This window comes from Gordonia alkanivorans NBRC 16433, from assembly GCF_000225505.1.
GTDB lineage: Bacteria > Actinomycetota > Actinomycetes > Mycobacteriales > Mycobacteriaceae > Gordonia > Gordonia alkanivorans.
Map to the genome: position 1 here is coordinate 1 of NZ_BACI01000047.1, position 57226 is coordinate 57226.

Consider the following 57226-nt stretch of genomic DNA (forward strand, 5'->3'; position numbering starts at 1 on the left):
GTCGACGGTCACGTAATTCCTCAGGGGTCTCCGTCAGGTAATTCCCCATGCTCGAGCGTGCTTGGGGCCAGCGTAGCTGAGCAGGTCGGTCGGGGTCAGGTGGTCTTCTTGGCGGGCGGTCCGGGTCGTTTACGGGGGCGGTAGGACGGGCCGTCCATAAGGATCTGGTGGCTGGTGTTGATGAGCCGGTCGAGCAGTGATTCGGCGACGACCGGATTGGGAAACAGGGGGTACCAGTCTTTGGGCGCTCTGTTGCTGGTCAGGATCAGCGGTTTGCCGGCGATTGCCCGGTCGGAGACCAGGTCGTAGAGATTATCGGATCCGCGTGTGCGCAATGTGCTCGGGCAGAATAGTCCAGGGCCATACGCACCGGGGTGTGTGCGGAATAGTACTGAGGTCAGCGTGCTATTGCACTCAGCGAGCTCGAAGCGGACTCAAGGGACTCGACTAGGTTCAGTTCGAGCTCTGGCATACGGCCGGCCGACATGGCCACTGTTTCCGCGCGAGCGTGCGCGTCGATGTCGCGTTGGACCCCCGCACGAGCGGTGTCGGTCCATGCCTGTGCACAACGGTCGGCGGCCACGGCGAGATCTGCTGTGGCGGGATCTCCTGTTAATCGTGCGATGTCGGCGCATCCGTCGGCGAGCAACCGGCGGAACAGTCCTCCGCCGGTTCCTGCTTTTTCGATGAAGGCGCTCAGGCTGAACAGGAATATCTCGAGCTGGTCTACGGGGAGGTCGGTCCAGGTCGGAATGTCGGCTGCAAGTTGAGCGGCCGCCGCGAGGCCTTCGTCCCCTGCGGCCTGTGCCGTCAGGTCGACGATTCCTGGCTGTGACGGGTGTCGCATACTGGCGGCGGACTGGCGAAACGCTTCCGCGGCCACTTGCGCTAGGTCTGGCAGTTCTTTTGACCACGCGATGCGGTACGTGCAGTGTCGTGTCGGTTGTGGAAATGATGTCGAGGATCGCGCGCGGGCCAGCGCCTCGAGTGAGACCTGTTGCACCTCGGCGCGGTCATTGTCTACGACGTAGGCGATCTCTTTGGCCTCGTCGTAGCCGATAATCACGATGTCGTGTCGACTCATCTGTAATTGGACCCGCAGGTATGGCAGCTCAGCGATGTCGCCCCAAACGAGGCTAGGCCTGCCTGCGTCGATCTCGTCGCGGATCCACGACCATCCTTCCTCGGGATCGTCGGTGGTAAGGATTTGGACCTGTGCACCGAGGCGGCGGGGTAGATCGATCTCGAAGTCGGCGCCTCGTCCTACCAGGTAGAGCGGTGGGACGAGGTCGTTCGATCGGAGGTAGGACAGTCCCAGAGCGCCACCGAGGGCAAACACCAGGCCTTCATCGGGTGGGCCATCCCATCCCAAACCGTGCCAGTGCAGAAGATCGCGCATTGCGCCCGAACCACAGTGTCCCCCCATCCGGTGTGGGTAGTCCTCGATCACGGTTGGGCGTCGCATCCGTACTCCTCACGGCTCAGTCGATCAGGGTTTGGTTGGGCTGGCAGGTATTTGACGGCGTACGACGCTGAAGGTTTCGTTGATGCTCGCCGTTATTACCTTCTCATCGTGCTCGCGAATCAGCGAGTACAGGGTCATACCGCTATTGGTGAGCTCAGTTTGGTTCGGTCGGTGGGGAGTTTCTGGGCGATGGCCCGTTTGCTGAACATGAAGTCCCGCGGGCGGTTGATGCAGTCGGCGGCGAGGAGTTCGCCGGCGCGCAGGTAGAAGCAGGTGAAGTCGCCGTCACGGGTCGGATCGCCGCGCAGGACGGTTTCGTCATACCCCGAATTAAGACCGGCAATCTGGAGTTTGTGGTGGTATTGATCCGACCAGAACCATGGAAGCGCGGCAATTTTCCTCTGTTTGCCGCAAATTGTCGCAGCGGCTACCTTGGCCTGTTCGCCCGCGCTCGGCACGGACTCTAGGCGTATGCGGCGGCCGTATCGGGCCATGTTGTGAATGGCGCAGTCACCGGCGGCCACGATATCGGGGGCGCTAGTGCGTGCTTGGTCATCGATAACGATGCCGTTGTCCACGGCCAGACCTGCGGCGGCGGCCAAATCGGTGTTCGGCTCAATACCGATGCCGACGATGACAAGGTCGGCAGGAATTGATTCACCATCGGCCAGGGCCACCTCCCGGACCCTGCCGACGCCGGACAGGGCCTCCACCAGCGCGTCCGTTCTGATGTTGACGCCTTTTCCCGATGGATCCGGTCGAAGAACGCCGACACCTCGGGCGCGGTGACACGCTCGAGGACGCGGCCGGTCGCTTCGAGCACGGTGACCTCCAGACCCAGCGCTCGCAACGAGGCCGCCGTCTCGAGACCGATGTAGCCACCCCCGACGATCACGGCGTGACAACCGGGGCTGGCGGCCACCCGGATCCTGGCGACAGTCGGCCGCAGTGCGTAGGTAATAGACCCCGGCCAGGTCGGCTCCCGGGGTGAGAAGTCGTCGAGGGCGGGCACCGGTGCACAGCGCGAGCTTGTCGTAGGGTAGGGCGTCGCCGTTATGTAGGATCACATGACCAGCCGCGCGGTCAACCTTCTCTACTGTTGCATTGAGGAGATGGATGCGCTGCTTGGCGTAGAAGTCGGGGCTGCGGATCGCGAGGTCGGCGAGGGTGCTGCGGTCCGCGAGGTAGGCCTTCGACAGCGGAAGGCGATGGTAGGGCAGGGCCGACTCGTCTCCAATTAGGACGATCTCGTCGCTCCACTTTTCCTGGCGCAGGCTGGCCGCGAGCTGGGCGCCGGCGTGGCTAGCCCCGACGATAATGGTTCGCTGCATTGTCATGTTCTCGATTTCGGGGTGAGGCGGACGGGACTGCTGCACGGATAGGTGACTGTTGGGGTGTCATGCCGCGGTAGCGGCGGTGTTGATCATTGCTTCGAACTCGACTGGCGTCAACCGGCCCAGGCGGGATTGGCGGCGCCGGCGGTGGTAGGTCCGTTCGATCCAGGTTACGATCGCGATCCTCAGCTGTTCACGGGTGTCCCAGCGCTGGCGGTCGAGGACGTTGCGTTGCAGAAGCGCGAAGAAACTCTCCATCGCCGCGTTGTCGCCGCAGGCTCCCCCTCGCGGTACCGGATGCGACGTCGTCGATCGTGGCGAGCGGGAGGTTCCCGCCGGTCAGCGTGACCTTTCCGGCGCGGGGCCGTCCGCCGTCGCCGGTCGTCGTGCGCAGGCCCTCGGCGGTCCAGGCGGCGAGACCACCGTCGAGCAGTCGCACGTCGGCGAGCCCGGCCCAGCGCAGCAACCACCATGCACGGGCCGCGGCCAGGTTGCCCGAGTCGTCGTAGACCACGACCGGGACGCCGTCGGTGATCCCCCAGCTCCGCGCGGCGGCCTGGAGGTCCTCGATCGCGGGGATGGGGTGTCGGCCCCCGACGGCTCCGGACGGTGGTGCGGCGAGTTCGGTGTCGAGGTCGGCGTACACCGCGCCGGGGATGTGGCCGTCCCGGTAGGCCTCGCGACCGTCGAAGTCGCCGAGTTGCCACCGTACGTCGAGGACCACCGGCGGCGTCCCGAGCAGCATCTCGGCCAGGTCGAGCGGGGTGACGAGTACATCGCTCATGTCGGTCAGCCTATCGACGCTCGCTCCACACCCCGGCGAAGGCCTGTCGGCCGCGATGCGAGAATGAGGCGGTCCGCACCTGCGGACGACTCTCCGCGATTCACAGGGGGCCTTTGGTGGCGCTGTTCCTGGCCGTGCTGGTTCCGGCGGTCTTCTTCGGTCTGATCACCTTCTGGCTGCACCGCCGGATCGTCCGCGCCACCGCACTCCCCCGACCGTGGTCGGGCGTCGCCGACGTCGCGCTCACCGTGATGTGGGCACTGGCGGTCATCGGGTTCGCCAGTGGCCGATCGCTGGACCCGTCGTGGGCGCGGCCGATCGGCTCGGTGGGCCTCATCTGGATCGGCATGGTCTTCTACCTGTTCCTCGGCCTGGCGATCATCGGACTGATCTCGTTCGGGGCGAACATCATTCGCCGGATTCGACGACGCCGGACCGGGACAGACGAGACGACCGACGCGGCCGCGCGCAGACTGCACCGCATGCGGATCGCGACAGCGGCCGTGGTAGTCGTGGCGCTCGGGGTCACCGGGTATGGCGTCTTCGAGGCGTCCCGGCCACAGGTGACCGAGGTCAGCGCGACATTCGACGGCCTGCCACCGCAGTTCGACGGACTCCGCATCGCCGTGGTCTCCGACCTCCACGTCGGGCCCGCGCGCGATGCCTCGTTCACCCGGCGCGTCGTCGACGAGATCAACGCGCAGAACCCCGATCTGGTGTTGCTGGTCGGAGACCTCACCGACGGCACGATCCCCTACGTCCGCGACACCCTGGAACCGCTCGCCGATCTCCGCGCACCGCTCGGGGTGTTCGGCGTCAGCGGAAACCACGAGTACTACTCCGACGACGGCGGCAGATGGCTCGACGTGTGGGAGGAATACGGCATACGGACGCTGCGGAACTCGCGGGTCCCGCTGACCGTCGACGGCGCGACCATCCAGCTCGCCGGCGTGCACGATGCCACCGCACCGGACCCGTACGAGCCGGATCTCACTGCAGCGCTAGAGGGTTCGTCGCCCGACGACTTCGTCCTGCTCCTCGCCCATCAGCCCAAGCAGGCCGTCGAGGCCTCCGACCTCGGCGTCGAGCTCCAGTTCTCCGGCCACACCCACGGTGGGCAGATGTGGCCGATCCGCTATCTCGTTCCGTTGCAACAGCCTTCGGTCCTCGGCCTGGATCGGATCGGGAACACCGTGCTGTACACGACCCGCGGTGCCGGCGCGTGGGATCCGCCGGTGCGAGTTCTCGCGCCGCCGGAGATCACCATGTTCACGCTACGGGCGACACCGTGACGTTGCGCGTACGCTCGCACGATGACCGAGTTCACGGTGGATGTCGGCGGGCGAGGCGTACGTGCACGGACAGTGGGTGAGGCGAGCGCACCGACGATCGTCCACTTCCACGGAACGCCGGGTTCCCGCCTCGAACTCACATTCGGCGACGAGATGTCCCGGCAGCGGGGCGTCCGGGTCGTCAGTTTCGATCGTCCCGGATACGGGTTGTCCGATCCGGCACCCATCGGCCTCTCGGCCGTCGCCCGAGATGCCGAGGCGCTGGCGGATCATCTTGACCTGGACCGGTTCGCGGTATTCGGCTGGTCGGGCGGCGGTCCGTTCGCGCTGGCCACAGCGGCAGCGCTACCCGCTCGGGTACGACGTGTCGGTTTGTCCGGCTGCCCCGGGCCCGCCCTCGAAATACCAAGCGTACGTGAGCAACTCAACGACAACGACATCCAGGCACTTTCCCATCTCCCGGGAGACCCCGGACGTGCCGCCCAGATCTTCCTGGACGGAAACCGGGAACTACTCGACGCAATGGTGTCCGTGCGAACCGATCCCGATGCGCCCTGGGTCGAATGGATGTGGGGCGCCAGCGATCCGGCGGTCATCACCGAGGCCCCGGTCCGTCGGGCGCTCTTCGAATCCTTCGCCGAGGCGATGAAGCAGGGTCCCGATTCGATCGCGTGGGACAACGTCGCGTTCGTCGGCCCCTGGGACTTTCGTCTCTCCGAGGTTTCCGCACCAGTTCACCTCTGGTACGGCGCTGACGATACGACGGCAATCCCCGCCGTCGGAGAGTGGCTCGCAGGTCGACTCCCGGATGCCGAGCTTTCCGTGTACCCCGGTGAAGGACATCTTGTCCCGTTTCGGCACTGGGCTGCGATGCTGTCCACGCTGACCGGCAGGTGAGTCGCAAACCCGTGAACGAGGCGCGACACCGCCCGCGACGACCGTCGCGGGCGGTTTGCGTCTGCGTCAGGCGTTGACGTCCGACGGGTGCGTCGCGAGCGGTGTCACCTTGATGTCCATGTACGGGAACAACGGGAGACCCGACAGGAGCATGTGCAGCTCGTCGTTGGACTCGACGTCGAAGATCGAGTAGTTCGAGTACTCACCGACGATGCGCCAGATGTGCGGCCACTTGCCGGAACGCTGCAGATCCTGGGAGTACGCCTTCTCCCGGACGACGGTGTCTGCCCGTACGTCCGGGTCGAGATCGTCGGGGATGTTGACGTCCATCCGAACGTGGAACAGCATCACTTCTCCGGATCGAGGACGAAGTCGTAAGCGACCGTGTAGCCGCCCTTGCCGTCGTCCTGGGGATCGAGGATCAGCTCGGGCTTCACCGCGCTGGCGACGTCGTCGTCGTTGTGGGCATCGCCGGGGAAGTACAGCTGCGCGGTGAGCTGCTCGTGGCCGGGCGCCGACACCTTGAGGTGCAGGTGGGCGGGACGCCACGGGTGCCAACCGGCCGCCGAGATCATCTTTCCGCACGAGCCGTCCGTCGGGATCATGTACGGCGCCGGGCGAATCGTGGTGATCTCGAAGTTGCCCTGGTCGTCGGTGGTGAAGGTGGCGCGCAGGTTCCACTCCGGGATGCCGGGAGCGAACTGCGAGTAGAAACCGTCGTCGTCGGCGTGCCACAGCTCGACCTTGGCGCCGGCGAGCGGGGTGCCGTCGCACGAGCGGACCTGGCCGTTCCACAACAGCGGATCGCCCTTCTCGTCCTCACGCATCGGCACTGCTCCCTTGGAGCCCTGCTCGGGGGCGTTCGGGACGTAGTAGGGACCCTCGATGCTGCCCTTGTTGCCCTCCCGGTGCTCGGTGGCGACGTCCTCGACGACGTGCTCGACCCAGACGTCGAGGAACAGCGGCCATTCGCCGTCCTCGCCGACGTTGATGAGCCACGCCTTGAGGGCGTTGTACTCGTCGTAGGTGACCTTGTGCTTGCGGATGGTCTCGTGAACCCCCGCGAGGACCTCGTTGATCAGCGTGGCCACGCGCTCCGGCGGGGTGTCCTTGACTGCCTCGAAGGGCGACTTGTCGGCGTGGAAACGCTCGGTGGCGGATGCGCCGGAGGCAGCAGCGGTCGCGACCTCGTTCGGGTGCTCGGTGGTGGTCATGTCGGTTCTCCTTGTACTCTTGCTCGTGGGGCTGCCACGAAACGATCTGTGGTGACGGGGTTTTCAGTTGTCGGTTCGGTAGCGTTCGAGTTTGTCCGGGTCGATCTCGAAGCCGATACCCGGAGCCGTGGACCGACACAGGTGGCCGTCTCGGATCTGCAGGGGCTCGGTCAGCAGGTCGTCGCTCATGTCGAGGAAGTTCGACAGCTCGCCCGCGTAGCGCGAGGTCAGTTCGAAGGCACTGCCGAAGGCGAGCGCGCACGCTGTGCCGACCTGACCGTCGACCTGGTTGCCCATGACCACCGGGATGCCGAGCCCCTCGGCGAGGTGGTGGGTCCGGCGCGAGGTGGTGAAGCCGGTCCGCGCGGTCTTGATGCTGATCGCGGTGGCGGAGCGTCCGAGGATCTCCCGGGTGACGTCGGCCGACGTGGGCACCGACTCGTCGGCGATGAACGGGACGTCGAGTTGCTCCACGAGCCAGCGTCGGCCCATCACATCGGCTGCGTCGCAGAGTTCTTCGGCGAACAGCAGGTCGAGGTCGGACATCTCCTTCATGGCTCGGGCCGACTCCGCGGCGGTCCAGCCGCGGTTGCCGTCGACGTAGAGCTCGATCTCGGCGCCGAACCGTTCGCGCAATGCCCGGACCACGGCGGTGTCGAGGCCCACCGGGTGCCTGCCGACCTTCACCTTGAAGGTTCGGATGCCGTAGGTCTCGACCATCTTCTCGGCCTCGGCGACCATCTTCGCGGGCTCGGCGAAACCGAGCATGTGGCTGACGCGCAACCGGTCGGTGAACCCGCCGAGCATGTCGCCCACGGGAAGCCCCAGGGTCTTGCCCAACGCATCCCAGATCGCCATGTCGACAGCTGATTTGGCAGCCGGGTTGCCGATCGTCCGCGCCAGCCGGGCGGCGACCACCTCACGTTCGAGCAGCGTGAGTCCGACGATCGCCGGGGCGAAGATCGTGTTGACGACGGTGATGATGCCGTCCTGGGTCTCTCCGTAGGTGAACGGCCGAGGCGGCGCTTCCGCGACGCCGACCACGCCGGTGTCGGTGTGTACACGGACCAGCACGTGATTGGCCACGTGCACCTCGCCCGAGGCGAACCTCAGCGGTTTCACGTACGGGATCGCGAATGGAATCGCGTCCACTCGGGTGATCTTCATCTTTCATCTCCAAACTGGGCACTGAGCTGAGCGTCGAGGTCGCGCGGGTCGGCGTCGGCCGAACCGGTTGCGAAAGCGGATGCGATGACATCGGCGACCGCGCCGACCACCGGGTTCTCGACACCGGTTTTCCAGGCCAGTGCGACCTCCACGGTGTCGGCGTCGGCGAGGTCGCGGACGACGAGCCCGTCCAGCGGGAGGGCTCGTACGGAGGCCGGCAGGACGGCAACCCCGAGTCCGGCGGCCACCAGCGCGAGCAACACCGGGGTACCGGATGCCTGATACGCCCGCCGGGGAACGAATCCGGCTGCGCGACAAGCCTTCACCACCGCGTCATTGACCGCCGAGTCCCGGCTGTCGTACATCACGAACGACTCACTTCGAAGGTCCGCCACCGACACCACGGGCTCGATGGCGAGCCGGTGATCGATCGAGGCGGCGAGCACCAGCTGTTCGACGTCGATCACCCGGGACTCGATGTCTTCCCCGGTCGCCGGCGGACGGAGGATGCCGAGATCGATCGCACCGGCGCGCAGAGCGTTGCACTGCCCCGGTGTCAGCATGTCGGCTCGGATGTCGAGGTCGACGTCCGGTAGTTCACGCTTGACGATGCGAGCGATACGGGGCAGATGAGAGAACGCGGCGATTCCGGTGAGACCGAGACGCACCAGGCCGCTCCGCCCCGCCGCTATCCGCCGAACCCCGTCGACGGCATCGTCGACGCCGGCCAGGACGCGCTCGGCCTGCTCCTTGAGATATGCGCCCGCAGGGGTCAGAGACACCTGGCGCGTGGTGCGCACGAACAGCGTGACGTCGAGTTCCGCCTCGAGCTGACGGATGGCGTAGGACAGAGCCGGCTGGGCCACGTGCAGAGTCGCCGCGGCCTGCCCGAAGTGGCAGGTCTCGGCGACGGCTGCGAAGTAGCGCAGGTGCCTCAGCTCCATGACTCGTCTTTTCTCGTAGAACCCCGTCGCCGGTCATCAAGTGTGACCGCGACCACGCATTACACGGTAAAGGTCGAATACATACAAGACAAAGACATTTGCAGACCGCATTGATCGCAGCTGTTTATCAATCGGATGCTTGGTCAGGACTGGCCATTGCCCTAGTGTGATCGGCACCACGTGGGTGCGACAGTGCAACGAGCAGCCAAAATCTGGAGGTACAGCACATGACCGCGTCCGTAACGGAACATCTTCACCACGTGAACTCTGTCCTCGGCGACGCGGTCGTCGACGACCGCGAGGCCGGCGTCTATCGCGCCAACCGTCGGATCTTCACCGACGAGGACATCTTCGAGCTGGAGATGAAGCACATCTTCGAGGGCAACTGGATCTACCTGGCCCACGAGAGTCAGGTGCCCAACCCCGGCGACTACTTCACCACCTACATCGGCCGGCAACCCGTGGTCATCACCCGGGACAAGAGCGGCGAGCTGCACTGCCTCATCAACGCCTGCGCCCACCGCGGGGCGATGATCTGCCGCCGCAAGACCGACAACCGGATGACCCTCACCTGCCCGTTCCACGGATGGACCTTCCGCAACGACGGCACCCTGCTGAAGGTCAAGGACCCCGAGGGCGCGGGCTACCCCGACACCTTCGACGTCAACGGCTCACACAACCTCACCAAGGTCGCACGCTTCGACAGCTACCGCGGCTTCCTGTTCGGGAGCCTGAACGACGACGTGCAATCGCTCGACGATCATCTCGGCGACACCCGCCTGGTCATCGACATGCTGGTGGACCAGTCGCCGGACGGCCTCGAGGTGCTGCGCGGTTCGTCCACCTACACCTACGACGGGAACTGGAAGGTCCAGGCGGAGAACGGCGCCGACGGCTACCACGTCACCGCGACCCACTGGAACTACGCCGCCACCACCTCGCGGCGCGGCACCGGCGAGTCCAAGAACGACACCAGGGCACTCGATGCCGGCGGATGGGGCAAGTCCGGTGGCGGTTACTGGTCGTACCCCAATGGCCATCTCTGCCTGTGGACCTGGGCGGCCAATCCGCAGGATCGGCCGCTCTGGGACAAGATGGACGACCTCAAGAAGACCCACGGCGATGCCAAGGGCGAGTTCATGGTGAAGGGTTCGCGCAACCTGTGCCTGTACCCGAACGTCTATCTGATGGACCAGTTCTCGACCCAGATCCGTCACTTCCGGCCGATCGCGCCGGACAAGACCGAGGTCACCATCTACTGCATCGCCCCCAAGGGTGAGAGCGGCGACTCCGCACGCGCGCACCGTATCCGCCAGTACGAGGACTTCTTCAACGCGTCGGGCATGGCCACCCCCGACGATCTCGAGGAGTTCCGCTCCTGCCAACTCACCTTCCGCGCGCAGGCTGCTCCGTGGAACGACATGAGCCGAGGAGCGCAGCACTGGCTGACCGGACCGGACGAGGTCGCCGAGTCGCTGGGCATGACCGGCGTCATCTCCGCCGGAGTCAAGAACGAGGACGAGGGCCTCTACCCCGTCCAGCACGGTTACTGGCTCGAGACGATGCGCGCTGCGGTGGCCGCCGAAGAGGAATCCGCGACCACAGCAGCCGAGAAGCACTGAAGGGGAACGGGATGACGACCACCGAGAACACCGCCGCAACAGGGACGGACGCCGGCGGGAAACTGATCACGCAGAACATGATCGAGCAGTTCCTCTATCGCGAGGCGCGCTATCTCGACGACCGCGAGTTCGAGAAGTGGCTCGACTGTTATGCCGACGACGTCGTGTACTGGATGCCCGCCTGGGACGACAACGATCGCCTGACCGAGGACCCGCAGCGCGAGATCTCGCTCATCTACTACGGCAACAAGGGCGGCCTCGAGGACCGGGTGTTCCGGATTCGTACCGAGAGGTCCTCGGCGACCTCACTTCCCGAACCGCGCACCAGCCACAACATCAGCAACGTCGAGGTGATCGAACGGCGCGGCGACCTCGTCGACGTCCGATTCAATTGGCACACGATGTATTTCCGGTACAACACGGTCGACCCGTACTACGGGACCTCGTTCTACACCATCGACTTCTCCGGTGAACGCCCGATGATCCGGCGCAAGACGATCGTGCTGAAGAACGACTACATCCACCACGTGGTGGACGTGTACCACTTCTGACCTTCACCTCACCAGCCCCGACCACCCCAAACGCCGATCAAGAGGATCCCGTCCATGACTGTCACCACCGATGCAGAGGCCGGCGCCGCCGCCGGCACCGCGAACACCCATCAGGTGGCGCTGTCCTTCGAGGACGGGGTCACCCGATTCGTCACCTGCCGCGAGGATCAGACCGTCGCCGACGCCTCCTACCGGCAGCGCATCAACATCCCGCTCGACTGTCGCGACGGCGCCTGCGGAACATGTAAGGCGTTCTGCGAGTCCGGCGACTACGACGGCGGCACTTACATCGAGGATGCGCTCTCCGACGACGAATCGGCACAGGGTTTTGCGCTGCCGTGCTGCATGAAGCCGAAATCCGATCTGGTGCTGCAGATCGCGGCCACCTCGGACGTCGCGAAGACACAGGCCTCGAGGTTCACCGGCACCGTCGTCGGGCTCGATCGTCTCTCGGAGTCGACGATGCGCCTGGAGATCCGGATCGAGAACCGCGGACAGTTGGCGTTCCTTCCCGGCCAGTACGTGAACATCGAGGTTCCGGGTAGCGATGACGGCGATGGGAATCCCATCCGGCGGTCGTACTCCTTCGCCAACGGGCCACACGAGGACCAACTGGTCTTCCTGATCAAGCTCACCCCGGGCGGGGCGATGTCGACGTATCTGACCGACCGCGCCAACCGGGGCGAGGAGATCAGCTTCACCGGGCCGCACGGTTCGTTCTTCCTTCGCGAGGCCACCCGCCCGGTGCTGTTGCTGGCCGGCGGCACCGGCCTGGCCCCGATCCTGTCGATGCTGCGAAAGCTGCACGCCGACAACAGCCGTCGGAAGGTACACCTGATCTACGGTGTCTCCACCGACACCGACCTGGTCGCGACCGACGAGATCGAGTACTTCGCCGACAAGATGCCGGGCTTCACCTGGGACCACTGTGTCTCGGACCCGGCCAGCTCGGCGACCAACAAGGGTTATGTGATGAGCCTGATCGAACCGGCTCATCTCTACGACGGCGACGTCGCGATCTACCTCTGCGGTCCGCCGCCCATGGTCGAGGCCGTGCGCAAGCACGTCGCGCAGGCCGGGATCGAACCGACCGGCTTCTACTACGAGAAGTTCGCGCTGGCCGCCAAGCCTACGGCCGCCGCGGAGGACGAGGTCGTCGGGGCCGAGACCGACGAGTCCGCTCCGGTCGTCGTGGCGGCGGCGACTGGTCGTGCGGCGGTGGAAGAGCTCCTATTCGCATCCGACGCCCGCGCGGTCGCGGGACAGCTGACGCTGCCGGCTGCCGAACTCGACAGCCGGCCGGGACCCCAATCCGGCACCCCCGACGACGACTCGCTCGTACGCGTTGCCGGACAACAGATGTGGCGCGGCGGGATCGGCGGCCCGGACCTCGATCCCGATGACGGCGCGATCCGGCCGACGGTGTCGGACGCGACCGGGACCGTGCGCACGATCGCCGGGCAGGAGATGTTCGCGGCGTCGGACCTCACCCAGCTACACGCTTCCGATCCCACTCCCGCGCCGGTCACCGGAACCCCGCACGACGACACCGATTCCGCCGAACCCGTCACCGCTCCGACCGTGGTCGGTTCGCAGGGTTATCAGATCGGCGAGGAACACCCGGCCATCCACGAGTCGGACGCCCTGTTCGAGGCGCGTGCCGCGCTCGAACTGGGCGCGCTGGAACTGACCTTCGGCCGCCTGAACACCAAGCAGCTGACCGGCTACCGGTTGCTCGCCGATGCCACCGTGCCCTACGTCGACGGGGACCGGTTCGTCGATGCCGCCCAGTACACCGAGACCAACGCCGCCTTCCACGACTACCTGTTCACGCTCACGGGCAACGACCACCTGCTCGAGGCCTACAAGGCCCTCGGGGTGAAGGGCCGGATGACCGAGGTGCTGCGCAACGCGACGTGGTGCCACCCGCTGTGCGCACAGGACCATCTCGACATCGTGTCGGCCTTCGAATCCGGCGACCACGACGCCGCCCGGGAGCTGATCGCCGCTCATGCCGAACGGTCCAAGCAGACGATGCGTCGTGCGATGGCCGACGAGATGGCCTCGCGCCGCCCGCGTTTCGTCACCCCCGGCCGCTTCGCCGGCAAGGTCGTGGTGATCACCGGCGCCGCACAGGGAATCGGTGAACAGGCCGCGCGCCGGATCAGCGCCGAAGACGGAACGGTCGTCCTGGCCGACCGGTCGGACCTCGTCGAGGAGGTCGCGCGTGACCTCGAGTCGACCGGTCCCGGGGCGGTGTCGGCGATCGCGGACCTGGAGTCCTACGACGGCGCCGAGTCGGTGGTCCGCCGGGCCATCGCCTCCTACGGCCGGGTCGACGTGCTGATCAACAACGTCGGCGGGGCGATCAACTTCAAACCGTTCACCGAGTTCACCGACGCACAGATCCGGGCGGAGATCGACCGGTCCCTGATGACCACGCTGTACTCGTGCCGAGCTGTTCTGCCGTCGATGATCGACAACGGCGGCGGGGTGATCGTCAACGTCTCCTCCGCCGCGACCCGCGGAATCCATCGCATCCCCTACTCGGCCGCCAAGGGCGCCGTCAACGCGATGACCGCGTCGCTGGCGATGGAATACGCTGACGCCGGTGTCCGCGTGGTGGCCGCTGCGCCCGGTGGCACCGAGGCCCCGCCCCGCCGGATCTCCCGCGGCACCCCCGAGCCGCGGAACGAGACCGAGGCGCGGTGGTATCAGGCCCACATCGATCAGACCAAGGCGTCGTCCCTGATGAACCGATACGGGACGCTCGACGAGCAGGCCGCGGCGATCTGCTTCCTGGCGTCGGACGAGGCGTCGTACATCACCGGCACGGTCCTGCCGGTCGCGGGCGGCGACCAGGGATAGGAACCCGAGGCCACCGGCGTCCACGGTTACCTACCATGGAGCGATGATGGTCACTGCCGCATGTGTCGGGCGGGACCGCGAGATCGACGTGTTGTCGACGCGGCTCCGCACCGTATCCGGGGCGGAACTGATCGCCATCTCCGGGAATCCGGGTTGCGGCAAGTCGACCCTCCTCACCCACCTCGTCCAGTACCACCTGGCGTCCCCGGACGCCGGCACCACGTTGTGGGCACGGGTCTCGCCCTGGCAGGCCGCCACTCCGGGTTCGCTGATCCGTCAACTTCTCCAGGACCAGCAGGTCGAGCCGGATCGCGCCGGCGATCTCGTGGACGCCCTACTCGAGGCGACGGCGTCGGATGTCCCGGTGCTCGTGGCCGTCGACGACGCCGACCTCGCCGACGAAGAGTCGCTCCAAGCGTTGGTGACGCTGATCCGGGAGCACCGGACACGTCGCATCCTCGTCGTCGTGACGACAGCTCGGCCCGGTACCCGCCTCGCCGGACAGGCCTTCGACGAGCTGCGACTCGAGGGGGTCGATGCACAGGGCACCGCGGATCTCGCCGGACAGCGCGGCATCGTGCTCCATCCCGCGATGCGGGCGGAACTGACCCGGCACACGTCGGGCAATCCACGAGACATCGTGGCCCTGCTCGACGAGGTACCGGCCGGGACCTGGGCACGCAGTGACGCCCAACTCCCGGCCCCCGCACACGTCGTCCGTGCGGTGCGCGAGCGACTCCCGGAGTCTGGCACGCCCGCCGGCGCGCTCATCGAGGCGCTCGCGATACTCGATGTCGCCGAACCACTCTCGACCGCCCTGGCCCTCGCCGGCGTCGAGGACCCGCTGGCGGCGATCGACGACGCGCGACGCACCGGACTGGTCACCTCCGACGGAGCGCTGACGCCCGCCGAGGTGCAGCCCCGGATCGTCACCCCCCTGGTGCGCGCCGCGATCCTCGAGGTCCTGGGGATGAAGGCCGTGGGCGCTGCGCACCGACGGGCGGCCGACGTGGTCGTCGATCCGGCGCGCCGGCTCCATCACCGGGTGGCCGCCACCCCGACCGCCGATGCCGGTCTCGCCGACGACCTGGCCGATCTCGCCCGCATGCGCGGTGCCGACGGCGCATGGGCGGAGGCCGCCGGTCTCTACCGCCAGTCGGGCCGGCTCACGCCCGATCCGCTCGAGCGCGACACCCGAGTGACCCTCGCGGTCGATTCGCTTCTCGCCGCGGGCGATTGCACCGGTGCCGGCGCCTTGGTCCCGACGGTGGAGAGCTTGCGCGAGACACCGCTGCGCAATGCGACGCTGGCGTACCTGGCCATCCTGCGGGGACGCTCGGCGGAAGCGCAGCTGCGCCTCGACCGCGCCTGGGACATCGTCAACGTCGATCGTGAACCCGACGTGGCCGCCCTGATCGCCCAGCGCCACGTGCTGCACAACCTCGTACGGTGCCAGGGCGCCGAGTTGGTGACCTGGGCCGATCGGGCGATCACGATGGCCGGGAGCGGGTCGGCGGCCCGCGTGGAGGCCGCGGTCATCCGTGGGCTCGGATTGGCGTGGTCGGGGCATCCCGACGCCGCCCGCGCCGAGTACGATTCGGTCTCCGAACAGATCCGGTACGGCGCGCAGGCGCAGCGCGCGATCATGGGTCGCGGGTGGTTGCAGCTGGGACTCGACGAGATCGACGCCGCCCGAACCAATCTCGAGACCGCCGTGTCGATGGCACAGTTGGGCGGTTCCACGCGGATCTCGATGTGGGCGGTGGCCTGGCTGGCACGGGTGCAGTTCCTCACCGGCGACTGGGACGAGGCCATGCGCAACGTGGAAGCCGGCCATGGGCTGGCACGTTCCAGTGGCATCGCGCTGACGACGCCGCTGCTGAACTGGACGGCGAGCCAGATCCATTCGCTGCGGGGCAACTGGGAGGCAGCTCACCGCAGTGTCGCCGAGAACACCACCTCTGCGGGCGATTACGAGATCATGCGCATCCCGGACATGCTGGCACGTGCTCAGCTCGCCGAGGCCGCGGCGGATTACGGAAAGGTCCGGCGCATCCTCGCACCGCTGAGAACAATGTCCGAGAGCGTCCCCGCGCTGTCCGAACCCGGCCTGTGGCCCTGGGTGGACGTACTGGGGAATGCCCTTGTCCTGGAGGGTCAATACGACGCGGCCGACGACCTGCTCCGGGACTACGAGAAACGGTCGGAGGAACGCGGGCACCGCTCGTCGGCCGCCCGGATGAAGTACGCGCGCGGACGGTTCCTCGGTGCCACCGGCGACATACACGGTGCGCGTCGAACTTTCGAGGATGGCATCCAACTCCTCGACGGCCTCGGGCTCCGCTACGACCAGGCGCGGGTCAATTTCGCGTACGGCCAGACGTTGCGACGGGCAGGCAAACGACGCGCCGCCGACGCCGTCATCGGGACCGCCCGCGATCTGTACGTCTCGCTGGGCGCGACGACCTACGTGGAGCGCTGCGACCGCGAGTTGAAGGCCGGCGGCCTGGCGGTCTCACGCGTCGAGAATGCCCACGCCGCGAAAGACGTCGCCGAGCTCACCCCGCAGGAGGAGGCGGTGACCACGCTCGTGGCGCGTGGGCTCTCCAACCGTGAGGTGGCTGCCGAACTGTTCATCTCGCCCAAGACCGTGCAGTACCACCTGACCCGGATCTACGCGAAGCTCGGACTGCGGTCACGGTCGGAGCTGGCGGCCTCGCGCCGTTGAGAGACCGCCATCTCCGACCTCGATCGCAGGTTCGGTCGACCGCTGCGTACCTGCCTCAGACCGCGGCGTGCACCGCGGTGCGATCGGTGACCGGGGCACCGGTCTTCTCGACGACCGTGGCGAAGTCGACACCGGGAGCCAGTTCCACGACCTCGAAACCCGTTCCGGCGACGTCGAACACGCCCAGGTCGGTGATGACGCGGCTCACCACGCTCCGGCCGGTCAGCGGCAGGGCGCAGTGCTCGAGCAGCTTCGGCTCCCCCTTCTTGGTGACGTGCTCCATCAGCACGATCACCTTGCCGGCCCCGTTGACGAGGTCCATGGCGCCGCCGATCCCCTTCACGAGCGCGCCGGGCACCATCCAGTTGGCGAGGTCACCGTTCATCGCCACCTGCATCCCACCGAGGACGGCCACGTCGACGTGCCCGCCTCGGATCATCGCGAAACTGGTGGCGGAGTCGAAATACGATGCGCCGGGCAGCACCGACACGGTCTGCTTGCCCGCGTTGATCAGGTCGGGATCGACCTCGTCGTCGTACGGGAAGGGGCCGACCCCGAGGATTCCGTTCTCCGCGTGCAGGAAGATACCCGAGTCGTCGGGCATGTGGTCGGGGATCAGCGTCGGCAGCCCGATTCCCAGGTTGACGTAGTCACCGCGGGTGAGCTCTTTCGCCGCGCGGGCAGCCATCTCGTTCCGTGTCCAGGTCATGGTGGTCTCCTATACGGTCGCAGCGGTCGGGCGCTCGCGGATGGTGCGCTTCTCGATTCCCTTGCGCGAGGCCTCTTCCGGTGTCAGTTCGACGATGCGCTTGACGAAGATGCCGGGCAGGTGGATCTCGTCGGGCCCGAGTTCGCCCACTTCGACGACCTTCTCCGCCTCGACGATCGTCGTGCGACCCGACATGGCCGCGGGAGGGTTGAAATTACGTGCGGCAGCGTGGAATCGGCAGTTCCCGGCCGTGTCGACGACGGCGGCGCGCACCAGGGCGTAGTCGGTGACGATGGCTTCCTCGAGGACCATCGGCTTGCCGTTGAAGGTCCGGACCTCCTTGGGCGGGGAGGCCTCGGCGATGGTGCCGTCGGCGTTGTACCGCCAGGGCAGACCGCCTTCTTCGACGAGTGTTCCCACCCCGGTCGGGGTGAAGAACGCACCGATCCCGCTGCCGCCTGCGCGCATACGTTCGGCCAGGGTGCCCTGCGGGGTGAGTTCGACGGTGACCTCGCCGGCGAGGAACTGCCTGCCGAACTCCTTGTTCTCGCCGATGTAGGAGGCGATCACCTTGTCGATGCGACGCGCTTCCAGCAACAGACCGAGACCCGCACCGTCGACGCCACAGTTGTTGGACACGATGGTCAGGTTCTTCGCGCCCTGCTCGAGGAGGGCGTCGATGAGGAAGCCGGGGATACCGGCGAGACCGAAACCGCCGACGGCGAGGCTGGCGCCGTCGGGGATGTCGGCGACGGCCTCCGCGGCCGACGCGGCGCGCTTGTCGTAACTCATTGCTGCTCCAGATGTTCGGTGAGTGCGGGATTGATGATGTCGGGCTGCTGGGCGTTGGCCAGGTGCGCCGAGTCGGGCACGACGAGCAGTCGCCCCTGCTGGACGTTGTCGGCGATCTCCTGCAGCTTCGACGGCGGAGTGGCCGGGTCGTCGACGCCGGCGACGGCCAGCGTCGGTGCGGCGATGGACGGCAGGTCGTCCCGCAGATCCATTGCGGCGATCACCTCACAGCATGCCGCGTAACCCTCGGCCGGGGTCGCGGCCACCATGTCCTCGTGGAACTTCCGTGAACTGCCGTAGGTACTCAGGTACTCCGGGGTGAACCAGCGCTGGACGACGGATTCGGCAACGGCCTTGGTACCGTTCGCCCGCACCGCGGCGGCCCGGTCGAGCCACGCATCTCGCGGCGGGAGCTGTGCGCCCGTGCAGAGTACGGCCAGCCGGTCGACCCGCTCGGGATTCCGGGCGGCGACGCGCATCATGGTCATGCCGCCGAGCGAGAGGCCGACGAGATGCGCACGGTCGATGTCGAGGCGGTCGAGTAGTGCGATGACGTCGTCGGCGAGATCGTCGATCGTGTACGGCCCCTGCGGGACCGGGGACTGCCCGTGGCCGCGGGTGTCGTAGCGGACGACCCGGAACCGCTCCTCGAGTGCGGACAGCTGTGCGTCCCACATGCGATGTGTCGATCCGAGCGAGTTCGACAGCACGACCGCGGGACCGTCGGCGCGTCCGGAGACGACGGCGTGTACCTGCACCGGGGCGGAGGCGCGGGCGCTCATCGGGTGGCCTCGAAGATCGCGGCGAGACCCTGACCGCCGCCGATGCACATGGTCTCCAGGACGTATCGCGCCTCACGACGGCGCGCCTCGTGGGCTGCGGTCGCGAGGATGCGGGCGCCGGTCGCGCCGATCGGATGACCCAGGGAGATACCGGAACCGTTGGGGTTCAGTCGTTCGTCACCGGGGTCGATCTTCCATTCGTCGAGGCAGGCCAGTACCTGTGCGGCGAACGCCTCGTTGAGTTCGATCAGGTCGATCTCGTCGAGGGTGAGGCCGGCACGGTCGAGGGCGGCTGCCGTCGCGCTCACCGGACCGACGCCCATCGTCTCGGGTTGGCAGCCGGTCCCGGCCCAGGAACGCAGGGCGAGAAGGGGTTCCAGTCCACGACGGGCCGCTTCCGCACGGGTGGTCACCACGCACATGGCGGCGCCGTCGTTCTGTCCGGACGCGTTGCCCGCGGTGACCGTGGCGTCCGCGTCGACCTTGAGACGGATGGGACGCAGCTTGCCGAGCGAGTCCGCGGTGGCATCGGCACGCGGATGCTCATCCCGATCGACGACGGTGTCGGGTTTCCCCCGGCGGCCGGGGATGGTGACCGGGACGAGTTCGTCGTCGAACCGGCCCGCCTCGTGAGCCGCGACGGCACGGTGATGCGACCGGGCGGCGTACTCGTCCTGATCGGCGCGGGAGATCCCGTACTCCGAGCGGAGATTCTCGGCGGTCTCGATCATCCCGCCGGGTACCGGATGGGATTCACCGCCGGCGGTGAGTCGACCTCGGTCGAGGCGATCCATCAGCTCGACGCCGCCCTGCTTGATCCCGGAACGGAGCCCGAGCGCGTAGTGCTCGACGTTCGACATCGACTCGGCTCCACCGGCGACCACGAGTCGCGCACCGCCGGTCGCCACCGACGACGCCGCCGTGAGCACTGCCTGCAGGCCCGATCCGCATCGGCGGTCGATCTGCATACCCGGGACACCGACACCCAGCCCCGCGTCGAGTGCGGCGATCCGGCCGAGCGCAGGGGATTCCCCGCTCGCGTACCCCTGGCCCAGGATGACGTCGTCGATGTCGCCCTCGCCGAGCCCGGTCCGCGCGGTCAGCTCCTTGAGCAGATCGGTGGCGAGGCGCGTGACCGGCACGGACGACAGTGCGCCACCCATACGACCCACCGGGGTGCGCAGGGGTGAACAGATGACGATGTCGGTGTCCGGGGTACTCGAAGTTGCCATGCGTCCAGCGTAGAGACCTGCGGCTATATGGAGAAGTATCCATTTGCCGGTTTTTGATATCTCAGGAATATCAATCGGTACGATGAGCACATGGAGCTACGCCACCTGCGCTACTTCCGCGCGGTCGCCGAGGAGTTGCACTTCGGTCGGGCGGCACAGCGGCTGCACATCGCCCAGCCGCCGCTCTCCCAGCAGATCAAACAGCTCGAGGACGAACTCGGCGTGGCCCTGCTCGTCCGTTCCACACGGCGCGTCGAGCTGACCGCCGCAGGCCAGGACTATCTGCGTCAGGTCGAGGCGATCCTCGACTCGGTCGACGCCGCCGCCCGTCGCGCGCAGCGCATCGCCGACGGCCGGCAGGGCAATCTCGCGATCGGCTGCGTAGGTTCGGCGACCTACTCCCTGCTCCCCCAGTTCGTGCGCGCGCTGCGTGAGGTGTTGCCCGACGTGGACGTGAGCGTCCGGGGCGAGATGCTGGCATCGGAACAGCTGGCGGCTCTGGCGTCGGGCGACATCGACCTCGCCCTGTTGCGCATGCCGGTGGAGACCCCGGGCCTCCACGTCGAATCGATCCGACGGGACCGGCTGATCGTCGCTCTGCCCGCCGATCATCCGCTCGCCGACACCCCCGAGGACGAGGCGGTGGAGATCGGCCGGCTCCGCGGCGAGGACTTCATCTCACACGTCGGCGGGGGGCGGTCGGTGCTCGCCGGGGTGCTGGCGGCCGCGTCCGAGCGCGCGGGTTTCGTGCCGCGCATCCGACACGAGGTCGAGGAGACGTCGACGCTCGTGACTCTGGTCGCGGCCGGACTCGGAGTGGCGATCGTGCCCGAACCGACCTCGGCGCTCGGCGTGGCCGGCGTCGTCTACCGGCCCCTGTCCGCACCGATCGACCAGGTGGCTCTGGCGGCCGCCTACGCGGCGGCTCGTCGAACCCCGCTCATCGAACGGGCGGTGGCGGTGTTGCGCACGCTCTCCTGAACGCCGCAATCCCACCCTTTTTCCGTATTCCCGCCGTGCGCGACGGGGGTGGGAATACCGAAAAAGGGTGGGATTGCTGGTGTTTCAGGGATCAGCGGTGCGTGAAGTTCGGGTCCCGCTTCTCGACGAAGGCGGCCATGCCCTCGGTCTGGTCGTCGGTGGCGAAGGTCGAGTAGAAGAGGCCCCGCTCGGCGCGGACGCCCTCGGTCAGGCCCGACTCGAAGGCGCGGTTGACGGCTTCCTTGGCGAGGGCCGACGCGATGAGCGACTTGGAGGCGATGACCTCGGCGATCTCGATGGCCTTGGCGAGGGCTTCTTCCTTGGGGAAGACGCGCGACACGAGGCCCGCACGCTCGGCCTCGTCGACCTTCATGTTGCGGCCGGTGAGGATCATGTCCATCGCCTTGGCCTTGCCGACGGCGCGGGTGAGGCGCTGCGAGCCACCGATGCCCGGGATGACGCCGAGGTTGATCTCCGGCTGACCGAAGACGGCGTTGTCGCCGGCGATGATGAAGTCACAGAGCATGGCGAGTTCGCAGCCGCCGCCGAGGGCGTAGCCGGTGACCGCGGCGACGATCGGGGTGCGGGTGCGTGCCAGCTCGTCCCAGGCGCCGAAGAACTGCTGGTTCGCGACCTCGGCGTAGGTCTTGGTGGACATCTCCTTGATGTCCGCGCCGGCGGCGAACGCCTTCTCGGAACCGGTGATGACGATGGCACCGATGGCCTCGTCGACGTCGAATTCCTTGACGACGCCGACCACTTCGTTCATGAGCTCGGAGTTGAGGGCGTTGAGCGCCTTCGGGCGGTTGAGGGTGATGATGCCGACCCGGCCGCGGCGTTCGACGAGGATGGTCTGGTATTCGGTCACGTGCTTCCTTCTTCCGGTTGAGGTGGTCGGTCAGGCAGAGAACGTCAGGTCGTGCGGCAGCGGCGCGAAGAACGCGTCGACGTCCGCCTCCGAGAATTCTGCCCAACTCGGGTTGCGGTCCTTGTCGATGACCTGTGCGCGGATGCCCTCGGCCATGTCGGGATGCAGGAGGCACCGGAGGGAGACGCGGTATTCGCGGACCAGGGTGTCCTCGAGGGTCGCGTCGTTCGCGGCCTCGCGCAGCGACCGCAGCGTGACCGCGAGCGCAGTGGGGCTCTTGGCCGCGATGGTGTCGGCAGTCTTGGTCGCCGCCTCCGTACCGACCACGTGGCAACGCTCGATGATCCCCGAGATGGTCTCGGCGGCAAAGGCTTCGGAGATCCACCCACGCTGGGCGGCGAGCTCGGACTCGGGAGCCTCGGTGGCGTACTCAGCGATCGCGGCGTCGACGCCGGAGGCCCCGATGGCCTCGATGAACGCGGGCAGCGACTCGGAGGGGACGAAGTGGTCGGCGAGCCCCATCGCGATCGCGTCGGCACCACGGAGGTGGGCCGCGGTGAGGCCGGCATACAGGCCGAGTCCGTCCGGAACACGCGAGAGCAGGTGCGTACCACCGACATCGGGGACGAAGCCGATGCCGACCTCGGGCATGGCCAGACGGGTCCGGTCGGTCACAATGCGCACGTTGCCGTGTGCGGAGACGCCGACACCGCCGCCCATCACGATGCCGTCCATGATCGCGACGTAACTCTTGGGGTAGCTCGAGATCGCCGCGTTCAAGCGGTACTCGTCGAACCAGAACCTCGCCGACGGCGAGTTCTCGGCGTCGATGTCGGTTGAGTCGGGATTGCCGCTGAGCGCCGAGGCGTCGCGGTGGATCGCGACGATGTCGCCGCCCGCGCACAGTCCACGCTCGCCGGCGCCGTAGAGAACGACGGCCGCGACCGAGTCGTCACCGGCCCATTCGTCGAGTCGCTCCGCGATCTCGGTGGCCATCTCGTGATCGATCGCATTGATCGACTTCGGACGGTTGAGGATCAGCGACCGCGCCGACCCGTTCTCCTCCGTCAGGACAGACGGGACCAGCACTGATTGTTCCGACACGATCGAAACTCCTCTCCACACCGACAGGCCTCCACAGATGGTTGCATATCCTAGTAACAGAGGCCAGACCCCGGGTGTTCGGCGGTAGTGAGGTTAGGGTGGCCTCATGGGCTACTCGAGAGCACGCGTCCGCGGGGTCGACGACCTGACGCCCAACCTGCGACGTCTGACGTTCGACGTCGATGACCTGGCCGGCCTGGGACTGCCCGGCGTCGCCGACGAGGCGGTGGGTATCTACTTCCCTTTCGAGTCGCAGCGCTCGACGCCGGACATGGAATGCCGGGACGGAGTCTGGGCCTACTACGAGACCGTTCCCGCGCCGGATGGGCGCAACTACTCGATCCGCGCCGCTGACCCGGTGGCGGGAACCGTCGTCGTCGATTTCGTCATCCACGCCGCAGGGCCGGCGACCACCTGGGCCCAGCGCACCGAACCCGGCCACGACGTCGTCATGACGCACGCCCGCAGCTGGTTCACTCCGCCGGTCCAGACCAGCCGACTCGTGCTGGCCGCCGACCTCGCCGGACTCCCCGCGCTCGCGCGGATCGTCGAAGAACTCCCGTCGACCGACGGCCTGACCGTGGTGGCCGAGGTGCCGTCGCCGACCGACCTCGCCTACCTACCCGACCGCGAGGTCGAGATGGTCACGCTGATCGGCGGCAACGGACGGACGCCGAGCCGGTTGGCCGAGACAGTCGCAACCCTGGACCTCCCGGACACCGCCGGATACTGCTGGTTCGCCGGGGAGGCCTCGGAGTCACGAGCGGTCCGCAAGCACCTGCGCAGCGAGCTGCGGTGGGGTCGGGAGTCCTACGACGTGATCGGCTACTGGCGACAGGACAGCGAACGCTGGACCCGACGCTATTCCGAACGCAGCACCGAACTGTTCGCGGTGTACCGGCAGGCACTCGCCGACGGCAAGACCGAGAAAGAAGCATCCGAGGAGTTCGACGAGGCGCTCGAGCGCGTCGGACTCTAGCGCGGAACCGCCACGCTCGGCGTGGTCGTCGTAGGAGTTGTGCTGGCGGCGTTCACCATTCGCTTCGACGACCGACACCACCTGGCGATGTCCGACCGCGCGAACGAGGCAGCCGTCTAACGCTGTTCGGACGGGCCCTCGTCCTGGTCCTGGTCCTGGTCCTGGGCGATCGCCACACCGACCGGATCGACGACTGCGTTGACGAATCGGGCCAGTCGCGCGGTGGGCGGCTTGGCGATGAGCTCCGGGCCGCCCTGGGCGACGATCTGCCCCTGTTCCATGAAGACGACCCGATCGGAGACCTGCTCGGCGAATCCCATTTCGTGCGTCACGCTGATCATCGTGAGCCCCTTCGTGGCAAGCCTTTTCATGACCAGCAGAATCTCGGCCTTCATCTCCGGATCGACCGCTGAGGTGACCTCGTCGAAAAGGACCACGCGCGGTTGCATGGCGAGCGTCCGCGCCATGGCCACACGTTGCTTCTGCCCACCGGAGAGCTGGCCGGGGTAGGCGTCGATTCGGTCCCCGAGGCCGACCTCCTCCAGCAGTTCGATCGCTCGGGCACGTACCTCCGCCCGCGGCTGTCCCAGCGACTTCACCGGCGAGTCCATGACGTTCTCGATCACACTCATGTGCGGAAAGAGGTTGAAGGACTGGAATACCATGCCCACATCGCGACGCAACTCGCGGAGCTCGCGTCCGCGGAGGTGCTTCTGCCGTCCCTTCGCATCCGGTCCGGAGACACGTTTGCCCAGGATGTCGATGGCCCCCGCACTCGGCGTCTCGAGCAGGTTCAGGCAACGGAGCAGAGTTGTCTTCGCCGCGCCCGACGGCCCGATCAGGGCGACCACCTCGCCCTGGTTCACGGTGAGATCGACGCCGTGGAGGATCTCGCGGTCTCCGTAACTCTTACGGAGACCGGAGATCTCGATGATGGGTGTAGTCATGCCAGGACTCCTTCGGCTCGCATGATTCCGGTGCTCGTGACCACCGTGCTCATGACTTCAGTGCGAACGCACGCTCGAACAGGAACTGCAACAACACCAGCACCGTGTTCAGCAGCAGGTAGATGATCGCGACGATCGTCAGGATCTCCAGCGGCTGAAAGGTGGTGCTGATCAACCTGTTCGCGGTTCCGGTGATCTCGGCGACCGTGATGGTGCTCGCGAGTGACGTCGCCTTGAGCGCGGTGATGGCGTTGCTGAAATAGGGCGGGATGCTGACCCGGAAGGCCTGGGGTGCGATGACCCGCCACATGTAGTGCGTCGGAGTCATCGCCAGGGCCTGCGCGGCCTCCCATTGTCCGCGGTCGACCGCGGACAACCCACTGCGGAAGATCTCCGCGGTGTAGGCCGCGGCGGTCAGGCCGAGGCCCAGGATTCCCGCGGCCATCGGCGTCAGCGCCACACCGAGTGCCGGCAGTCCGAAGTACGTGAAGAACAGGATCACCAGCGGCGGAAGGCCACGGAAGACCCAGGTGAAGGCGATGGATACGGCGCGCACCGGCCATACCGGGGTGGTGCGCATCAAGGCGAGCAGTGCGCCGCCGACCGTACCGATCGCCATGCTCCCGAGGAACAGCCAGATGGTCGCCCACAGGCTGTCCAGGAGCGCACCGAGGTACTCACCCCATACCTGTGCGTCGAATGTCATGTCGTCACCAACCCGGTCCGCGGACTACCGGTCCGACTTGGTGGGCGCGAGCGGGAACGGATCGGCCGCATCCAGTGACGTCGGGGTCGGGAGTGCCTGACCGAACCACTCCTCCTGCAGCGATCCGATGGTCCCGTCGGAGTACATCTCGGTCAGGGCCTTGTTGACGCGGTCGAGCAGATCGGTGTTGCCCTTCTTGGTGGTCGCGGCCACGATCGAGGGGTTGACCGAATCGCCGACCGGGGCGACGCCGTCGGCCGGGTTCTTCTGGGCGTAGTACAGCGCGTTGATGGTGTCGTAGACGATCGCGTCGATGCGACCGTTCTTCAGGTCCAGGATCGCCTGCGACGGTCCCGCGTACGCGACGAGATCGGAGTAGCCGAGGTCGGCCTTGTTCGCCAGCGCCCATTGCTGCTGGACACTGCCGTCGACGGCGCCGATCCGCACGCCGGCCAGCGAGGAGTCGAGACCGGTGATCTTCGCCTTGTCGGCGGACCGGATCATCGCCACCGATCCGCTGGACGCGACCGGGTGGGTGTAGTCGAGTTGCTTCGCCCGCTCCTCGGTGAACACCACCGAACCGTCGGACATGTCGTAGCGACCGGTGGTGACACCCTGCAGCAGGGACTTGTAGTCGACCTTCTCGAACTTGACCGTGGCGCCCATGCGCTCACCCATCTCCTCCGCGATGTCGATCGCGTAGCCGGTCAGGTCCCCGGAGGTCTCGACCATGGTGAACGGCGCGTAGTTGGCCGACGTCGCCACGGTCACCACGTCATCGTTGCCCTCGTCGGTCGCCGCGCAGGCACTGAGCGCCAGAACGCCTCCGAAGACGGTCACCAGGGCACGGAAAGGCAGCTTTCTCATCGCGTTGTCCTTCTGTCGAAAGGGATCGCCCCGGGGTCACCGGGACGAGAGAGGGAACAGCCGAAGAAGACCACCTCAGGTTCGGTTCACTGAGCGTGATCTCGGTTCGGTGAATGAGTCAACGTTCCGGTCGTTTAGCGGAGGTTGCCCGAATGTGAACACTGGGTTTCGAGCCAGTCGCAGCAGGTCAGAGCATCCGCAGAAGTAATTGCGCGGCAGTGATGTTCACTCCGAACGGAATGGAAACGGCTGTGTAACAAGGCCGAAACCGAGCCAGGCGAAGCTGCTCACATCCCACTGAGACACCGGTTCACTGGATGAACCAAATCCCACTTTGGAGGAACCCATGACGAGCAACGGCACGCTCACGCCCTCGACGGAGAAAGGAACGGACTGGATCGCCCGCGCCCACCGCGACCACGTGCTCACCTCGTGGTCGAAGCAGTCGGGCCCGGACCCGATCACCGTCGTCGACGCCGCCGGCTGTTGGTTCGTCGACAGCAACGGCAACAGGTACCTCGACTTCCTGTCACAGCTCGTGAATCTCAATCTCGGGCACCAACATCCGCGGCTGGTCGAGGCGATCACCGAGCAGGCCCGCAAGTCCTGCTTCATCGGACCCACATTCGCCAACGAGGCGCGCAGCCGGCTGGCTCTCGAACTCGACGCACTCACCCCCGGGAACCTCACCTCAAGCTTCTTCACCACGGGCGGCGCCGCGGCCAACGAAGCCGCCATCGCCATCGCCCGTGCGGTGACCGGCCGGCACAAGGTCGTGGCCCGATACCGCTCGTACCACGGTGCCAGTGCCGGAGCGATGACACTGACCGGCGATTCGCGACGCTGGGGGTTGGAACCCCTGACCACGCCGGGTGTCGTGCGCATGCTCGATCCTTATGTACCGGGTGGGGGAAACGTGGACGACCCCCGCTACTCCGCTGCTCATCTCGAAGAGGTCCTCCAGTACGAGAACCCCGGCAGCGTCGCTGCGGTGATCATGGAGACCGTCACCGGCACAAACGGGCCCATCGTTCCCCCGCCCGGTTACCTCAAATCCATTCGCGAGGTGTGCGATCGGCACGGGATCCTCTTGATCTGCGACGAGGTGATGGTCGGGTTCGGCCGACTCGGTACCTGGTTCGGCATCGAGCAGTTCGACGTCGTGCCCGACATCCTCACCACCGCCAAGGGCATCAACTCCGGCTACGTTCCGCTCGGTGCCACGATCGTGGGCGCACACATCCGTGACGTCCTCCGCGACATCGCCCTGCCGGCAGGACTCACCTACGCCGGTCATCCGCTCGCCTGCGGCAGCGCCGTCGCGTCCATCGAGATCATGAAATCCGAAGGCGTGGTGGAGAACGCGGCTACCCAGGGCGCGCGCCTGCAGCGTGGGCTGGAGGAGCTGACGCAACGCCATCCCAGCGTCGGCGGCATTCGGGGCCTCGGCCTGATGTGGGGTATCGATCTCGTCGGGGCCGACGGATCGCCGCTGATCCCGTTCAAGGGAACCCCCGAGCAGTCCGCCCCCGGCCTCGCCGTCGTGAAGGCTGCCAAGGAACGCGGTCTGTGGATCGGCCGCCAGGACAGCGTCATCCGACTCGCCCCGCCACTGATCATCACCGCGGACGAGATCGACCTCGCGCTGTCGATCCTCGACGAGGCACTCGTCCACGCCGACGAAGCCGTGGGAGTGGTTCGGTGACAGGGAGTCTCATCATCCGTGGCGGCCACGTGGTGACCGCTGCGGACACCTTCCGCGCCGACGTGCTGATCGCCGACGGCAAGATCGTCGCCTTGGGCACCGACGACGGGTGGACCGCAGATCGCGTCATCGATGCCGAGGGGCACTACATCCTGCCGGGTGGCATCGACACACACACACATTTCGAGCACCACAACCTCAAGGGCACCACCCGAACCGCGGACGACTTCAAGACCGGCAGCGCCGCGTCGGCGGCCGGCGGAACCACGACGTTCGTGGACTTCGTCCGCGGCCTCCCCGGCGAGAGCCTGATCGACGCCTTCCACCGTCGCCGGCAAGCCGCGGAACAAGGTTCGATGATCGATTTCGGTTTCCACCTGATGGTGCCGGCGACAGCGAACTCTGACGACTCGTTCGATCAGTTGCGGCACCTGACCGAGGAGTTCGGTGCCACCAGCTGGAAGTTCTTCATGGCCTACACCGGACTGATGGTGCCCGACGATGTGCTCATCCGCGGGTTCACCGAGGCCAGAGCACTCGGCGTCCTGCCCATGGTGCACGCCGAGAACGGTCACATGGTCAATGCTGCGGTCGAGGCGCTCGTCGAACAGGGCCTGACCGAGGAGCACCACCACATGCACGGCCATCCGGCCGCCGCCGAGCGCGAGGCGATCGTCCGAGCGGCGACCATCGCCGAGTGGGTGGACACACCGCTGTTCATCGTCCACGTGTCCTCGGCCGACGGCGTGAACGAGATCCAGGCCCTGCAGAATCGCGGACGCCCCGTGTTCGGCGAGACGTGCCCGCACTATCTCGTGACCGGGTACGAGGACTACTCACACGCGGATTATGAGGCGGCCAAGTACATCTGCTCGCCTCCCATCCGGGAGAGCAGGCACCAAGAGCCGCTGTGGAACGCCCTGGCCACCGGAGTCCTGGGATCGGTCGGCACCGATCACGCGACCTACACGATGGACCAGCCCGAGGACCTGCCTCCGCAGAAACCACAGGGGCGCGGCTACTTCCCGAACGTGCCGCCGGGAGTCCCGGGGGGCCGAGGAACGCCTCATGGTTCTCTACGAACAGGGGGTCGCGCGAGGACGTTTCGACCTGAACCGATTCGTCGACATGACGTCGACCAACCCGGCCAAAACGTTCGGTCTCTACCCCCGCAAGGGCACCATCGCGCCCGGTTCCGATGCCGACGTGGTCATCTGGGATCCGCAGGCCGAGCACACCATCTCGGCCGACCGACACCGGTCCCGGGCCGGATACACCCTCTACGAGGGCATGTCGGTCAGCGGAGCTCCGCGCCAAGTCTTCTCGCGCGGAGAGCAGATCGTCCGCGACGGCGAACTGGTGGAGATGTACGGGCACGGTCGCTACCAATCGCGGACGTCGCTGAGCGAACGAGCACCGATTCCTCTCCCCGCCAACCGATCCGAATCATTCCGACCCATCGACTGTGAGGTGTGATGTGACCATTCCCCTTGGAGTTCACCTCGGTGAACGTTTCACTCTGGACGAGACGAAGGCCATCGCCGACGTCGCCGACGAAGCAGGCTTCGACAGCCTGTGGGTGGCCGAAGGCCGCTTGACCCGGGACGCGATCAGCATCATGTCCCTGCTCGCCGACCGCACCCATCAGGTCCGGATCGGTTCGGGTGTCATCAACAACAAGACCCGCAATCCGGCGCTCACTGCGGTCACGTTCAAGACGCTCGACGAGATCGCGCCCGGCCGAATCATTCTCGGCGTCGGCGCCTGGTGGGAGCCGATCGCTTCGAAGGTCGGTGCCCCCATCCGCAAGCCGCTGGGCACGATGCGCGAGTTCATCTCGATCTGCCGGTCGCTCTTCGCCAACGAGGAGGTGACGCTCCAGGGCGAGCACTTCTCGATGGACAAGATCCGCTTCGACCGGATGTACGCCGAGAACCGGCCGGTCGACATTCCCATCTACACCGGTCCGGTCGGCCCGAAGATGCTCGAACTGTCCGGAGAGCTCGCCGACGGCGTCTACCTCGACTTCCTGATGCCGACGAGCTACACCCGAGAGGCGGTGAACGCGCTGCAGCGCGGACGCGAACGCAGCACGCTCACCAAGGATCTCGACATCACCCAGATCATCTGCTGCTCGATCGACGACACCAACCCCGAAGATGCCAAGGACGCGGTCAAGGCGTTCCTCACCATGTACCTGATGCAGCAGCCGCACATCGGTTCCCACTGCGGCGTCGAACCCGGACTCGTCGACCGCCTCAAGGAGATCGCGGGCTGGCCGGCACGTCCGGAAGACATCCGCAAGGCCATGCCGCTCGTCCCCGACGACCTCGTCCGTCGCGTCACCGCCTACGGCACCACCGCACAGACCGCCGACATGATCGACGAATACCGCGCGGCCGGGGTCCGAGTGCCCGTGATGTTCCCGCTTGGCGCCATCCCTGTTGACACTGTCCGTTCTCTCGCAAAGGTTTCCGCATGACCACCCCCGACAAGACCCGCACCGAAGAGACCACCCCCGGCATCGTCACCGCCGGCGTCCTGCAGCTCCGGCCGACCGCCGATCGGGAGGCCAACCTCGCCGTCGTCGCCGATCTGATCGACCAGGCGGCGGCCCGCGGGGTCAAGGTCCTGCAACTGCCGGAACTGTTCTCGGTCCCCTTCGTGGCGCCCATGCCCGTCGATCCCGACTACCTGGTCTACGGTGAGCCGCTCGACGGCCCCAGCAACACGATGGTGGCGGAGAAGTCGCGCGAGCACGGGATGACCATCGTGTCGTCCATCTTCGAGAAGACCGCGGCCGCCGGCGTCTACTACAACACCGCGACCGTCTTCGTCGGCGGTGAACGCCGCCTCGATTACCGCAAGTCGCATCTGCCGCTGTCGTTCAATTTCCCGGAGAAGTCGTACTTCCGTCCGGGTGACAAGTCACCCGAGGTCGTCGACGCCGACGGTATCCCGGTGTCGACGATCATCTGCTACGAACGGCACTTCCCCGAACTCGCCCGGACCGCAGCCGTACAGGGCGCCACCGTGCTCGGCATCCCGATCGCCTCCGGCAACGGGTACTCGCGTGAGACGTTCGACCTGGAGCTGAAGGCGCATGCGGTCTTCAACTGCATGTACGTGCTGGCGAGCAACCGCATCGGCGCCGAAGGACCCAAGGAGTACTTCGGCGGTAGCTCCATCTACGGCCCCGACGGGGAGACGGTGGCGACGGCCGAGGACAACGGTGGTGACGAGCTGGTGGTCGGTGACATCGACCTGGGTCAGCTCCCGGCCAAGCGAGCGTTCAGCCGTCCTTTCCTGCGCGATCGGCGGTTTGCCCTATACAAATGACACCTACGACTCCCGCTTCCCCTGCAATCACACCGATCTGAGGAGAACCCGTGGCCGATGCCGGGCTGGTACAGAAGACTCTCCGCGTCCTGCAGACCGTCGCCGCGAGTCCGAACGGCATCGGCCTGTCCGGGGTCGCCCGACTCACCGACATCCCCAAGGCGACCTGCCACCGGATTCTGCTGTCACTGGCAGCCGAGGACTGGGTGGTCCTCAACGAGGACACGAAGCGCTTCCACATGTCCCTGTCGGTGCTGCTCATGCTCAGCCCGACGTCGGACCGGGACACCGCGCTGTCGTACGTGAACCGATTGCTGGAAACGCTCGCCACGCAGGCGATGGAAACGTGCGGACTCGACCAGGCGGTCAAGGGCACCAACACCGTGATGGTGCTCGCCCAGACTGCCTCGCCGCACAACATCGGGCTCGGACGTCGTGCGGTGCCGCGCATGCAACCGGCGTGGTCGACCTCGACCGGCAAGGTCTTCCTCTCGCTCGGTGATCCCGCGGCGGTGCGTCAGGACCTCGAATCCGATCCGCAGTTCCGGGATTCCTCACGCGGGAGAGATCTTGACGGCTTCCTCGAGGAACTCGCGGTGACCGCGGACCGGGGTTACGCGTCCTCCCGCGACGAGCTCGAGCCGGGGGCCGCCTCGGTTGCCTGCCCGGTTCGGGTCAACGGCACCGTGCCCTACGCGATCTGGGTGGGAGGCCCCGCCTATCGGCTGACCCCGGAACGGGTTCCCGAGATCGCCGAACAACTCCGTCACACCGCGCAGGACATCGAACGGGTGCTCGCCCGGACGCCGCCGGGTACTCAGCTGGGTCCCGCTCTGTGACAACGCTTTTCCCATCCCAACCGTTTGATCAAGGAGATTACTCATGACAACGACCTCGACCACCGCACCACATTCGGAGCTCTACGACGCCGGCCTGGCGATGCGCAAGACCGTCCTCGGTGACGCCTACGTGGACAAGGCACTGTCGGCGGTGACCGAGTTCGGTCAGCCCATGCAGGATCTCGTCACCGAGTACTGCTGGGGCGGCATCTGGACCCGCGAGGGCCTCGACCGCCGAACGCGGAGCCTGCTGAACCTGGTCATGCTGACCGCCCTCAACCGGCAGACCGAGTTCTCGACGCACGTGCGCGGTGCACGTGCCAACGGGGTCACCGACGAGGAGATCCAGGAAGCACTCCTGCAGACCGCCGTATATGTCGGTGTACCAGCTGCTCTCGAGGCCTTCCGCAACGCGGAGCGTGTACTCCGCGAACTCGACGCCGCCGACCAGGCCGACTGAAGCCCGAGCCGGGTAGGTTCCCGCCCAGTACTGACCACCGCGATCAGTACTGGGCTACCTGCCCGTCCTTCGGTGCGCGGTACATCTTCCACAGCAGCTTGGGCATCCCGCGCACCGGCAGCGGCTTGGGCCAGTCCCGGGTACGCATCAGGGCCTCGGTCCCACCGTCGACGGTGATGACAGTGCCGGCCATGAAGTCTGCGGCCGGGGACAGCATGATCATCACCCACGCGGCGAGTTGCTCCGGGGTCCCGTATTCGCGCACGGGCACCGGGAACGACTTCACGCTCTTGGCCTGCGGGCTGTCGAGCTGCGACTGGAGCAGGGGTGTCATCACCGGGCCGGGTGCGATCACGTTGACCCGGATGCCCTCGCCCGCCCACTCCGGCTTGGTGCCCTGCCAACGGACCCACTGGGTGACCGCGACCTTCGACGCCGCGTACGCGACCGGCGCGGTGACACCGCGGCGCCGGAGGATCTGCCGGGTCGCGCCCGCGGTGTCGCCGTTGATGAGGCGCCGGACCGCACCGCGCGGCACCAGCGGGGTCACGGTCGTCGAATTAGAGCCGAAAACAACGACTTTCGCCTTGTCGGCCGCGGCGAGAGCGGGACGCCAGGCGGTCAGCAGGTCGGTGACGCCGAGGACGTTGACCTCGGTGATCATCCGCTCGCGCCCCTTACTCGGCCCCATACCGGCGGCGAGGACCGCACCGTCGAGCTTGCCGCCCGCCTTGGCGAGGACCTCGTCGGCAGCCGCGCGCCGACCGGCCGCGGTCGACAGGTCGGCGACGACATCTGCATCCCGCAGATCGACGCCGATCACCGTGTGCCCCTCCGCCCGGAGGGATTCGGCAACCGCCGCACCCATCCCCGACGCCGATCCGGTCACCGCGTACGTGCCGCCCCCACTGGTCATATCAGCCCTCTCCTGAATCTCTGTTCGCTCTTCTTGTCACGCCGGCCGGCACCGTGCCGGTCCTGCGTCCGTTCATAGGCGTCGTTGAATGCCCGCAATTCGTGGAGGAGCCCCTCCGGACTGCCCGGCCCGAGGTCGGCGAAGACCTGCTCGAGTCGCTGCGCCCGCAGCAATCCGTCACGTTTGAAGGCCTCGCGGCCCTCCTCGGTCGGGCGGATCAGCTTCGAGACCGAGTCCGCGACCTCGAAGCGCTCGAGGTAGCCGTGCTTGATCGCGGCATTCACCTGACGGTTGACCGTTGATTGTTCGAGTTCGAGTTCCTCGGTCAGTTCACGAAGCGTGCGCGGCCGGCCGTCGGACAGAACCCACAGGATGGCGAAGGCCGACTTCTCCAGTCCCACCGACGGATGGACGAGACTTCGGCGCCGGGACATGCGCAGCAATTCAGCCGCCAGGTCACGATGTACCGGCGATTGCCACGGCGTGTGGTCCTCGGGCATGACTCCTCCATCACATTCGACCAGGACAATCTACTGTCCGGTTTGCCTATGTACGTTACATATGTATGCTGCATACCTCGAAGGAGGTCTCAAAAATGAGCCACGTACAAGGTCGGGCGCCTGCCGACGACCAGGTCGCAGTCGCGGCCGACAAGGCACCCGCGGGCGCCATCGGCAGCGTCGTGGTGCTCTGCTTCGGCGGCCTCGTCGCCTCGCTGATGCAGACACTGATCATCCCGATCCAGCCCGATCTGCCACGTCTCCTCGGGACCTCGATCGGCAACGCTTCCTGGGTCATCACCGCCACCCTGCTCGCGGCAGCCGTCGCGATGCCCATCGCCGGCCGCCTCGGCGACATGTTCGGCAAGCAGCGCGTGCTGCTCGCCAGCGCCGTACTGCTCACGCTGGGTTCGCTGCTCTGCGCACTCGGCGACTCCCTGATCCCGCTGATCATCGGTCGCGGCGTCCAGGGTCTGGCCATGGGCTTCATCCCGGTCGGCATGAGCCTGATCCGTGAGATCACCCCGCCGCGCATCACGTCCATGGCCGTGGCCGCGATGTCGGCGACCCTCGGCGTCGGCGGCGCCATCGGCCTGCCGCTGTCGGCCTGGATCGTCGAGACCTGGGACTGGCACGCCCTCTTCTACGTCGCCACCGGGCTCGGCGTGCTCATCGTGATCGCCGTCCTCGTCCTGGTCCCCCGCGTGAACAACTCCGCCGGCGGACGTCTCGACATCCCCGGCGCCATCGGCCTGGCCATAGGTCTTTCCGCCTTCCTCATCGCGGTGTCGAAGGCCAACGACTGGGGCTGGACCTCGGGCAGCACTCTCGGCCTGGGCATCGGCGGTATCGCCGTTCTCGTCGCCTGGGGATTCTTCGAACTCCGCCAGAAGGAGCCGCTGGTCGATCTCCGCACCTCGGCCCGCCCCGCCGTGCTGCTGACGAACATCGCGGCGGCCGCCATCGGCTTCGGCATGATGGCGCAGTCGATCATCCTGCCGATGCTCTTCCGTCTGCCCGAGGCGACCGGATACGGCCTGGGACAGTCGATCCTGGCCGCAGGTCTGTGGATGGCCCCCGGCGGTCTGATGATGATGTTCTTCGCCCCGCTGTCGGGTCTGCTGATCAACCGGATCGGCGCCAAGTTCACCCTCGCCATCGGCGCGAGCATCCTCGGCATCGGCTACATCTTCGCCTTCTTCCTCATGGACGCGGCGTGGAAGCTGATGCTGGCCTCGATCATCTGCGCCATCGGCGTGGGCATCGGCTACGCGGCCATGCCGACCCTGATCATGGGTTCGGTGCCGCCCACCGAGGCCGGCGCGGCCGTCGGGCTGAACGGCTTGATGCGCTCGCTGGGCACCACCGTCGCCTCCGCCGTCATGGCCCTCATCCTCGCCAGCGCAACCATCTCGCTGGGTGGCACCGAGGTTCCCGACGAGTCGACATTCACCTGGTGCTTCCTGATCGCGGCCGCCGCAGCCTTCATCGGCGTGGCGATCACCCTGCTGATCCCCACCAGGGGCAAGGCCTCGGGCCTCGTCGAGGAGCAGCCGTTGCGTGCCGGGCACTGACCCTCCCCACCGCGCGAAGTGGCCCGGCAGTCGACGAGAACTGCCGGGCCGCTTCGTGTTTCGGACATTTCCTCAGAGTCCGCTACGGCGCAGCGTCACCCGATACGTGTAGTGCTCGGGGAGGAAGTAGCTCACCGCGAGTTCGACGGCCCGCCCCCGCGAGTCGGTGTAGAGCCGGTCGACGCGCAGCACGGCGTGCCCCTCCGGACAACCGAGACGCCGAGCGGTGTCAGCGTCTGCGGTGGTGGCCGTGATCGACTGCGCGCACTCCTCGATCGGATACTGCAGGTGGGGTTCGAGCAGGCCGATCATCGTGTGATCGCTTGTCGCCCCGGACTTCACCTCGGGCGCGTCGATCACCAGCCGGGCCACCGACTCGGGCCACGACACGGTGGTGACCACGAACGGCACACCGTCGTGGAATCGCTGGAACACGATCCGGTAGACAACATCGGTATCGAGTCGCAGGCGCCCGGCCGCTTCGAGATCGACTCGACGCGAGGGTGATTCGAGGACCTGCATCTCGGTGTCGGTCGAGAGGTTCATCAGATCGTCGATCGAACCGAGCTGCCGAAGATACTGACCGGCGTTCTCGGTCGCGAAGGTCCCTCGACCGGGCACGCGGTAGACCGAACCCTCGGTGACCAGTTCGAGGAAGGCCCGGCGCACCGTCTGCCTGCTCAGCCCGTACTCCTGCGACAGCTCGGACTCGGTGGGCAGCCGGACGCCGCCCTTGTAGCGCCCCTGCGCGATGTGCGAGCGCAGTTCGGCGGCCAGCACCTTGTACGCCGGCTCGGACTGCCCGACCTCGCTCATCCCACTCCCCTGTTCGAGTACCGCTTCCGCTGACGAGACGACGCCGTCAGATACCGCCCCGTGCCACGAGCTGCGCGGCGATCACGTTGCGCTGGATCTCGTTGGTGCCCTCGCCGACGATCATCAGCGGTGCGTCGCGGAAGTACCGTTCGACGTCGAACTCGGTGGAGTAACCGTAGCCGCCGTGGATGCGAACGGCGTTGAGGGCGATCTCCATCGCGACCTCGGAGGCGTACAGCTTGGCCATACCGGCCTCCATGTCGCAGCGTTCGCCCTTGTCGTACTGGTCGGCCGCGTGCCAGGTGAGCTGGCGGGCCGCGGTCAGCTTGGTCGCCATGTCGGCGAGGTAGTTGCCGATCGACTGGTGTTTCCAGATCGGCTGGCCGAAGGATTCGCGCTGCTGTGCGTAGGCCAGCGAGTCCTCGAGAGCGGCCGTCGCCACACCCAGTGCGCGACAGGCGACCTGGATGCGGCCGGTCTCCAACCCCTTCATCATCTGTCCGAAACCCTTGCCGGGCACGGTGCCGAGGATCGCCGACTTGGGTGCGCGGTACCCGTCGAAGAAGAGTTCACAACTCTCCACGCCCTTGTAGCCCAGCTTGGGCAGGTCGCGTGAGACCGTCAGTCCGGGACCGTGTTCGACGAGGACGATCGAGATGCCCTTATGCCGCGGCTGTGCCGCCGGATCGGTCTTGCACAGCAGGGCGATGAGCCCGGAGCGTCGCGCGTTGCTGATCCAGGTCTTCGCGCCACTGATGACCAGCTCGTCGCCGTCCTCCTTGGCCACGGTCGACATCGCCTGCAGGTCGGAACCACCGCCGGGCTCGGTCAGCGCCATCGTCGCCCGCATCTCGCCCGTGGCCATCCGCGGCAGGTAGTTCTGCTTCTGCTCCTCGGTGCCGAACAGCGTCAGCAGCTTGGCGACAACGGTGTGACCGCCCATCGCACCCGCGAGGCTCATCCAGCCCCGGGCGAGTTCCTGGGTCACCCGCGCATAGCAGGGCATCGACACCGGCGAGCCGCCGTACTCCTCGGGCACGGCCAGGCCGTAGATCCCGATCTGCTTCATCTGCTCGATCCACTTCTCGGGGTACTCATTGGCGTGCTCGACGTCCTGCACGGTCGGCTTGACCTCGCGGTCGACGAAGGACCGAACGGTCTCGACGAGGAAGGATTCTTCGGCTGACAGCGTGCTCATGGAGGGGCTCACCTGTGATCTTCGTGGTCCGGTTGATTTGTACGGCCATTTTGTCTATCGGCCGTACCTATGTCAACCTTTCCAACAGACATCCTGGTCTGATACAACCGTGACGGCACACTTTGGCCGCACATTTGATACCCGACAGCCGGGTTGTCACGATCATTTGGGAGCAATGGTGCAGAGAAGACGAGGCGTTCTGGTGGCTCCGGCCTCCGACGACCGCAAGGCACGCAAGGCGCTGGCCTCCATCGCCGACGAGGTGGTCCTCGACCTCGAGGACGCGGTCACCCCGGCCAACAAGGATTCGGCCCGTGCGGCCGCTGCTGAACTCGTCGCCGAGTTCGGTGGCGATCGGGCGGTCTCGCTGCGCATCAACGCCATCGACACCCCGTGGGCCGCGGAGGACCTGTCCGCGTGCGCGCAGATGCCGAACCTGACCTCGGTGGTGCTCCCCAAGGCCGACACCCCGAACGATCTGAAGGAGGCCGACAAGCAGCTCGGCGATTCGGCTGTCCGCCTCCAGGCCCTGCTCGAGACCCCGCGCGGGATTCGCGATGCGGGAGCGATCTGCGCCGCAACCGACCGCCTCGACGCCGTACTGATCGGTTACGCCGATCTCGGCGCAGCGCTCGGCCGCGCGTCGGGCCTGCCCATGCAGACCTGGCACATCGTGCAGGACTCGGTCTTGCTCGCCGCCCGCGCGGCCGGCGTCGACGTGATCGACGGCCCGCACCTGACCATCGCCGACGACGACACCTTCCGCGACGCGAAGCGTTGGGTCCGCGACCTCGGCTTCGACGGCACCTGGGTGATCCACCCGGCCCAGTTGGCAAGCGCCATCGAGATCTTCACCCCGGACGCGGACGCCATCGAGGATGCGCGACGCGTGCTCGAGGCGCTGGAGAAGGCTGCGGCCGCAGGTGCCGGTGCCGCCGAACTCGACGGCCGGATGCTCGACGAGGCGCTTGCCGTCTCCGCTCGCCGCGTCCTCGCGAAGGGAGCAGTCGATGAGTGAAGCCATCGCCGTCGGCGGACCCTACTTCGACGAACTGACGCACGGACAGGTCTTCGACGACGCTCCGTCCCTGACGCTCACCTCCGGTCTCGCCGCCTCCCATCAGGCGATTCTCGGTGACCGACTGAGGCTTTCGCTGGACGCACATCTGGCGGGCCGCGTCCTGGGCGAGGGCACACTCGCACATCCCGGACTCGTCACCGACGTCGCGATCGGGCAGTCGACGCTGGCCACCCACCATGTCAAGGCCAACCTCTTCTACCGCGGGCTGCGTTTCCTGAGCTACCCGAAGATCGGCGACACGCTCACCACCGTGACCGAGGTCGTCGGGCTACGGGAGAACAAGTCCAAGCCCGGCCGCGCCCCGACCGGTCTGGCCGCGCTGCACATGATCACCACCGACCAGAACGGCGCGACGGTCCTCGACTTCTACCGCTGCGCGATGCTGCCGCTGTCCCCGGATGCCGACCCCGGCCGCACCGTGCACGCCGACGATCTGAGCACCGTCGGGCCCGGCGACGACGCCGAACCGGCGTTGCCCGGCTGGGATCTGGCCACCTTCCGGTCATCGGTCGGCGGCCAGCACTTCTCCCCCGACCTGGCCGGACGCGTCTACCGTTCGAGCTCCGACGTCGTCTCCAGCGCACCGGAACTCGCTCGCCTGTCGCTGAACATCGCGGCCACCCACCACGACGAGCGAGTGGCCGGCAAGGCGGCCGGCGGACGCCTGGTCTACGGCGGCCACACCATCGGACTCGCTCTGTCACAGGCCAATCGGGCGCTGCCGAACCTGGTCACAGTGGTGGCGTGGGACTCCTGCGATCACACCGGACCCGTCCGGGAGGGCGACACCCTGAGTTCGGAGATCCACGTCGAGGAAGCGACGCCGCTGGCCGGAGGCGGTGGAGTCCTGCGGCTCCGGTCGAAGGTCGTCGCCCATGGCGACGGTGACGACCAGTCAGCCGAGGACCGCGACGTCCTCGACTGGCGCTACCACGTCCTGATGGCCTGACCCGAAACACACTTTCCGGAGGATCTTTCGCCCATGAGCACCAACACCCGCCCCCTCAAGGGTCTCCGCATCGTGGAGGTGTCGAGCTTTGTCGCATCACCTCTGTGCGGTCTGACACTGTCGCAGCTCGGCGCCGAGGTGATCCGCGTCGACCCCATCGGCGGCGCGGCCGACACCAACCGCTGGCCGGTCACCGACGACGGCAACTCCATCTACTGGACCGGCCTCAACCGCGGCAAGAAGTCGGTGACCGCGAACTTCCGGGAACCCGAGGGACAGAAGCTGATCCAGGACCTCGTCACCGAGAGCGGTCCCGGTGGCGGCATCCTCGTCACCAACGCCGGTGGCCGGGCGTGGATGAGTCACGAAACCCTCTCGGCCAAGCGATCCGACGTCATCTCCCTGGAACTCCTCGGTCGTACCGACGGCACGCCCGGCGTCGACTACACGGTCAACGCGGCGCTGGGTTTCCCGGCGATCACCGGTCCCACCGACTACGCGGGTGTGGTCAACCATGCCCTGCCCGCGTGGGATGTCGCCTGCGGCTTGTATGCAGCACTTGCGATCACCGCCGCCGTCCGACGCCGCGATCAGACCGGCGCCGGCGCCCAGATCACGCTGCCGCTGGAGGACACCGCCCTGGCGATCGCGGGAACGCTCGGCTACCTCACCGAACCGCAACTCGGCGTCGGCAGCCGGCCGGCGACCGGGAACGACGTCTACGGCACGTACGGAACGGATTTCGTCACTGCCGACGGCGGCCGGTTCATGCTCGTCGCCCTCACCCCGCGTCACTTCCGGGACCTGGTCGCGATGACCGAGACCGGCGACGCGGTGGCGGCGATCGAGAAGGCCCTCGGTGCCGACTTCACCACCGAAGCCGACCGGTACATCCATCGTGGGGTCCTCACCCCACTGTTCGCCGCGTGGTTCGCACGCCACTCCGCCGCCGAGGTCGACGAGGCCCTGTCGAAGAGCGCGGTGTTGTCGGAGCGCTATCGAACATTCGACGAGGTCGTCGAATCAGGTGTGCTGCAGCAGAATCCGCTGTTCACCGAGCTGTACCAACCGGGCATCGGCACGTACCTCGCTGCCGGCCTCCCGGCCCGGTTCGACGGTGAGCACTACTTCGCCGGACCCGCCCCGGAGCTGGGATCGTCGGCGGGATTCTGACGCCCCCAACAGACAGAGTGCGGGATCAGTGCCGTTTTCCGGCACTGATCCCGCACTGTGTTCAGGTCACCTGTGCGCGAGGTGGTCCGGCCGTGGTGCGGTGCCGCCGAACGGTTCCTGCAGGGCATTCGCCTTCGCGTTGAACACGACGAAGAGGTTGCTCCGCGGGTACGGCGTGATGTTGCCGGCCGAGGCGTGCAGGCAGTTGGAGTCGAAGTAGAGCGCCGAACCCGCCGGTCCGGTGATCGTGTCGATCCCGAGCTCGTCGGCGAGGGTTGCGACATCCTCCTCTTCCGGCGTGCCGAACGGCGGCCGGTACGAGGTCAGTGATTCCCGGTGGTAACCATCGGGAGTCGCGCCGACGCAGCTGACGAAGCGGCGATGCGACCCGGGGATGATCATCAACGGGCCGTTGGTGGACAGGTTCGGGGTGAGCGCCAGCGAGACGCTGAGTGCTCGTGGTGCCGGCATCCCGTCCTCGGCGTGCCAGGTCTCGAAGTCGGAGTGCCAGTAGAAAGGTCCTCCGGCGAAGCCCGGCTTCAGGTTGATCCGACTCTGGTGGATCGTAACCTCGTCGTCCAGGATCTGTTCTGCGACACCGCGAATCGCATCACGATCGCAGATCTCGGCGATGAGGTCGCTGAGCTTGTGAACCGCGAACAGCGAACGTACGTCTCCGCTGGAGGATTCGCGGATCACCCGGTCGTCCTCCCCGAGACGGTCGGTGATGTCGGAGACCTCGCGGAGGCATGCGTCGATATCCGCGGCCGACAGGACCTTGTTCTCGGTGTGGTACCCGCGGTCGGCGTAATGACGCAGCTCGGGGGCCGACAACGGTCCCGGGTTCCCCATGCTGCCCCACACGGTGTTGTGAGGGCGCGGTTCGATCTGGCTGCGGTGGGCGAGACGGGTCCGGTACACGTCGACGCCGCGCGCCTGATCGCCGTTCTTCGGGATTTCGGTTTTTGTGATCTGAGTGTTCTGGTTTGCTGTTTGAGTTACCACGATCGATTCGATCCTTTCCCTCATCCGGCAGGCCGCTCGGGCACAAACATCCGGCGGCAGGCAAGGTGATTGTGTTGTGCGCGAGTCCGCATCACAGGACGGCGGACCGCGAGACGGTACGGCTGCACGGGGCGCGCGATCAGCTGCACGCGCCTGATCAGGCCGTATGAGTGCACCTTGCCAGGGAAATGCGGTCCCCCGCAACCATGCTGGTATGCCGCTTGCGAAACCCCGAGTTGGGGGGTGTATCTCAGACGTGTTGCAGGACCACGGTCGCGATCGACGAGGGCTTGCCCGACGAATTCGCCGACACGACCCGGACGACCGAGAGACTTCGTCCGCGATGCAGGGTCTCCGAGGTGAACGTGGTGGTGTCGGCGGCATTGCACGGACGCACGTAGGTGATGTCGATGCTGGTGGTGCGCAGCTGCCCGTTCGCCTCGACCGAGGACATCGCGGCGAGTTCGGAAGCGCAGATGAGGATTCCACCGTGCACGCTGCCCATGCCGTTGGCCGACAGGGCCGTCGGGGCCATGGTGAGCACGTCGGCGGCGGTGGACACGAGACCCAACTGCTCGCGCACCGGACTCACAGGCGCGTCGAGGACCTCGGCAGTCGCATGTGCCCCCGGGACCGTCGGGGCGTCGACGAGATGCGAGCGCTGGACGACCGTCGCGAGCGGGCGACCGGACGGATCGGACACCGTTCCCGTGGTCATCGCACCCCGCTCGTCACGCGCGACGATCTCGCCGGTGACGGTCAACGGCGTCCCGTCGAGGGGCGGGTCGGCGACGAAGTCCATGCGGATTCCGAGGGACACCGGCCAGCGTCCGTCGGGGCTGCCCGCATCGACCACGTATCCGGTCACGTCGTCGAGGGCGACGGCAAGCGCCGCCCGGTTGACGCCGGCGGCGGGGTCGGCGAGCCACGGCCCGGTCTCGATGCGGGCCTCGCCGCGTTCGGCGGACACGGCGCGCCCACTGATCCGCAGCATGACCTCGGGGCCACCGATGTGGAAGACAGACGAAGTCGTCGGCATGGAACGAACTTACTCAGCGTTCGGAGTTCGCGTACTCCAGGATCACGTCGACGGCACGCGATGCGCTCTGGCAGGCGCCCTCCATCGTGGTGGTCCAGTCGGTCCTGGTCCAGTCGCCGGCGAGGGCCAGGCCGTCGACAGCGGTGCGCTGGTCCGGGCGGATTCCCGCGGTCCCGGGGCGCTGGGCGAACGTCGACTTGGACATCCGGACGACGTGGCTGTGGATCACTTGTGCGTCCGCGGCCTGCGGGTAGTACTTGCGCAGCATGTCCATCTGGATGTCGGTGATCTCGGCGTTGGTCTTGCCGATCAGGTCATACGACGCCGACACCGTCGTCGAGTAGAACCAATTGTCTTTCGGCTCCCGCCCGTGCATGCGCTGGCGGTCCCAGACCTGTTCCAGCACTCCCTCTCCGCCATGAAGGATCTCGCCCCAGTCGGTCATCCCGATCGATCGGTCGAGGTAGAGGTTGACGCTCACGATCGGTACGGGGGTGAGGTTATCGACGGCTTCATAGATCCGCTCGTGTCCCGGGACCTGATCGAGCAGTCCCTTCACGCTCCACACGGGCACCGCGCAGATGACGGCGTCGGCCGCGACCTTCTCCCCGTCGGCGAGCGTCACCCCGGTGACGGCGCGGTCGGTGACGTCGATCGACGAGACCACGGCGCGATGCCGGACGTCCACGCCCGCGTCGGCGAAACGCTTTTCCGCTCCGGCGATGAAGAGGGTGTCGAGGTCCACGGTCGGGAATCCGATGGAGACCGGCGTGCGCGTCGCGATCGCACGGCGAGCACCGGTCACGAGCAGGTCGGCCGGAACCTTCGCCGACGAGATCTCGGTCTTGTCGCCGGTGAGGCCGATGACGATGCCGTCCCAGAGTGCATCGCGCGCCGACTGCGGCATGCCGATGCGACGGAACCACTCGTCGGCGGTCACCTCGTCGAGCCATTCGGGTTGCCGGAACGCGTGCCGGATCAGCCGGGCCTGGGCGAGGGCGGTACGAAGTCGGTCGAGCCCGGTGACGCCGGGGAGGTCGCCGAGCGCCGCTCGCAGGCCGGTCAGTCCGCCGAAAGCCGACCTCCGGGTGGCGCCGCCCCGCATCCGCATGGTCATGTGGCCGGGGAATTCGACATGTTCGCGTGTACCGACACTCTCGAGGTACCGCATGAGGTGCTCGTATCCGCTGGCAAAGACGTGCTGGCCGTTGTCGGGCACGTCGTCCACCGCGGCGAGCGGCATCGAGATGGTCCGACCACCGAGTGAACCGCGCCGCTCGAGCAGCGTCACCCGTTGCCCCGCCTCCGCGAGCCATACCGCCGACGCCAGACCGGCGAGTCCCCCACCAACGACCACGCAATGCATGCGCCACAGCGTAGCCGCCGGCGTTCACCGGCGTGAGATGATTCTCCACCTTCGTCTCAGGACGTCATCTTGACGTTCCTGGCCGCGCCGAGGGCTGCGACGGCCTGCGGCACCAGGGCAAGTGAGAGCACGGCCATCGCCACCGTCCACGAACCGGTCATGTCATTGATCAGGCCGATCAGGATCGGCCCGACCGCGGCCGCGAGGTAGCCCACCGACTGCGCCATCCCGGACACCTGGCCGGTCTGCTTCGATCCCGTGCTGCGAAGAACCATGAAGAGCAGGGACAGGCTGATGGAAGCGCCCGGACCGACCATCACGCACGCCGCCCAGAACCCCGGCCACACGTCGGTGGCGATCAGTCCGATGAAGCCGATCGCACAGACGGCGAGCACCACGAAGGTGACCGCGCGCTGGTCGTCGAACCGTCCGGCGACGATCGGCGCGACCAAGGACATGATGAGGGCCACCACCTGTGCGGACGCGACGACGGCACCCGCCCCCACCGGCGTCATCCCGTTCTCGTCGACCAGATACTGCGGCAACCACGCCACGAAGGTGTAGAAGATCAGCGACTGCGTGCCCATGAAGACGGTCACCGCCCACGCGATCGGATTCCGCAACAACGACGACGTCGGGGTCGCCGCGGTCACCCGGTGCACGTACGACAGCTGCGGGACCCACACGACCACCGCGACCAGCGTGAGAAGTCCCCAGGAAGCGAGCGCGAGACGCCAATCCCCGCCCAGCGCATCGTTGATCGGGACGCTCACCCCCGAGGCGACCGCTGCACCGCCGGAGAGCGTCATCGAGTAGAAGCCGGTCATCAACCCCGACCGATGCGCGAAGTCCCTCTTGATGAGTGCCGGCAGGACGACGTTGCATGTGCCGATGGCAGCGCCGATGACCGCAGACCCGAGGAACAGGGCGATCGACGACGGCACAAGGCGCACGACGATGCCGAGGATCAGCACGAGCAGGGCGCCGAAGATGACCCGTTCGATGCCGAACCGGTTCGCCAGCCGCGGCGCGACGGGGGCCGAGATGCCGAAGAACAGGACGGGCAGCGCGGTGAGCAGACCCGCCACCGCGCTGCTGAATCCGGCGTCGGCGGAGATGGTCCCGATCAGCGGCCCCACCGACACCACGGCGGGACGGAGGTTCGCCGCCACCAGCATCACGCCGACGGCGGTGATGATCACGCCGGCGGTGGTCCGTTCGTTCGTCTCGTGGGGGCGCGTCGTGCGCGACGAAATCACCTGGACCGCGCGATCGCGGCGGAACGGGGAACAGACGGAACCGACATCGTTACGCAACCTAACATTCGACCCGTCCCGGCGGTGGTGCGTGCACGCAACGACAACATCATGGGCGGTCAGGGGACACCGCGAACGACGATGTTCCTCGCGGTAGGCCAACTACAACGAGCCTTCCTCCCGTTCGAACCGCTCGCTGACGACGAACCTCCTCAGCCGGGGAGCGTTTCGCCACCGATCGGAGCCAGCACCTCACCCGTGTAATACGACGACAGCTGATCGGCCGCGAAGAAGACATACGACGGGGCTATCTCGTCGGGCTGTGCGGCGCGACCCATCGGCGCCTGGGTCCCGAAGTCCTTGACGGCGTCAGCCGGCATCGTCGCCGGGATCAGCGGGGTCCACACCGGTCCGGGCGCGACGCAGTTGACGCGAATCTTCCTCTCCATCAGCGACTGTGCGAGGGAGTACGTCAACGCCAGGACCGCACCCTTGGTCGCCGAGTAGTCGATGAGGCTGTCGTTGCCGCGCAAGCCGTTGATCGACGAGGTGTTGATGATGACGCCGCCACCGGTCAGATGAGGCACGGCGGCGCGGGTGGTGTGGAAGAAGCTGTGGATGTTCACGTCGAACGTGCGATACCACTGTTCGGGGTCGACCTCCAGGAAGTCGTCGACCACCTGCTGGTAGGCGACGTTGTTCACCAGGATGTTCAGGCCGCCGAGTTCGGAAACGGTTCGCTCGACGACCTCGGCACAATGTCCCGGGTCACCCAGATCCCCGCGGTACGCCCGCGCCTTGCGTCCTTCGGCCTCGATGAGTTCGACGGTGTGCCGCGCATCCTCGTCCTCTTCGAGATAGGCGATCGCGACGTCGGCGCCCTCCTTGGCGAACGCGATGGCGGTCGCTCGGCCGATACCCGAGTCGCCACCGGTGATCAGCGCAGTCTTACCCGCGAGCAGATCACGGCCGCGGTACTCGGTCATCTCGTCGCGCGGACGATCGGGCATATCGCCGGTCTCACCCGGGTAGGGAATGGTCTTCGCTTCGTGCGGGGAGTTCTCCTGATCGGTCATGGTCGTCGGTTGCCCGCTGCGACGGAGTCGAAACCCTGGCTCCTCCACATCGCACACGTGAATCGGGTTCAGGGATTCCCGTCGGGGATCTCCTGCTCGAGCTGACTGGCTACCAGCCGATCAGATCGCCGAAACCACGCCTCTGAACTGCCATTTCTCGAAGCAGGGCCACCTGGCCGCAGCACGACGCGGGTCGCTTCTCGCGTCCAGCGGATCCCAGGTAAGCTCATATTTCGCCCGAGACCGTCGGCGTGCTGTTTTCGCGTGCCTTTTATTGAAGTCCTAGGGGTGACCGTGCCAAAGATCGACAACATTTCTGCCGATGATTCCCGCATACGGCATGTCGGCAGCTTCCGGTTCCTCTTCGACACCGAGGAATGGTGGTGGTCCGACGAGGTTGCGGAGATGCACGGTTACGAGCCGGGCGAGGTCACCCCGACGACCGAACTGCTGGCCGGGCACAAACACCCCGACGACCGCCATGCGTTCGACGAGATGGTCGCGACGATGCTGAGCCGACGCACGCCGTTCTCCAGCCGCCACCGCATCATCGACCTCTCCGGCACGGTCCATCATGTCGCCGTGGTCTCACAGCAGATCATCGACGACAACGGCCAACCGATCGGCGCCGAGGGCTTCTACCTCGATCTGACCGGTTACGACGAAGAGACGGTCAAATTCCAGGTCGACGAGCACGTCGCGCGGTTCCGCGAGAACCAAGGTGTGATCGAGCAGGCCAAGGGCATGATCTCGATGGCCTACGGAGTCAGTCCTGAACGCGCCTTCGAGGTGATGCGCTGGCGGTCCCAGACTGCCAACGTCAAGGTCAACGAGCTGGCCAAGAACATCGTGTCGGGCGTGCACAGGTACGTGGTGCTACCCGATCCCGTGCGCCAATCCTTCGACCACCTGCTCCTGAACGCTCACCAGAACGAGAACTGAGTTCCGCGCGGCGCGTCGTGGTTTCACGACCCCCCAACCGGGGTATCTGCACACGACGTGCCCATTTGCGGCAGTTCTGCGGCGTGTACGCCGCATCCAGCAGACCCGGTTGAGCACACAGCCGTTCATGTCACAAAGTGAACGGATGGAACAGTGAACGGACGGCTTGGCGGGGAACTCGGCGGTGCGGCAACCCTCGAGATGGTGGACAGCTCACGGACGACGCGAACGAGTACCGCACACATCCGGGTGGCTTCCGTCCCTCAGTCGCACGTCTACGTGAGGCACCTCTCACCGGTGAACGGATCGGTCAGCGTTCTCGACACCGGTTCCGTGTCGGTGACCCGACTTCCCGATCCGGTGCCCGCGGGCGGCGCTGAGGTCCCCGGTCGCTGGTGGCCGCCGCTGATGCTGGATCCGCGGTGGATTGCCGAGCACCACAACGAATTCGACGTGTTCCACATCCACTTCGGCTTCGACGCCGTCGAACCGTCGGTGATGGCCGACATACTCACCGAGCTCGACCGGCACAACAAGCCGCTGGTCTACACGCTGCACGACCTCCGCAACCCGCACCATCCGGAACCCGGCGCCCACGAAGAGGTCCTCGACCTCCTCGTCCCGGCCGCCGACGAGGTCATCACCCTGACCCCGGGTGCGGCCGAACAGATCGCGCAGCGCTGGGCCCGGTCCGCCACCGTGCTCCCGCATCCGCATGTCGTTCCGCCTGCCCGGTTCGTCCCGCGGGAGACACAGACCGACGAGTTCATCGTGGGTGTGCACGCCAAGAGCTTGCGCGCCAACATGGACCCGCTCCCCGTCATCATGACGCTGCTGGAGGCAGCATCCGACTACCCGGACATGACGATCCAGATCAACCTCCACGACGAGGTCTTCGTCCCCGGGAATCACTGGTACAACCCGGACTTCGGCACCACAGCTCTCGCGTTGTCGCGCCACCCGTACGCCCGGGTTCTGGTACACGAGTACTACACCGACGATCAGCTGTGGGACTACCTCGCCAACATCTCGACATCGGTCCTGCCCTACCGGTTCGGAACCCACTCGGGCTGGCTGGAGGCCTGCCACGACCTCGGCACCTCGGTGATTGCGCCGAGCTGCGGGTTCTATGACCAGCAGCAGGAGTGCTTCACCTATGACTTCGCCGAAGACCGATTCGATCCGGAGTCACTGGTTGCCGCACTCTCCCAGGCATATTCCGCTCGACCGGCACCGGCGATGTGGCGCGACCGCCGCACGCAACGGTCGACGATCGCCCAGGCGCACGCCGGCCTCTACACGCGAGTGCTGGATGCGTGAGCCGCTGCGAATCGCAGTCGTCGCGTCCAGCAGATTCCCGATAGCGCAGCCGTTCGCCGGCGGCCTCGAGGCCCATGTCTGGCACCTGACCCGGGCGCTGACCGTGGCCGGCCACGAGGTCACGTTGTTCGCCGGCGCCGGAAGCGACCTGCCGGTTGACTCGGATCGCCTGCGCGCCGAGCTGTTCGAGCCGTCGGCCGCCGCTCGTTCGGATGTGTCGATGCCGCCGATCGAGGTGCTGCAAGACCACCACGCCTACCTGTCGCTGATGCTCTCGTTCACCCGGAACCCCGGCGACTTCGACGTGATCCACAATCACAGCCTGCATCATCTGCCGGTCGCGATGGGCCCATCGGTGGAGACGCCGATGGTCACCACGCTGCACACCCCACCCACGCCCTGGCTCGAGTCGGCGCTGGCACTGGCACCGGAGACCCGGTGCGTCGCGGTCAGCCGGCACACCGCACAGGCGTGGTCGCATGTTCTCGGCTCGATACCGGTGGTGCACAACGGTGTCCAGCTGGACCACTGGCCGATCGGCACCGGCGGAGACGACCTGGTGTGGTTCGGCCGGTTCGTCCCCGAGAAGGGCGCCCATCTCGCGATCGAGGCCGCCCGCATCACCGGCCGCCGATTGCGGCTCGCCGGACCGATCAGCGACGAACATTACTTCCGCGACCGCGTCGCCCCGTTCCTCGGTGACCGCGTCCGCTACGAGGGTCATCTTCACCAGAACGAACTCGCCCGGCTGGTCGGTTCCGCCGGCGCCGCCCTCGTGACGCCGGTGTGGAACGAACCGTACGGGCTCGTCGTCGCCGAATCCCTCGCCTGCGGAACACCGGTGGCCGGATTCGCCCGCGGCGGCATCCCCGAGATCGTCGGCGACACCGCCGGCGTGCTCGTTCCGGGCGACGACGTCGACGCACTCGCCGAGGCCGCCGAGAAGGCGTTCACCCTCGACCGGCGCGAGGTACGCCGACGCGCCGAGGAGCACTGCTCCGACACCGCGATGATCGACCGGTACACCGGCATCTACACCGAGATGGTGGACGACCGGGAACGCCGGAACACCCCGGCGACTGCGGAGGCGTGCCCGGCATGATCGGCTACTACGTCCACCACCAAGGCCGCGGACACTGTTCCCGGTCCGCCGCGATCGCCGCTCACCTGCAGACCGACGTCGTCGCGCTGACCAGCGCCGAACTGACCGACCCCGCCTTCAGCGAGGTGATCACCCTCGACCGGGACGACGCCGATCCCGCCCCCACCGACGTCGACGCGGGCGGACTGCTGCACTGGGCACCCAGCCGTGACGCGGGGCTGCGCAACCGGATGGCCCGGATTGCGGACTTCGTCGGGACCCGTCGGCCGGATGCGATGGTCGTCGACGTGTCGGTCGAGGTCACCCTGTTCCTCCGGCTACTGGGTGTGCCCGTCGTGGTCATGGCGATGCCCGGTGCGCGTGACGATCTACCCCACCAGCTCGCCTACCGCGCCGCCGACGCGATCATCGCGCCCTGGCCCGGCGACCTGTATCGGCCGGACTGGCTGACCGAGCACCTCCCCAAGACCGTCTTCACCGGTGGGATCTCCCGATTCGACGGACGCCCGCAGGTCTGCCATCCGACCTTCGCCGCCGACGTCCTGGTCCTCACCGGCGCAGGCGGCGATCCGGGAACATCGCATCCCGCAACCGGCCTGGCCGAGGCACTCCCCGACCTGAAGGTGGTCGGTCTCGGACCGGCCTTCGGAACCTGGGTCGAAGACCCGTGGCCGTTCCTGTGCAGCGCCCGCCTCGCCGTCATCGGTGCAGGCCAGGGAAGTGTGGCGGATGCCGCCACGGCCGGACGCCCCGCGGTCGTGATGCCGGAGGATCGTCCGTTCGCCGAACAGCGAGCCACCGCGAACACCCTCGCGAGGTCCGAGCTCGCGCTCGTCGCCTCGACGTGGCCCGACGTCGACCGTTGGCGGGCCATCGTGGAGTCGGTCGATGACTCGGCACCGATGTGGTCGCGATGGCAGACCGCCGGCGCCGCCGAGCGCGCGGCCCGCGTTGTCGCAGCGGTGGCCCGATGACGACCGGACCGGCCTCCGATCACGGCATCTCCGACGGCCCCGGCTCCGAAACCGTCGCGGTGATCACCATCGTGTCGGGACGCCACCGGCATCTGCGCCGTCAGCTCGAGGCATTCGAGTACTCGACGGTGCGTCCCGCCGTCCACGTCATCGTCGCCATGAACGACCCCGGCGTCGACACCGTCGTCACGGAATCGGCGCCACCGGGGCATCCGATGCGGGTGGTCCACATCGGCGACGAGCCCAGCACGCTGCCGCTCGCCCACGCCCGAAACACCGGTGCCCGCACCGCGATCGAGGCCGGCGCGACACTGCTGGTGTTCCTGGACGTCGACTGCATCCCCGGACCGGTCATGATCGAACGCTATCTCCGTTCCTGTGCCGCGACACCGGAACTGCGACTCCTCTACTGCGGGCCCGTGACCTACCTGCCGCATGACCAGCCGACCTTCGATCCGCGCGAACTTCACCGCCTTCTCGATCCCCATCCGGCACGACCCGCTCCGGGTCCGTGCCAGACGCAACTGTCGTCGGCGATGACGCTGTTCTGGTCTCTGTCCTTCGCGGTTCACGTCTCCGACTGGCTCGAGATCGGGGGATTCCACACCGGTTACCGCGGCTACGGCGGCGAGGACACCGACTTCGCGATGTGCGCCGCGCGCAACGGGTTTCGGATCGCCTGGGTCGGCGCCGCCGATGCGTATCACCAGTATCACCCGGTGTCGAATCCCCCCGTCGAGCATCTCGAGGACATCCTCCGCAATGCGCGGACGTTCCACCGGCGGTGGGGCTCATGGCCAATGGAGGGATGGCTGGACGGCTTCGCGCAGATGGGCCTCATCCGCTACGACGACACCGCTGACGACTGGCGCCGGACAGCTACGGAGGCGCTACCCGGCTGACGATCGCGGCTACTCCCGGAACTTCGAGAATCCGATGGTCACCCTCCGGGCGTCCTCTCCGGGCGCAGCGTCGGCGTACCTGATGGAATGCGTGTCGGTGACGGTCTGGACGATGCGCCATCCAAAGGTCGACTCGTCCAGTTCGACGTCGTTCACGAGTTCACCCCGGACCTCCCCGACCACCCCGTTGGAGGCGAGGTGCAGGACTATCTCCAGGGAAGATTCCTCGGCGGCCGCGGAGATCATCTGCGAGCAGATCTCGTCCACCGCGACCTTTGCGTCGATCACGTCGTCGAGCGACCAGTCGTCGATGTACAGAGCCGTCTCCACCAGAGCACGCACCAACGCAAGGCGGTCGGTGGCTGCCGGGACCCGCAGGACCGTCGGCAGACTGCCATCGATCGACAGCTGGGATGTGGCGTCAGAGTCGGTCATCAAATGAGTCTTCTTCGCACGTCGTCTTGAGTGGATTCTTATCGGACCGCTCATGAATGCCCCACGCTGACGTCGTCCAAACTGCGTATTTCCATTTGCACGACTCCCCCATGCGCCAACAGCACGACTCGCAACGTTAGCAGAGCACCTTCCGGATCGACACCGCCAACAGCTACGTTGCAGCGCTCTCAGCTGCAACGACGCCGGGTGCGGACGGGTCTGACGTTTCAGGCGGACGCCTCTGCGGTACCCGATCGGCATCCCAACCGAGTTCACACCACCTGGCGAAGGGGCGGCTATGCCAGATCTCACACCGGAACGCGAGGTCGCCTCGCGTGAAGCAATCGCACGCCGACCGGCACGGAAGTCACGCGGCCTGAAGGCCATCGGCCTTCTCGGGTTCGCCTGCCTCGGACTCATGTTGGTGCTCGGCGGCACCGCGATCGCGGCCGGGGCGAGCGACCGGGACGCGACCGTGTGGCTCGCTCTCGGCGCAGTCATCGCCGGCATTTTCGCCGTCGGCCTCCTAGTCGGCAGCCGAGTGCTCCTACGCCGACGTGCGGGTCGCGACGGCGAACGCGCACATCAGGATCCGATCCAGCCGGAGACGACCGCAGAGGAAGCCGAGCGGTACGAGGAGCGCTACCACGGCTTCCCGGTCGACCACACCGGCAAGCACGAACGAGCGCGTGACGAACGCTCCGCAGACCGACACCACGACGGAAAGGCCTGAAATGCGCGCAGTGACCTGGCAGGGAAAACGCAATGTCTCGGTGGAGACCGTGCCCGACCCCAAGATCATCGAACCCACGGACGCCATCATCAAGGTCACTTCGACCAACATCTGCGGTTCCGATCTACACCTCTACGAAGTACTCGGCCCGTTCATGAACGCCGGCGACATCCTCGGCCATGAGCCGATGGGTATCGTCGAGGAGGTCGGTTCGGACACCGGCGACCTCCGGGTCGGGGACCGCGTCGTCATCCCGTTCCAGATCTCGTGCGGCGCATGTCAATTCTGCAACGACGGACTCATGACCCAGTGTTCGACGACCCGCGTGAAAGAACAGGGCATGGGCGCGGCGCTCTTCGGCTACTCGCAGCTCTACGGTTCGGTGCCGGGGGGCCAGGCAGAGTATCTCCGTGTGCCGCAGGCACAATTCACCCACATCAAGGTCCCGCCCGAGAATCCGGACTCACGATACGTGTATCTGTCCGACGTCCTACCGACGGCCTGGCAGGCGGTCGAGTACGCCGAGATCCCCAGCGGCGGAACGGTCACCGTTCTCGGACTCGGCCCGATCGGCGACATGGCCGCGCGCATCGCCTCCCACAAGGGAGCTCGGGTCATCGGCGTCGACCGTGTGCCAGAACGCATCCGGCGCGCACAGGGTCGCGGCATCGAGACGGTGAACTTCGACGAGGTCGACGACGTCGGAGAGGCGATCCGCGACCTCACCGGCGGCCTCGGCACCGACTCCGTCATCGACGCCGTCGGCATGGAGGCCCACGGGTCACCCCTGAACAAGGCGATGCAGACCGTCGTCGGGCTGCTCCCCGATCCGATTGCCCGCAAGGCCATGTCGGAGGCGGGAGTCGACCGGCTCGGCGCCCTCTACTCCGCAATCGACATCGTCAAACGCGGCGGGACGATCTCACTGTCGGGCGTGTACGGCGGTATGGCCGACCCGCTGCCGCTGCTGACCATGTTCGACAAGCAGATCCGGCTGCACATGGGACAGGCCAACGTGAAGCGGTGGGCCGACGACATCCTCCCGCTGCTCACCGACGCCGACCCGCTCGGAGTGGACACCTTTGCCACTCACGAACTACCGCTCGATCAGGCGCCGGAGGCGTACGACAAGTTCCAGCGCAAGGCCGACGGCATGGTGAAGGTCATCCTGAAGCCCTGAGCGGGATCGAGGGCCCATGCCAGGTGCTCCCGGCATGGGCCCTCGGTGACCGCATACGTGGCCCGGCAGCGTCTCACGCGTGCTTGAGCAGCGGCTCCTCGTACTCCTCGTCGTCGGCGACCTCTTCACGCAGAGTTTCGAGGATCCGGGTGAGGAGCCGCGACACGTGCATCTGGGAGATCCCGATCTGGCGAGCGATCTCACTCTGGGACATCGAACGGAAGAACCGCAGGGTGAGGATCGTTCGTTCGCGTTCGGTGAGTCGAGCAAGCGCCGGCTGTAGCGTGACGAACTCCTCGACTATGTCCAGGCGCTCGTCTTCGTCGCCCAGCGTGTCCGCGAGAGTCCAGCCGTCCGTGGACGAACCAGCTTCGGCGTCAATGGAACTCGCGGTGTATGCGGACCGCGCGACCATCCCTTCGATGACCTCGCCGACCGGTAGTCCGAGGTGCTCGGCGATCTCGCTCGGCCGCGGCGACCGTCCGAGGGACTGCAGGAGTTCCTCGCTGGCCTTCGCGATGTTGAGCGAGGCCTCCTGCGCACGACGTGGCACTCTGATCGACCACGTGCTGTCACGGAAATACCTCTTGACCTCGCCCATGACCGTCGGGACGGCAAAAGCGAGGAAATTGTTGCCACGATCGACATCGAATCTGTCGACCGCATGCATGAGACCGATCCGCGCAACCTGGCGCAGATCATCAACCGGTTCACCACGATCGGAGAACCGGCGTGCGACGTGATCCGCGAGCGGTAGGCACCGCTCGATCACTTCGTCGCGTTTCTTGGCACGTAGGTCGTCGTCGCGTTCACTGCGAATCTCTCGCAGTATCGGGAGGACGTCGCTGTAATCGTCGTGCTCGGCGCGTTGTGTCGCCATTTGTCACCACCCAGACGTTCAGATCTTGCGACCGATGGGCTGACTGCTGCCCCATCTAGCATGGATTGATGCCGCGCACGCGACTCGACGCGCATCAGGTACTAGACAATCATGTTCTTCGCCACACGTCCACTTTCGGCGTCTCACAATGCGGGATTTCTTGACGACTTTCTACCGTGACCCGAGTCGGTCTTGTTCGGCATCCGAAGGACCCGTAGGGTAGGGGTGCGGTTCAGGTCGGAGCCGCGCACTAAAGAGCGAGTGGGCACCCAAGGTCCCTCGACTCACGCGACATCACGGCTTATCTCCGTTCAGGACGATCGTGAACTTGGGTTCCGCTCGAACACCAGCGGGCACTCGCCGGGTTCGGTCCACAACAGATCGCCCCTGCAAACGCTTCCACTGAGATGAGACCACCTCATGCCGCTCACCACATCCACCGTTTTCCGTTCGGCGTTCGACGTCGGCACCGGCTCCCCTGAGCGCACGTCACCGCGACGTTTCGATTGCGCGAAATCGTATTGTGTACAGCGCTTTTCCGGCAGCGTCGACCGCGAGACGGCGGCGGACTTCGCTGCTGCGCTCGATCGCGTCGCGCGCGATCGTATCCACGGCGTCGTCCTGGACTTCTCCGCGGTCAACTTCTTCGGCACGGTCGGACTCGTACTGCTGCAGACCTTCGTCGACGATGCCGCGAAGCGCTCTACTCCAGTCGTCCTGGTCGGCGAACGAACTGTCAGCCGCCCCCTCGAACTCTGCGGGATGGCCGGCCGGGTTCGCGTCTTCGAGACCGTCGACGAGGCCGGCCGCACGCTCACCGAAGGCGAGATCGGCCCCAGCACAACAGAGTTCGCGGTCTCCGAGTAGAACTCGACGCAGCGCGCCGGCAGGTCACCTCTTGAGGGTGATCTGCCGTGCTATCTCCACCAGTTTGGTGTTCGACTCCTGGGACAGCTTCTTCAGGAGATCGAACGCTGCCAGCGCATCGATGTCGAAACGCTCCATCAGGATGCCCTTCGCCTGCCCGATCACGTCACGATTGGCCAGAGCGCTGTTGAACTGCTGGTCCTTCTTGATGGTGTTCCAGGCCAGCGCGGCATGGGTCGCGTACACGACGCCGATGTCCTCGGCGTGCAGGTCGAAGACATTCGGTTCGTCCGCGAAGAGGTTGAGCGCCCCGATCTTGTTGCGATTGGCGAAGAGCTGGAACGACAACACGGATCGGATCGGCACCTCGCCCATCGCCCGGCTCCGGTATTTCGGCCACCGCTCGTCGTTCTGGAGATCGTCGACGCGGACCACCCGGTCGTGCAGGGCTGCCGACAGGCAGGGCCCCTCTCCGACATCGGCCTGGATCCGGTCGTGGATCTCCGCGATCTCGTGGGTTGCCCCGAACGATTCGATGGAGCGCCGGTCGGTGGCGACCGTGAGTCCGGCGTACTGGGCTCCGGGGATCTCGGCCACCGCACCGGCCACGATCGTCTTGGCCACCTGTTCGTCGTCGGCTTCGTCGCCGTGCAGCCCTCGTGCCAGCTCCGCGATGCGGAGATGAACATTGTCGGTCGCTTCGGTCACGATCGAACTCCTCTCGAGGCGGCCGACCACGTAGCGAGCCCGGGTCGACACCGCCGCA

52 protein-coding genes and 5 pseudogenes are annotated in these 57226 nt (G+C 66.7%); 27 read left to right on the forward strand and 30 right to left on the reverse strand.

Annotated features, from left to right (window positions below; genetic code table 11):
- Positions 1 to 95: 95 nt before the first annotated feature.
- The 5 genes and pseudogenes from GOALK_RS07115 to GOALK_RS07130 form a co-directional block, all read right to left on the reverse strand.
- Positions 96 to 320, reverse strand: a pseudogene (locus GOALK_RS07115) (ATP-binding protein); the annotation flags it as partial.
- Between the two features lie 77 nt (positions 321 to 397).
- Positions 398 to 1465: a BtrH N-terminal domain-containing protein gene (locus GOALK_RS07120; protein ID WP_006358127.1), complete on the reverse strand. Its 1068-nt coding sequence runs from the start codon at positions 1463 to 1465 to the stop codon at positions 398 to 400.
- Between the two features lie 134 nt (positions 1466 to 1599).
- Positions 1600 to 2802, reverse strand: a pseudogene (locus GOALK_RS07125) (NAD(P)/FAD-dependent oxidoreductase).
- 60 nt (positions 2803 to 2862) lie between these two features.
- Positions 2863 to 3087 (reverse strand): annotated as a pseudogene (locus GOALK_RS23385) (integrase core domain-containing protein); the annotation flags it as partial.
- A pseudogene (locus GOALK_RS07130) lies at positions 2999 to 3583 on the reverse strand (sulfurtransferase); the annotation flags it as partial. The pseudogenes GOALK_RS07130 and GOALK_RS23385, both read right to left, overlap by 89 nt.
- A 116-nt stretch (positions 3584 to 3699) precedes the next feature.
- On the opposite strand from GOALK_RS07130, the gene GOALK_RS07135 reads away from it, so the two are divergent.
- Both GOALK_RS07135 and GOALK_RS07140 read left to right on the forward strand, forming a co-directional pair.
- Positions 3700 to 4875, forward strand: a complete 1176-nt coding sequence (locus GOALK_RS07135) for a metallophosphoesterase (protein ID WP_042378483.1) — start codon at positions 3700 to 3702, stop codon at positions 4873 to 4875.
- Between the two features lie 21 nt (positions 4876 to 4896).
- Positions 4897 to 5772, forward strand: coding sequence for an alpha/beta fold hydrolase (locus GOALK_RS07140; protein ID WP_006358132.1), 876 nt, complete (start codon positions 4897 to 4899; stop codon positions 5770 to 5772).
- 66 nt (positions 5773 to 5838) lie between these two features.
- On the opposite strand, the gene catC is transcribed toward GOALK_RS07140, so the two are convergent.
- From catC to GOALK_RS07160, 4 genes are all read right to left on the reverse strand, one after another.
- Entirely contained in the window at positions 5839 to 6120 is a 282-nt protein-coding gene (gene catC / locus GOALK_RS07145) for a muconolactone Delta-isomerase (protein ID WP_006358133.1), read from the reverse strand.
- Positions 6120 to 6986 (reverse strand): catechol 1,2-dioxygenase, encoded by an 867-nt coding sequence (gene catA / locus GOALK_RS07150; protein ID WP_006358134.1) that lies wholly within the window; start codon positions 6984 to 6986, stop codon positions 6120 to 6122. Before catA ends, catC begins: the two co-directional genes overlap by 1 nt.
- Positions 6987 to 7049: 63 nt before the next feature.
- Positions 7050 to 8153 (reverse strand): mandelate racemase/muconate lactonizing enzyme family protein, encoded by a 1104-nt coding sequence (locus tag GOALK_RS07155; RefSeq protein ID WP_006358135.1) that lies wholly within the window; start codon positions 8151 to 8153, stop codon positions 7050 to 7052.
- The gene (locus GOALK_RS07160; protein ID WP_006358136.1) at positions 8150 to 9097 is read right to left on the reverse strand and encodes a LysR family transcriptional regulator; all 948 of its coding nucleotides are present in this window, start codon (positions 9095 to 9097) and stop codon (positions 8150 to 8152) included. Before GOALK_RS07160 ends, GOALK_RS07155 begins: the two co-directional genes overlap by 4 nt.
- Positions 9098 to 9324: 227 nt before the next feature.
- Between GOALK_RS07160 and benA the strand changes: the two genes are divergently transcribed.
- Genes benA through GOALK_RS07180 form a run of 4 tightly spaced genes read left to right on the forward strand, consistent with a single transcriptional unit; the run spans position 9325 to position 16866 of the window.
- Complete coding sequence (gene benA, locus GOALK_RS07165; protein WP_006358137.1) at positions 9325 to 10719, forward strand: benzoate 1,2-dioxygenase large subunit; 1395 nt, start codon at positions 9325 to 9327, stop codon at positions 10717 to 10719.
- 11 nt (positions 10720 to 10730) lie between these two features.
- Positions 10731 to 11270, forward strand: coding sequence for a benzoate 1,2-dioxygenase small subunit (gene benB, locus GOALK_RS07170; RefSeq protein ID WP_006358138.1), 540 nt, complete (start codon positions 10731 to 10733; stop codon positions 11268 to 11270).
- Positions 11271 to 11324: 54 nt separating this feature from the next.
- On the forward strand, positions 11325 to 14138 hold the full coding sequence (gene benC, locus GOALK_RS07175) for a benzoate 1,2-dioxygenase electron transfer component BenC (protein ID WP_006358139.1): 2814 nt from the start codon (positions 11325 to 11327) through the stop codon (positions 14136 to 14138).
- Positions 14139 to 14181: 43 nt separating this feature from the next.
- Entirely contained in the window at positions 14182 to 16866 is a 2685-nt protein-coding gene (locus GOALK_RS07180; RefSeq protein ID WP_006358140.1) for a helix-turn-helix transcriptional regulator, read from the forward strand.
- Positions 16867 to 16921: 55 nt separating this feature from the next.
- On the opposite strand, the gene GOALK_RS07185 is transcribed toward GOALK_RS07180, so the two are convergent.
- From GOALK_RS07185 to GOALK_RS07200, 4 genes are read right to left on the reverse strand one after another with little or no spacing between them, the layout of a single operon-like run.
- Complete coding sequence (locus GOALK_RS07185; RefSeq protein WP_006358141.1) at positions 16922 to 17575, reverse strand: 3-oxoacid CoA-transferase subunit B; 654 nt, start codon at positions 17573 to 17575, stop codon at positions 16922 to 16924.
- 9 nt (positions 17576 to 17584) lie between these two features.
- A complete protein-coding gene (locus tag GOALK_RS07190; RefSeq protein WP_006358142.1) occupies positions 17585 to 18367 on the reverse strand; it encodes a CoA transferase subunit A in 783 nt (260 codons plus the stop codon).
- On the reverse strand, positions 18364 to 19149 hold the full coding sequence (gene pcaD, locus GOALK_RS07195) for a 3-oxoadipate enol-lactonase (RefSeq protein ID WP_006358143.1): 786 nt from the start codon (positions 19147 to 19149) through the stop codon (positions 18364 to 18366). The genes GOALK_RS07190 and pcaD overlap by 4 nt, the downstream gene beginning before the upstream one ends.
- Entirely contained in the window at positions 19146 to 20381 is a 1236-nt protein-coding gene (locus tag GOALK_RS07200) for an acetyl-CoA C-acetyltransferase (protein WP_006358144.1), read from the reverse strand. Before GOALK_RS07200 ends, pcaD begins: the two co-directional genes overlap by 4 nt.
- Before the next feature lie 90 nt (positions 20382 to 20471).
- Here GOALK_RS07200 and GOALK_RS07205 point away from each other — a divergent pair, with 90 nt between their 5' ends.
- A complete protein-coding gene (locus tag GOALK_RS07205) occupies positions 20472 to 21362 on the forward strand; it encodes a LysR substrate-binding domain-containing protein (protein ID WP_006358145.1) in 891 nt (296 codons plus the stop codon).
- A gap of 91 nt (positions 21363 to 21453) precedes the next feature.
- Here the strand turns inward: GOALK_RS07205 and GOALK_RS07210 are convergent, their stop codons facing one another.
- Together GOALK_RS07210 and GOALK_RS07215 are read right to left on the reverse strand one after the other, a co-directional pair.
- Positions 21454 to 22230 carry an enoyl-CoA hydratase gene (locus GOALK_RS07210; protein ID WP_006358146.1) on the reverse strand — a complete coding sequence of 259 codons (777 nt, stop codon included), beginning with the start codon at positions 22228 to 22230 and terminating at the stop codon, positions 21454 to 21456.
- A 30-nt stretch (positions 22231 to 22260) separates the two neighbouring features.
- On the reverse strand, positions 22261 to 23334 hold the full coding sequence (locus tag GOALK_RS07215; RefSeq protein ID WP_006358147.1) for an enoyl-CoA hydratase/isomerase family protein: 1074 nt from the start codon (positions 23332 to 23334) through the stop codon (positions 22261 to 22263).
- A 106-nt stretch (positions 23335 to 23440) separates the two neighbouring features.
- On the opposite strand from GOALK_RS07215, the gene GOALK_RS07220 reads away from it, so the two are divergent.
- Positions 23441 to 24313: a siderophore-interacting protein gene (locus GOALK_RS07220; RefSeq protein ID WP_006358148.1), complete on the forward strand. Its 873-nt coding sequence runs from the start codon at positions 23441 to 23443 to the stop codon at positions 24311 to 24313.
- Positions 24314 to 24429: 116 nt separating this feature from the next.
- On the opposite strand, the gene GOALK_RS07225 is transcribed toward GOALK_RS07220, so the two are convergent.
- The 3 genes from GOALK_RS07225 to GOALK_RS07235 are packed head-to-tail and all read right to left on the reverse strand — an operon-like array spanning position 24430 to position 26833.
- The gene (locus GOALK_RS07225) at positions 24430 to 25260 is read right to left on the reverse strand and encodes an amino acid ABC transporter ATP-binding protein (protein ID WP_006358149.1); all 831 of its coding nucleotides are present in this window, start codon (positions 25258 to 25260) and stop codon (positions 24430 to 24432) included.
- A 49-nt stretch (positions 25261 to 25309) separates the two neighbouring features.
- Positions 25310 to 25966: an amino acid ABC transporter permease gene (locus tag GOALK_RS07230; protein ID WP_006358150.1), complete on the reverse strand. Its 657-nt coding sequence runs from the start codon at positions 25964 to 25966 to the stop codon at positions 25310 to 25312.
- 24 nt (positions 25967 to 25990) lie between these two features.
- Positions 25991 to 26833, reverse strand: coding sequence for a substrate-binding periplasmic protein (locus tag GOALK_RS07235; protein WP_006358151.1), 843 nt, complete (start codon positions 26831 to 26833; stop codon positions 25991 to 25993).
- Between the two features lie 346 nt (positions 26834 to 27179).
- Between GOALK_RS07235 and GOALK_RS07240 the strand changes: the two genes are divergently transcribed.
- The 7 genes and pseudogenes from GOALK_RS07240 (at position 27180) to GOALK_RS07265 (ending at position 33176) form a co-directional block, all read left to right on the forward strand.
- The gene (locus GOALK_RS07240) at positions 27180 to 28538 is read left to right on the forward strand and encodes an aminotransferase class III-fold pyridoxal phosphate-dependent enzyme (protein ID WP_006358152.1); all 1359 of its coding nucleotides are present in this window, start codon (positions 27180 to 27182) and stop codon (positions 28536 to 28538) included.
- 62 nt (positions 28539 to 28600) lie between these two features.
- Positions 28601 to 29440: pseudogene (locus GOALK_RS24485) on the forward strand (amidohydrolase family protein); the annotation flags it as partial.
- Entirely contained in the window at positions 29388 to 30014 is a 627-nt protein-coding gene (locus GOALK_RS24490) for an amidohydrolase family protein (protein WP_269320238.1), read from the forward strand. The pseudogene GOALK_RS24485 and the gene GOALK_RS24490, both read left to right, overlap by 53 nt.
- A 1-nt stretch (position 30015) precedes the next feature.
- The gene (locus tag GOALK_RS07250; RefSeq protein WP_006358154.1) at positions 30016 to 31020 is read left to right on the forward strand and encodes an LLM class flavin-dependent oxidoreductase; all 1005 of its coding nucleotides are present in this window, start codon (positions 30016 to 30018) and stop codon (positions 31018 to 31020) included.
- Entirely contained in the window at positions 31017 to 31877 is an 861-nt protein-coding gene (locus GOALK_RS07255) for a carbon-nitrogen hydrolase family protein (RefSeq protein WP_006358155.1), read from the forward strand. The genes GOALK_RS07250 and GOALK_RS07255 overlap by 4 nt, the downstream gene beginning before the upstream one ends.
- Before the next feature lie 50 nt (positions 31878 to 31927).
- Positions 31928 to 32716 (forward strand): IclR family transcriptional regulator, encoded by a 789-nt coding sequence (locus GOALK_RS07260; RefSeq protein ID WP_006358156.1) that lies wholly within the window; start codon positions 31928 to 31930, stop codon positions 32714 to 32716.
- A 43-nt stretch (positions 32717 to 32759) separates the two neighbouring features.
- Positions 32760 to 33176: a carboxymuconolactone decarboxylase family protein gene (locus GOALK_RS07265; RefSeq protein WP_006358157.1), complete on the forward strand. Its 417-nt coding sequence runs from the start codon at positions 32760 to 32762 to the stop codon at positions 33174 to 33176.
- Positions 33177 to 33219: 43 nt separating this feature from the next.
- Here GOALK_RS07265 and GOALK_RS07270 read toward each other — a convergent pair whose 3' ends face one another.
- A complete protein-coding gene (locus tag GOALK_RS07270; RefSeq protein ID WP_006358158.1) occupies positions 33220 to 34092 on the reverse strand; it encodes an SDR family oxidoreductase in 873 nt (290 codons plus the stop codon).
- Positions 34089 to 34592 carry a MarR family transcriptional regulator gene (locus GOALK_RS07275; RefSeq protein WP_006358159.1) on the reverse strand — a complete coding sequence of 168 codons (504 nt, stop codon included), beginning with the start codon at positions 34590 to 34592 and terminating at the stop codon, positions 34089 to 34091. The genes GOALK_RS07270 and GOALK_RS07275 overlap by 4 nt, the downstream gene beginning before the upstream one ends.
- 95 nt (positions 34593 to 34687) lie before the next feature.
- Here GOALK_RS07275 and GOALK_RS07280 point away from each other — a divergent pair, with 95 nt between their 5' ends.
- On the forward strand, positions 34688 to 36166 hold the full coding sequence (locus tag GOALK_RS07280; protein ID WP_006358160.1) for an MFS transporter: 1479 nt from the start codon (positions 34688 to 34690) through the stop codon (positions 36164 to 36166).
- Positions 36167 to 36238: 72 nt separating this feature from the next.
- On the opposite strand, the gene GOALK_RS07285 is transcribed toward GOALK_RS07280, so the two are convergent.
- Positions 36239 to 36982 (reverse strand): GntR family transcriptional regulator, encoded by a 744-nt coding sequence (locus GOALK_RS07285; RefSeq protein ID WP_006358161.1) that lies wholly within the window; start codon positions 36980 to 36982, stop codon positions 36239 to 36241.
- 46 nt (positions 36983 to 37028) lie between these two features.
- Positions 37029 to 38180 (reverse strand): acyl-CoA dehydrogenase family protein, encoded by a 1152-nt coding sequence (locus tag GOALK_RS07290; RefSeq protein ID WP_006358162.1) that lies wholly within the window; start codon positions 38178 to 38180, stop codon positions 37029 to 37031.
- 202 nt (positions 38181 to 38382) lie between these two features.
- Between GOALK_RS07290 and GOALK_RS07295 the strand changes: the two genes are divergently transcribed.
- Genes GOALK_RS07295 through GOALK_RS07305 form a run of 3 tightly spaced genes read left to right on the forward strand, consistent with a single transcriptional unit; the run spans position 38383 to position 41383 of the window.
- Entirely contained in the window at positions 38383 to 39198 is an 816-nt protein-coding gene (locus tag GOALK_RS07295) for an HpcH/HpaI aldolase/citrate lyase family protein (RefSeq protein ID WP_006358163.1), read from the forward strand.
- Positions 39191 to 40210, forward strand: coding sequence for a MaoC family dehydratase (locus GOALK_RS07300; RefSeq protein WP_006358164.1), 1020 nt, complete (start codon positions 39191 to 39193; stop codon positions 40208 to 40210). Before GOALK_RS07295 ends, GOALK_RS07300 begins: the two co-directional genes overlap by 8 nt.
- 33 nt (positions 40211 to 40243) lie before the next feature.
- Positions 40244 to 41383, forward strand: coding sequence for a CoA transferase (locus tag GOALK_RS07305; RefSeq protein WP_006358165.1), 1140 nt, complete (start codon positions 40244 to 40246; stop codon positions 41381 to 41383).
- A gap of 66 nt (positions 41384 to 41449) precedes the next feature.
- Here GOALK_RS07305 and GOALK_RS07310 read toward each other — a convergent pair whose 3' ends face one another.
- The 5 genes from GOALK_RS07310 to GOALK_RS07330 all read right to left on the reverse strand — a co-directional run bounded on the left by GOALK_RS07310 (position 41450) and on the right by GOALK_RS07330 (position 47125).
- On the reverse strand, positions 41450 to 42388 hold the full coding sequence (locus GOALK_RS07310) for a phytanoyl-CoA dioxygenase family protein (RefSeq protein WP_006358166.1): 939 nt from the start codon (positions 42386 to 42388) through the stop codon (positions 41450 to 41452).
- Between the two features lie 250 nt (positions 42389 to 42638).
- On the reverse strand, positions 42639 to 43427 hold the full coding sequence (locus GOALK_RS07315; RefSeq protein ID WP_006358167.1) for a PaaI family thioesterase: 789 nt from the start codon (positions 43425 to 43427) through the stop codon (positions 42639 to 42641).
- Between the two features lie 13 nt (positions 43428 to 43440).
- The gene (locus GOALK_RS07320) at positions 43441 to 44793 is read right to left on the reverse strand and encodes a hydroxysqualene dehydroxylase (RefSeq protein ID WP_006358168.1); all 1353 of its coding nucleotides are present in this window, start codon (positions 44791 to 44793) and stop codon (positions 43441 to 43443) included.
- A gap of 56 nt (positions 44794 to 44849) precedes the next feature.
- Complete coding sequence (locus tag GOALK_RS07325) at positions 44850 to 45995, reverse strand: CynX/NimT family MFS transporter (RefSeq protein WP_006358169.1); 1146 nt, start codon at positions 45993 to 45995, stop codon at positions 44850 to 44852.
- A 266-nt stretch (positions 45996 to 46261) separates the two neighbouring features.
- Entirely contained in the window at positions 46262 to 47125 is an 864-nt protein-coding gene (locus GOALK_RS07330; protein WP_006358170.1) for an SDR family oxidoreductase, read from the reverse strand.
- Positions 47126 to 47419: 294 nt separating this feature from the next.
- Between GOALK_RS07330 and GOALK_RS07335 the strand changes: the two genes are divergently transcribed.
- The 5 genes from GOALK_RS07335 (at position 47420) to GOALK_RS07355 (ending at position 52365) form a co-directional block, all read left to right on the forward strand.
- Positions 47420 to 48067, forward strand: coding sequence for a PAS and ANTAR domain-containing protein (locus GOALK_RS07335; RefSeq protein ID WP_006358171.1), 648 nt, complete (start codon positions 47420 to 47422; stop codon positions 48065 to 48067).
- A gap of 153 nt (positions 48068 to 48220) precedes the next feature.
- Positions 48221 to 49387, forward strand: a complete 1167-nt coding sequence (locus tag GOALK_RS07340) for a glycosyltransferase family protein (protein WP_006358172.1) — start codon at positions 48221 to 48223, stop codon at positions 49385 to 49387.
- Positions 49380 to 50489, forward strand: coding sequence for a glycosyltransferase family 4 protein (locus GOALK_RS07345; RefSeq protein ID WP_006358173.1), 1110 nt, complete (start codon positions 49380 to 49382; stop codon positions 50487 to 50489). The genes GOALK_RS07340 and GOALK_RS07345 overlap by 8 nt, the downstream gene beginning before the upstream one ends.
- Complete coding sequence (locus tag GOALK_RS07350) at positions 50486 to 51463, forward strand: hypothetical protein (RefSeq protein WP_006358174.1); 978 nt, start codon at positions 50486 to 50488, stop codon at positions 51461 to 51463. The genes GOALK_RS07345 and GOALK_RS07350 overlap by 4 nt, the downstream gene beginning before the upstream one ends.
- Positions 51460 to 52365 (forward strand): glycosyltransferase family 2 protein, encoded by a 906-nt coding sequence (locus GOALK_RS07355; RefSeq protein ID WP_006358175.1) that lies wholly within the window; start codon positions 51460 to 51462, stop codon positions 52363 to 52365. The genes GOALK_RS07350 and GOALK_RS07355 overlap by 4 nt, the downstream gene beginning before the upstream one ends.
- 9 nt (positions 52366 to 52374) lie before the next feature.
- Here GOALK_RS07355 and GOALK_RS07360 read toward each other — a convergent pair whose 3' ends face one another.
- Entirely contained in the window at positions 52375 to 52800 is a 426-nt protein-coding gene (locus GOALK_RS07360; RefSeq protein ID WP_006358176.1) for an anti-sigma factor, read from the reverse strand.
- A 298-nt stretch (positions 52801 to 53098) separates the two neighbouring features.
- On the opposite strand from GOALK_RS07360, the gene GOALK_RS07365 reads away from it, so the two are divergent.
- Positions 53099 to 53533 (forward strand): hypothetical protein, encoded by a 435-nt coding sequence (locus GOALK_RS07365; protein ID WP_006358177.1) that lies wholly within the window; start codon positions 53099 to 53101, stop codon positions 53531 to 53533.
- Between the two features lies 1 nt (position 53534).
- On the forward strand, positions 53535 to 54713 hold the full coding sequence (locus GOALK_RS07370) for a zinc-dependent alcohol dehydrogenase (RefSeq protein ID WP_006358178.1): 1179 nt from the start codon (positions 53535 to 53537) through the stop codon (positions 54711 to 54713).
- 73 nt (positions 54714 to 54786) lie between these two features.
- On the opposite strand, the gene GOALK_RS07375 is transcribed toward GOALK_RS07370, so the two are convergent.
- Positions 54787 to 55593 carry a SigB/SigF/SigG family RNA polymerase sigma factor gene (locus GOALK_RS07375; protein WP_006358179.1) on the reverse strand — a complete coding sequence of 269 codons (807 nt, stop codon included), beginning with the start codon at positions 55591 to 55593 and terminating at the stop codon, positions 54787 to 54789.
- 420 nt (positions 55594 to 56013) lie between these two features.
- On the opposite strand from GOALK_RS07375, the gene GOALK_RS07380 reads away from it, so the two are divergent.
- The gene (locus GOALK_RS07380) at positions 56014 to 56460 is read left to right on the forward strand and encodes an STAS domain-containing protein (protein WP_006358180.1); all 447 of its coding nucleotides are present in this window, start codon (positions 56014 to 56016) and stop codon (positions 56458 to 56460) included.
- A gap of 24 nt (positions 56461 to 56484) precedes the next feature.
- Here GOALK_RS07380 and GOALK_RS07385 read toward each other — a convergent pair whose 3' ends face one another.
- Positions 56485 to 57168: a GAF and ANTAR domain-containing protein gene (locus GOALK_RS07385; protein WP_006358181.1), complete on the reverse strand. Its 684-nt coding sequence runs from the start codon at positions 57166 to 57168 to the stop codon at positions 56485 to 56487.
- Between the last annotated feature and the right edge of the window lie 58 nt (positions 57169 to 57226).

Coding starts and splice junctions, on each gene's coding strand:
- GOALK_RS07120 (WP_006358127.1), bottom strand. CDS start 1,465: ATGCGACGCCCAACCGTGATCGAGGACTACCCACACCGGATGGGGGGA.
- GOALK_RS07140 (WP_006358132.1), top strand. CDS start 4,897: ATGACCGAGTTCACGGTGGATGTCGGCGGGCGAGGCGTACGTGCACGG.
- catC (WP_006358133.1), bottom strand. CDS start 6,120: ATGCTGTTCCACGTTCGGATGGACGTCAACATCCCCGACGATCTCGAC.
- catA (WP_006358134.1), bottom strand. CDS start 6,986: ATGACCACCACCGAGCACCCGAACGAGGTCGCGACCGCTGCTGCCTCC.
- GOALK_RS07155 (WP_006358135.1), bottom strand. CDS start 8,153: ATGAAGATCACCCGAGTGGACGCGATTCCATTCGCGATCCCGTACGTG.
- GOALK_RS07160 (WP_006358136.1), bottom strand. CDS start 9,097: ATGGAGCTGAGGCACCTGCGCTACTTCGCAGCCGTCGCCGAGACCTGC.
- benA (WP_006358137.1), top strand. CDS start 9,325: ATGACCGCGTCCGTAACGGAACATCTTCACCACGTGAACTCTGTCCTC.
- benB (WP_006358138.1), top strand. CDS start 10,731: ATGACGACCACCGAGAACACCGCCGCAACAGGGACGGACGCCGGCGGG.
- benC (WP_006358139.1), top strand. CDS start 11,325: ATGACTGTCACCACCGATGCAGAGGCCGGCGCCGCCGCCGGCACCGCG.
- GOALK_RS07180 (WP_006358140.1), top strand. CDS start 14,182: ATGATGGTCACTGCCGCATGTGTCGGGCGGGACCGCGAGATCGACGTG.
- GOALK_RS07185 (WP_006358141.1), bottom strand. CDS start 17,575: ATGACCTGGACACGGAACGAGATGGCTGCCCGCGCGGCGAAAGAGCTC.
- GOALK_RS07190 (WP_006358142.1), bottom strand. CDS start 18,367: ATGAGTTACGACAAGCGCGCCGCGTCGGCCGCGGAGGCCGTCGCCGAC.
- pcaD (WP_006358143.1), bottom strand. CDS start 19,149: ATGAGCGCCCGCGCCTCCGCCCCGGTGCAGGTACACGCCGTCGTCTCC.
- GOALK_RS07200 (WP_006358144.1), bottom strand. CDS start 20,381: ATGGCAACTTCGAGTACCCCGGACACCGACATCGTCATCTGTTCACCC.
- GOALK_RS07205 (WP_006358145.1), top strand. CDS start 20,472: ATGGAGCTACGCCACCTGCGCTACTTCCGCGCGGTCGCCGAGGAGTTG.
- GOALK_RS07220 (WP_006358148.1), top strand. CDS start 23,441: ATGGGCTACTCGAGAGCACGCGTCCGCGGGGTCGACGACCTGACGCCC.
- GOALK_RS07225 (WP_006358149.1), bottom strand. CDS start 25,260: ATGACTACACCCATCATCGAGATCTCCGGTCTCCGTAAGAGTTACGGA.
- GOALK_RS07230 (WP_006358150.1), bottom strand. CDS start 25,966: ATGACATTCGACGCACAGGTATGGGGTGAGTACCTCGGTGCGCTCCTG.
- GOALK_RS07235 (WP_006358151.1), bottom strand. CDS start 26,833: ATGAGAAAGCTGCCTTTCCGTGCCCTGGTGACCGTCTTCGGAGGCGTT.
- GOALK_RS07240 (WP_006358152.1), top strand. CDS start 27,180: ATGACGAGCAACGGCACGCTCACGCCCTCGACGGAGAAAGGAACGGAC.
- GOALK_RS24490 (WP_269320238.1), top strand. CDS start 29,388: ATGAGGCGGCCAAGTACATCTGCTCGCCTCCCATCCGGGAGAGCAGGC.
- GOALK_RS07255 (WP_006358155.1), top strand. CDS start 31,017: ATGACCACCCCCGACAAGACCCGCACCGAAGAGACCACCCCCGGCATC.
- GOALK_RS07265 (WP_006358157.1), top strand. CDS start 32,760: ATGACAACGACCTCGACCACCGCACCACATTCGGAGCTCTACGACGCC.
- GOALK_RS07270 (WP_006358158.1), bottom strand. CDS start 34,092: ATGACCAGTGGGGGCGGCACGTACGCGGTGACCGGATCGGCGTCGGGG.
- GOALK_RS07275 (WP_006358159.1), bottom strand. CDS start 34,592: ATGCCCGAGGACCACACGCCGTGGCAATCGCCGGTACATCGTGACCTG.
- GOALK_RS07280 (WP_006358160.1), top strand. CDS start 34,688: ATGAGCCACGTACAAGGTCGGGCGCCTGCCGACGACCAGGTCGCAGTC.
- GOALK_RS07285 (WP_006358161.1), bottom strand. CDS start 36,982: ATGAGCGAGGTCGGGCAGTCCGAGCCGGCGTACAAGGTGCTGGCCGCC.
- GOALK_RS07290 (WP_006358162.1), bottom strand. CDS start 38,180: ATGAGCACGCTGTCAGCCGAAGAATCCTTCCTCGTCGAGACCGTTCGG.
- GOALK_RS07300 (WP_006358164.1), top strand. CDS start 39,191: ATGAGTGAAGCCATCGCCGTCGGCGGACCCTACTTCGACGAACTGACG.
- GOALK_RS07305 (WP_006358165.1), top strand. CDS start 40,244: ATGAGCACCAACACCCGCCCCCTCAAGGGTCTCCGCATCGTGGAGGTG.
- GOALK_RS07315 (WP_006358167.1), bottom strand. CDS start 43,427: ATGCCGACGACTTCGTCTGTCTTCCACATCGGTGGCCCCGAGGTCATG.
- GOALK_RS07320 (WP_006358168.1), bottom strand. CDS start 44,793: ATGCATTGCGTGGTCGTTGGTGGGGGACTCGCCGGTCTGGCGTCGGCG.
- GOALK_RS07330 (WP_006358170.1), bottom strand. CDS start 47,125: ATGACCGATCAGGAGAACTCCCCGCACGAAGCGAAGACCATTCCCTAC.
- GOALK_RS07345 (WP_006358173.1), top strand. CDS start 49,380: ATGCGTGAGCCGCTGCGAATCGCAGTCGTCGCGTCCAGCAGATTCCCG.
- GOALK_RS07350 (WP_006358174.1), top strand. CDS start 50,486: ATGATCGGCTACTACGTCCACCACCAAGGCCGCGGACACTGTTCCCGG.
- GOALK_RS07355 (WP_006358175.1), top strand. CDS start 51,460: ATGACGACCGGACCGGCCTCCGATCACGGCATCTCCGACGGCCCCGGC.
- GOALK_RS07360 (WP_006358176.1), bottom strand. CDS start 52,800: ATGACCGACTCTGACGCCACATCCCAGCTGTCGATCGATGGCAGTCTG.
- GOALK_RS07365 (WP_006358177.1), top strand. CDS start 53,099: ATGCCAGATCTCACACCGGAACGCGAGGTCGCCTCGCGTGAAGCAATC.
- GOALK_RS07370 (WP_006358178.1), top strand. CDS start 53,535: ATGCGCGCAGTGACCTGGCAGGGAAAACGCAATGTCTCGGTGGAGACC.
- GOALK_RS07375 (WP_006358179.1), bottom strand. CDS start 55,593: ATGGCGACACAACGCGCCGAGCACGACGATTACAGCGACGTCCTCCCG.
- GOALK_RS07380 (WP_006358180.1), top strand. CDS start 56,014: ATGCCGCTCACCACATCCACCGTTTTCCGTTCGGCGTTCGACGTCGGC.